Below are 56037 nucleotides of genomic sequence, written 5' to 3'. Positions count from 1 at the left end.
CCCGGCGGGTGCCGGCGAAGGTGTCGGCGGCCGGGTCGGTGGCCTTCCACTCGTTGATCACACCGTGGAAGAGCGTGGTGCCGGACTGCTCGTAGTCGGGCACCGCCGTGGTGAGCGTCGCCTGCTCGGTGTGGATCGTGTAGAACAGGCCGTTCCGCTTGAAGTTCGGGTGGAATGTCACGTACCCGAAGCCCTGGCCGAGGCCGCGGCCGGAGAAGAACTGCGGCGCGAAGGTGGCGGCGATGTCCAGGTAGACGTGCGGCACGCCGTTCTTCACCAGGTAGAGGTTGCCGTTGAGGTCGGGCACCGCGCGGCGCCCGGAGCCGTCCGGCAGTTCCAGGATGGTGTTGATCCGGGCGATCCGGTTGAGCCGCTGGTCGGTGAGCGGCGGGTTGGTGAAGGACTGCGGGAACTGGGCGTACTCGGAGAGGACCAGGCCGATCCGGGACGACACCGGTTCGTTCGGGATCGGGTCGTCGATCGCCTCGGCCGCCATCGCCCGGCCCGGGAAAGCCACCAATGTGGACAGTAGTAACAGAATGGGTAGGATGAAACGTCGCATGAGTTACCCCCGGCTGTTCATGTAGCGGTACTGGCGCGCGACGTCCCGGGCCGGCAACGACCGGTCCAGGAACATGAGCGCGTCCATCCGGCAGTCGCACGGGTTGCGCTCGACGTTGTTCTGCGGGAAGCTCCCGCCGATCTTGATGCCACGCGGGTCGGTGGCGGTGGTGACGTGCGGGCCCGGCCCGGCCACCTGCCACGGGTCGCCGGTAACGGTGTAGAAGCCGTCGATCGGCACGCCGTTGCGGTAGAGCGCCATCGTCCCGGCGTTGAAGTCGAACGTGGCGGCGAGGTGCACCCACGTGTCCTTCGGCAGCAGGGTGGTCCAGTCGGCACTCGCGGCGAAGGTCTGCGACGCGCCGCCGTCGAGACGCCGGCCGAGCGCCACCAGGCGCAGCGTGCCCTGCACGTCGATCAGTTCGAGCAGCGCACGGACACCGTGCCCGTCGGAGTCGCCGGTCAGCACGCCGGCCAGGCCGATCGCGTTGAACCGGTCGTCCGGCGCGGGGGTGACCGTGTTCGGGGCGGGGCCGTCCATCGAGCGCTTGAACCAGCCCATCACCGTGGTGCCGCTCACGGCGTTGAAGGCGCGCAGCGTGCGAACGCCGGTCGGCGAGTAGACGCCGGCCTTCCAGTCGTCGTTGCCGGTGGCGACCGGATCGACCTGGCGGGTCTGCAGGGCCCGGCGGCTGCCGGGGTACGCGTTCTCGGCGACCCGCTGGGCGGCGCCGCCGTTGATCAGCTCGATCTCCGTGGAGGACCGGCCCTGGTCCCGTTCGAGGGCCGGGTCGTCGGGCATCGGGTGATCGAAGTCGTAGAACGCGATGAGGTCGGAGCGAAGGGAGGGATGGACGTCACGTGGGCCGGTATCGCCCGCGTTGACAGGTGTTCCGGTGGCGCCGGCCGCTACGACAAGAGCGGCGACGATGATTCCGAGGGTTCGCCTCATGGACGACCTTTCAGATCTTCGGCTGTACCGGTGGCTCGGCGGGACGGCCGCCGAGATAGAGCTCCCCGAGCTGTGGGTCGGCAAGGAGCTGCTGAGCAGGCCCGGAGATGTGTACGCGCCCGAGGTCGAGCACGCACCCGAGGTCGGCGGTCTCCAGCGCGCGGCGGGCGTTCTGCTCGACGAGCAGCACCGCCGTGCCGGCATCGCGCATCCGCACGACCTGTTCGAACACCGTGCCGGTCGCTTTCGGGTCGAGACCCATCGACGGCTCGTCCAGCAGGACGACCTTCGGGTCCACCATCAGCGACCGGGCGAACTCCACCTGTTTCTGCTGCCCGCCGGAGAGCAGACCGGCGAGCGATCCCCAGCGGTCGGCGACCACCGGGAAGACCTCCTTGACGAAGGACACCCGCTGGGCGATCTTCGCCTTGTCCTTCATGGTGTACGCGCCGAGCAGCACATTCTCCTCGACGGTCATCTCGCGGAACACGCTGTGGCCCTGCAGCACCAGGGACACGCCGGCCTTCAGCATCGCCTGCGGTCCGCGGCCGGTGACGTCCGCGCCGCCGACGAGCACCTTCCCGTCGCGCGGCTTGAGCAGCCCGCCGGCCACCTTGAGCACGGTGGACTTGCCGGCGCCGTTCGGCCCGACCAGGCAGACGATCTTCCCGGCCGGCACCTCGACGCTGAAGCCGCGCAGGACGGGCGCCGCCCGGCCGTAACCGGCGACGATGTCGGTGAGTTCGAGTTCAGACGCCAAGGTAGGCCCCCAGCACTTTCTCGTCGGTGCGGATCACGGACGGCGGCCCCTCGGCGATCGGACGGCCGCGGTCGAAGACCACGATGTGGTCGCTGATGCTCATGACCAGGTCCATGTTGTGCTCGACGATCACGAAGGTCCGGCCTTCCGCGTTCAGCTCGCGGACCAGCAGCCCGATCCGGTCGAGCAGGGCCGGGTTGACCCCGCCGGCGGGCTCGTCGAGCAGCACCGTGTCCGGTTCGGACATCAGCACCCCGGCCAGTTCGAGCAGTTTCTGCTGGCCCCACGACATGTCCCGGGCCTCGTTGCCGGCCAGGTGCTCGATGCCGAGCCGGGTGAGCCAGCCCATCGCCCGCTCGATCTCACTGCGGCGCTTGGCGCCGCGCAGCCCACCGAGCAGACCACCCGGGGGTACGGCGGCCAGCACGTTCTCCAGGGCCGTCATGCGCGGGAACGTCCGGCACAGCTGGAACGTCCGGCCCAGGCCGTGCCGTGCGATCGAGTGCGGTGCCTTGCCGGTGATGTCCCGGCCCGCGTAGGTGACCGTGCCACTGTCCGGTTTGATCATGCCGGTGACGCAGTTGAAGTACGTCGTCTTGCCGGACCCGTTCGGCCCGATCAGCGCGTTCACCTTGCCGGGCTGGAAGTTCACCGTGGCGCCGTCGAGGGCGGTCACCCCGCCGAAGGCCTTGCGCAGGCCGGTGGTTGCCAGGGTTCCGGTCATCGGGTCGTGCCTCCCGCCTCGGTCATCGCGGTCCGGCCGGTGCCGTCGTCGCCCGTACCCTTGCCGCCGGTCTCCGTTCCGGCCTGTTCCTTGAGCCGCTGCTCGCGGAGCTCCGCCGCACTGACCTCGCGGATCGACGACCGTTGCGACCGGTCGAACCGTTTCAGCAGGTCGCCGACCGCCGGCAGGATGCCGTCCGGCATGAAGAGCACCACCAGCGCCAGCAGCAGGCCGGTCGCCACCAGGTGCAGCGGGGTGTCGCCGTACTCGACCTTGAAGTACTCCAGCGCGACGCCCACGATGATCGCGCCGGCGACCGGGCCGAACAGCTGGCGCACGCCGCCCAGCAGCGCCATCAGCACCAGGTAGGAACCGGTGAGGATGGAGAACTGGAAGACCGGGTCGAGGTCGCCGAACCAGAGCGCGTACATGCCGCCGGCCAGCGCGGTGAACGCCGCCGACACCACGAAGACGATCAACTTGTACGTGAACGTCGCGGTACCCAGGGCCTCGGCCTTGTCCTCGTCCTCGCGGATCGACTTGAGGCCCAGCCCGAACCGGGATCTGTCGATCAGCCACCAGGCCACCAGCGCCGCGGCGAGCAGGGCCGCGAACAGGTAGTAGAAGACCCGGTGGTGCTCGGGCCGGCTGAGGTCGAACGGGCGGGGCACGACCAGGCCGCGGGAACCGCCGGTGACCGAGGCCCAGCTCTGGAAGACCAGCAGCAGGATCAGCACCAGGGAGATCGACACGATCACGAACGACGCACCCCGGACCCGCAGGGCGGCGAAGCCGATCGGGACCGCGAGGGCCGCGACGATCGCGGCACTCAGGAAGAGGGCGAGGAAGGGCGGCAGTCCGCCCTTCGCCACCAGCAGGCCGGTGCCGTACGCGCCGAGCCCGGCCAGCGCGCCGTGCCCCAGCGAGATGTACCCGGTGAAGCCGCCGACGAAGTTCCACGAGGTGGAGAGCACCGCGTAGTTCAGCACCAGCACGCCGGCCGAGAGGATGTACGGGTTCGGCGCGACGCCGGGGAAGGCGAGGACCGCCACCGCGAGCAGGACGATCGCGCCGATCTTGAGGATTCTAGAAACGTTGGGCAAGGCGGCCTCCGAAGAATCCCTGTGGCCGGAATGCGAGGGTGGCGAAGAGCGCGACGTAGAACACCGTCTGCGCCCAGGTGGTGCCCAGCGGGATCTGGAGCAGGCTCTGCGCCAGCCCGAGGATCATCGCCGCGATCGCCGCGCCCGGCACGCTGCCCAGCCCGCCGACCACGATGATCGCCATCAGCGGGCCGATCCAGTGCCAGTGCAGCGAGGGGTAGATGGTGGTGTCCAGCGACAGCGCGGTGCCGCCGATCGCCGCGGTGGCCAGGCCGATGCCGAAGCCGAACCCGGCCACCCGGTCGGTGTCGATGCCGAGCAGCCGGGCGGCGTCCCGGTGCTGGATGGTCGCGCGCAGCGCCCAGCCGAACTTGGTCCGCTTCAGCAGCAGGTAGAGCGTGGTGAGCGCGACCGCCGCCAGTCCGAACGCGATAAGTTTGACCACCGCGATCCGGGCGCCGAACAGTTCCAGGCCGGCCGACGAGTACCCCAGGTTGATGCGCCGCTGGGTGCCGGTGAACGCGTAACCGAGCAGGCCCTCGATGAGCAGCGCGATCGCGAACGTCAGCAGGACCGACATCATGGTCAGAGTGGCCGGCCGCAGCCGGGTGAGCAGGGCCCGCTGCAGCCCGACGCCGGCCGCGAAGAAGAGCGGGACGGTGCCGATCATCGACAGCAACGGGTCGAGGCCCACCGACTCGTGCAGGTACCAGGCCAGGTAGGCGGCGAGGATGAGGAACGCCGAATGGGCGATCATCACCACCCGCATGATGCCGAAGTAGAGGGTGAGTCCCGAGGCGAGCAGGGCGTACAGGCCGCCGAGCAGAAGCCCCAGGATCACACTTTGGAACAGCAGCGCACCGGACGGCATCAGCGCATCACCAGGCCGGCTTCGGGTAGCTGAATTCGGCCTCCTTGACGTCCTCCGGCAACACGATCTTGATGTCGCCGCCGACCCACTGCTGGATCATGTGGGCGCCCTTGGGCTTTCCGGTGTCGTCCCAGCTGAGCGGCCCCACCACGGTCTCCACGGTGTTGGTGCGCAGCCAGTCGATCAGCTTCTGCTGGCAGTCGCCCTGCTCGGCGCAGCCGGCCGCGGTGACCGCGGCGGCCACCACCTGACCGGTGGTGTAGCCGTTGGCCTGGTCCTCCTCCGGCGCCTTGCCGAACTGCGCGGTGTACTTCTCGACGAACTCGGTGTTCGACGGGTACTTCGCGTCCTGGCTGTAGCCGGTGGGGGAGAGCACGCCCGCGGTCTTGTTGCCGATCGCCGAGGCGAACTCCGGGTTGGTCGGCGCGGTCGAGAAGGCGGCCAGTTTCGGCTGGTAGCCCAGCTGCTGCAGGGCCACGATCAGGTTCACGCCGTCCTGGTACTGCGAGCCACCGACCAGCACGTCCGCCTTCGAGTCAGTGATCTTGGCGGCGATGCCGGAGAAGTCGGTGGTGTTCGGCGGGTAGACCTCGTCCACCACGGTCCGGACGCCGCCGGCCTCCAGCTTCTCCTTCAAGCCGTACGCCGTACCCTGCGCGAAGGGGTCGTCCATCGCGGCGTAGGCGGCAGTCTTGGGCCGCTGGTCCGCCGGCATCGCCAGGATCTTCTCGGCGAGGTAGTTGTAGTGGTCGTTGGCGACCGCCGGGGCGGCGTAGAACAGGTTCTTGAAGCCCTGCTCGAAGACCTCCTTGGCGGCGCCCGCCGGCTCGACGAAGAGCATGTCGTACTCCTCGGCGACGCGCGCCGAAGGCACCACGAGACGTGTCGAGAACGGGCCGAAGACCAGGTCCACCTGGTCCTTGCCGATCAGCTGCTCGTAATCGGCGACGACCCGGTCCGCATTGGACTGGTCGTCGAGAATCTTCAGTTCCACCTGGCGGCCGAGCAGACCGCCCTTGTCGTTGACGACTTTCGCCCAGGCCTCGTACCCCTGCTGGACGCCCTTGCCGGGCTCGGAGAAGTCTCCGGTCAGCGGGAGGGAAATCCCGATCACGATCGGGTCGTCGCTGCCGCCGCCCTCGTCCCCGCCACCGCCGCCGGAACAGGCGCCGAGTGTGAGAATCATGGACGCAGCCAGGAATTTCATGGGGAATCGTGCGTGTGAAGAAGTGGTCGGCATCCTCGGACGCTCCTCTGCACCGACTTACGAAAGCGCTTACGAAAGCGCTTGCGTACCATATGCTGTGACAGCAATCACGGGCAAGAGCTGGGGAGTTAACGATGCCGAAACCGGGCCCGGGGCTGCGGCTCATCGACGTCGCTCAGCGCGCCGGTGTCTCGCTGGCCACCGCCTCCCGCGCACTCGCCGGACGGGACGGGGTGAGCGCGGAGGTCGCCAGCCGGGTCCGGCAGGTGTCCGAGGAACTGGGGTACGTCGCCAACCCGTACGCACGCACCCTGGCCGGCGGCTCCAGCTCCACCGTGGGACTGATCGTGCACCAGGTCGACGACCCGTACTTCTCCGAGATCGCCGGCGGTGTCATCCAGCTCGCCGACGAGCAAGGCCTGCTCGTGCAGATCTGCCACTCCGGCCGCGACCCCGGCAACGAGCTGCGGCAGATCCGCAACCTGATCGCCCAGCGGGTCGGCATCATCCTGGTGGCCGGCTCCGGCTACGGCGATCCCGACGTGGAGTCCGAGGCCCGCACGGTGCTCGCCGGCTACCAGCGCGGCGGCGGCCGGGTCGCGGTGATCGGCCGGCACGCGCTCGGCGCCGACGCGGTCCTGCCCGACAACGAGGCCGGCGGCCAAGCCCTCGGCGAACACCTGCTCGGCCTCGGCCACCGCCGGATCGCCCTGGTCGCCGGCACCCCCGAACTCAACACCGTGATCGACCGGATGGCCGGCGTGGCAGCGGCCCTGCGCGCCTACGGCCTCTCCCTCGCCGACGTGCCGGTGGTGCACACCGACTTCGTGCGCGAGGGCGGCCGCATCGCCACCGAGCGGATCCTGCGCGAGCACCCGGACACCACGGCGATCATCGCCCTGAACGACGCCATGGCGATGGGCGTCCTCGCCGTCCTGCGCGAGCGCGGCATCCCGGTGCCGGACCGCATGTCGGTGGTCGGCTTCGACGACGTCTCGGTCGCCGGCGACCTGGCACCCAGCCTCACCACGATCCGGCTGCCGATGACCGACATGGGCCGGATGGCGCTGGAACTAGCCCTGAAACCACCGACGAGCCGCCCCCGGCGCCGCCCCACCGGCCAGCAACTCGTCATCCGCGACTCCACCGGCCCCGCCCCGGCCAGCCCCGCCCCGGCCAGCCCCGCCCCGGCCGGCCCGGTCCCGAACAAGCGCCAAGCGTCACACCCGTAGGTAGACCGGTCCGAAGTTAGATTGAATCTAGCTTCGGAGTAATGGATGTTCGTAGGGCGACGTACGGAACTCGACCTGCTGACCCGGCAACTGGATCAGGTGCGGCGGTCCGGTCAGTTCCGGCACCCTGGCCCCGCTTCTTCACCGGCTCGTGGCGGAGAAGCAGGTCCTCGCCGTCGACAAGCCGCTCTCCGCCAGGCCCAGCAAACTGGCGCAGTACCGGATCGCCGACAGCAACCTGCGCCTCTACCTGGCTCTGCTGCGCGATGTGCATCAACTCGTCCTGCGTGATCGGACAGCCGCCGCCCGCGCGGTCCTCGACGCGCGGTGGTCCACCTGGCGCGGCAACGCCGTCGAGCCGATCGTCCGCGATGCGCTGGCCCTCGCCGCCGGCGCCGGCGACCTGCCATGGACCGACACCTGGGAGGTCGGCGGCTGGTGGAACCGGCAGTCCAACCTGGTCGTCAGCCGCTCGGGAGCCGACCTCCCGGCCGATGCGGTGGATCTGATCTGGGGCCCGGGCGACATCCTCCGGAGCTGGTCCGTCTGACGCGGATCCGCCGCGCCGGGCCCCGGACGCCGATGTCCCGTTCTCAGGCGCTCTTGGCGGGGGTGAGGAGCTTCTGCTCGACCACGACGGGTACGGACAGCGTCTTGTAACCCACCGTGTCGAAGAGGACGGTCATCCGTTCCTCCTCGTAGTTCATCACCATGCCGGTGCCCCACTCGCCGTGCCGGACGTGGCTGTGCACCGGGAACGGGCCGTCCTGTTCGGCGGCGTCTACCTCCTGGGCGGTGCCGTCGGCGCAGTTGTCGCAGTGGCCGCACGGGCGCTTCTGGTCCTCGCCGAAGTAGGCCAGCAGCGTCTCGGTGCGGCATTGCCGGGATTGTGCGAAGGCGCGCATCATGTCAGTTCGTGAGCGGACCACTGCCTGCTGCCGCTCGAACTCCTCGGTCGCCTTCTCTGCCGCGACGGCCGGCATCGGCGCGCGGGCCGGGACCGTCAGCTTGTTGCCCGCGCCGGTGCGTACCGCGCCGACCTGTTCCAGCAGGCCCAGGTACTGCCCCAGCTTGCGCGGGCCCAGCCCGGTCGCCTTCTGCAGCGCGGTCTTCGTCTGCGGACCCTTGTGCAGGGCGCCGGCGAGTTCCGTGAGCTCCCCGGCGTCCGGCGAGCCGCCGGCGAAGAAGCGCTGGATGGCCTCGTCCTCGGAACGCCACAGCAGCACCGCCCGGCCGGGTTCGCCGTCCCGGCCGGCCCGGCCGATCTCCTGGAAGTAGCTGTCCGGCGAGTCGGGCAGGGCCACGTGCGCGACCCAGCGGATGTTCGGCTTGTCGATGCCCATGCCGAACGCCGAGGTCGCCACCATGATGTCGACCTTGTCGTCGGTGAAGTCCTGGTGCCGCTGCTCGCGGAGCCCGGCCGCCATCCCGCCGTGGTAGAACTCGGCGCCGTAGCCGGCGTCGGTCAGCCGCTCGGCCAGTTCCTCGGCGGCCCGCCGGGTCGGCACGTAGATGATCCCCGGCCGCTGCTCGGCGTCGAGCATCGTGGTCAGCCGCCGCCACCGGTAGTCCTCGTCCGGGCAGTAGGCCACCTCGAGGAACAGGTTGCGCCGGTCCAGGCCGGACACGTGGATCTCGGGGTCGCGCAGACGCAGCCGCGAGATAATGTCCTCGCGGACCGGCGGTGACGCGGTCGCGGTCAGCGCCAGGACCGGCGGCCGGCCGATCTGCTTGATCATGTCGCCGAGGGCCAGGTAGTCCGGCCGGAAGTCGTGTCCCCAGGCGGAGATGCAGTGTGCCTCGTCGACGGCGACGAGGCCCGGCTTCAGCGCGCGCACCTCGGCGAGCCGCTCCGGGTCGCTGAGCTGTTCCGGGGTGATGAAGAGGAACTCGGCCTGACCGCTGCGGATCAGCTCGATCGCCTCGCGCTGCTGTGCCGGTGTCTCGGCGGAGCTGACCCGGACGGCCCGGGTCTTCGGGTCGTCGCGCTCGTTGAGCGCGGCGATCTGGTCCTGCTGAAGGGCGAGCAGCGGCGAGATCACCACGGTCGGGCCGGGCAGCAGCACCGCCGGGATCTGGTAGATCGCCGACTTGCCGGCGCCGGTCGGGAGCACCACCAGCGCGTCCTTGCGGCGCAGCACCGCGCGCATCGGCTTGAACTGGCCGGGCCGCAGCGACGGCCACCCGAAGTGTTTCCGGGCGACCTTGCGCAGCCGCGGCCCGTACACGGGGATGTTCAGTTTCATGCGAACTTCGGCAGGATCTCGCGCGCGTACAGGTCGAACAGGCCCTGGTAGTGCGGCCCGGTGTTCGCCACGTAGATCTCGTCGAAGCCGGCCTCGGCGTACTTGGAGATCATCTCCAGGTGCTTCTCCGGGTCGTTCCCACAGACGAAGGCCTCAGCGATCATGTCTTGGGTGACCAGCTGCGACGCCTGCTCGAAGTGCTTGGGAGAGGGCAGCACCTGGGACAGCTCGCCGGGCACGCCGGCGTTCGGCCACTTCTCGAAGGCGATCCGCGCGCCCTCCTCCGCCGAGTCGGCGAACGCGGCCTTGAAACCTGCCTGGCAGACCCGGTCGCCGCCGCCCTGCGAACGGAACTGCTGGACCATGTCGCCGTCGGGCATCGTGCTGACGTACCCGTCGCCGATGCGTGCGGCGACCTCGATCGCCTTCGGGCCGAACCCCGACACCAGGATCTCGACCGGCTTCTCGGGCAGCGTGTAGACCCGGGCGTTCTCCACCGTGTAGTGCTTGCCCCGGTACGAGACGACGCCGCCCTTCCAGAGCTTGCGCATGATCTCGACGGCTTCCTCCAGCATCTCCAGCCGGACGTCGGCCTCGGGCCAGGCGTCGCCGAAGATGTGCTCGTTGAGGGCTTCGCCGGTGCCGACCCCCAGCCGGAAACGCCCGCCGGTCAGCACCGCGCTGGTAGCGGCGGCCTGGGCGATCACGGCCGGATGGATGCGGACGGTGGGACACGTCACCGCGGTGGTGATCTCGAGGTTGGTGGCCTGGCTGAGCGCGCCGATCATGGACCAGACGAAGGCGCTCTGCCCCTGGGCGTCCACCCACGGGTGGTAGTGGTCGGAGATCCACAGGCCGGAGAAGCCGGCGCGCTCGGCGCCTTTGGCCTGGTCGATGAGTTCGGCGGGCGAGTACTCCTCGCTCGACAGGAAGTATCCGATGCGCATGGGCGCCCGATACCCCTATTTGCCCCCGAACATGCGGCGGATGGCCCAGAGCAGGAAGAGGACGGCGAGCGCGATGCCGAGGAGCCGCACCGCGTGAATCTCGGACCAGTCGACGCCGGTCGCCGCGAAGAGGGTGGCAGGCACCCCGGCAGTTTACCGGGACGGCGCCACAGCTAATAGAAAGGTTTGTTGACTAAACCTGGGGTCGGGTGTGAGCATGGTTGCCCGTACGGGGAGAACGCTCACATAGACGTTCGTGAATGCATCGGAGGTACGGGGGCGTATGTCCATTCACGGCGAATTGCCGGAACTCGCCGCTGCTGTCCTGCAGCCGGGTTTCGTCGGCACGTCCGCACCGGACTGGGTCCGCCGCTGGCTCGCCGACGGGCTGGGCGGCGTCGCCCTCTTCGCCCGCAACGTCGAGTCACCGGCCCAGGTGGCCGCGCTGACCGCGCAACTGCGGGCCGAGCGGCCGGACGTGATCGTGGCGATCGACGAGGAGGCCGGCGACGTCACCCGGTTCGAGTCGCGGCACGGCAGCTCCCGCCCGGGAAACCTGGCCCTCGGCGCGATCGACGACCCGGCCCTGACCGAGGCGGTCGCCCGGGACCTGGGCCGCGACCTCGCCGGTGCGGGCATCACGCTCGACTACGCACCGGACGCGGACGTCAACAACAACCCGGCGAACCCGGTGATCGGCGTCCGGGCCTTCGGCGCCGAACCCCAGCTCGCGGCCCGGCACACCGCCGCGTTCATCCGCGGCCTGCAGGAGTCCGGCGTGGCCGGGTGCGCCAAGCACTTCCCCGGGCACGGTGACACCAGCGTCGACTCGCACCACGACGTGCCGCTCATCGCCCGCAGCCGGGACGAACTGGCCGAGGTGGAGCTGGTGCCGTTCCGGGCGGCGATCGCGGCCGGCACCAAATCGGTGATGACCGGCCACCTGCTGGTCCCGGCGTACGACCCGGAACTGCCCGCCACCCTGAGCCGGCGAATCCTGATCGGGCTGCTCCGCGAAGAACTGGGCTTCGGCGGCCTGATCGTCACCGACGGCATCGAGATGCAGGGCGTCCGCCGCCGGTACGGCCTGACCGGCGCCACCGTCCGGGCCCTCGCCGCCGGGGTGGACGCGATCTGCGTCGGCGGCGACCACGCCGACGAGCGGACCGCGATCGAACTGCGCGACGCCATCGTGGCCGCCGTGCGCAGCGGTGAACTGCCCGAGGAGCGGCTGCGCGACGCGGTCGCCCGGGTCCGTGCGCTGGCGGCCTGGACCACCCGGCGGCAGACCGAGACCGGGGCCCGGGCCGTCGCCGACGCCGCGGCCGGCGCCGCCGGCGAACCCGCGGTGACCGTCCTGGCCGCGCCCGACACCACCCGTGGCTCGTCCGTCGGCTTCGCCGCCGCTCGCCGTGCCATCAAGGTCACCGCCGGTACGCACGCGCCGGAGCTGCCGCTCGCCGCCGCGCCGCACGTGGTCGAGTTCGCACCGCCACGCAACATCGCGATCGGCAGCGAGACGCCGTGGGGTCTGGGCGAGCCGCTGGCCGGTCTGCTGCCCGGCACCACGTCGCGCAGGCTGACCGCCGAGGACCTGGACGGCTTCGCCGACCGCGCCGGCCAGGTGCTGACCGGTGTCGCCGACCGCCCGCTCGTGCTGGTCGTCCGGGACGTGCACCGGCACCCGTGGATCGCCGAGACCCTGACCCAGGTGCTCGCGGTACGCCCGGACGCGATAGTGGTCGAGATGGGCATCCCGGTCGAGGTGACCGGCGGCGTACACATCGCCACGCACGGCGCTACCCGGGCCCTGGGGCTCGCCGCCGCCGAGCTGATCGCCGGGGTGGGCGTCCCCGAACCGGCAGCCGAACCGGTCGCTGCCTGACACCGAGCTGCCCTCCCGGATCGTCTTCTCGGCTTCCCCGGGAGGACGCAGGCGGGGCCGGGGTGTCCCTATCGCTTGTCGCGCAACAATCCGGGGCATTTATGGCCTATTTGTGACGATAAAGGTTGCGGGGCTTGGCGAGTGGGGCGTCGATGCGTGGGGCCCGGCCGAGGCGAATGGAGTGGGTGCGGCGTGATGTTTGCTGCCTGCGGCTTTTGGCGCTCAGGGCCTGAGTAGTGGCCGCGGTCGGCTGCGGTCGGCCCGCCCGGCGATGTTGATCTGCTAGCGCTACAAAATCGCTGTGATCATGGGCCTGAAACCGCGATTTCGTAGCGCTAGCAGATCAACATCTCGACATTGGTGGCGCGTCCGTTGCCATCGGGGGCAAGGTGGACACGGGCGTGGTGCGCGGGCGGTGTCGGCTCGGCGGCGATCCCGGGGGCCCATTCGGACACCCCGCCTACCGCGCTGCACCCCTGGCCGTGGACAGCCGGGCTCGGCGACAGCCATGCCGTCCCGGCGGTCGGGCCGTGTCCCGCGCCATGCCACGCCGGCGGCCGTGCCGTGCCGTTCCGGCGCCGGCGCCGGCCCTGGAGCGTGTGTGGGTCAGCCCTTGGAGACCAGGTCGGCGTACTCCGGGTGCTCGCCGATGTACTTCGCGAAGAACGGGCAGCTCGGGGCCACCTTGCCGCCCCGCTCGCGGATCAGGTCGAGGGTGCGGCGGGCCAGCTCGCTCGCCAGGCCTTTGCCCTGCATTTCCGGCGCCGTCTCGGTGTGCAGGATGATCAGTACGTCGCCGCGGGTGTGGTAGACGGCCAGCGCGCCCACCTCGCCGTCGACGAGAAGTTCGAACCGGCGCGCCGCGGTGTTCTCGCGGACCTCGAAGTCACTCACCCGTTGCCTCCCCTGGCGTCTTGCACAGCTTAGGGTTGTCGCGACCGCGTACCGTGAGAAGGGTGTTGATCTCCAAGCCCCGCCGCCGCCTTGCCGCCGCTGTCGCCTCCGCCGCTTTCGGCCTCGCCCTGCTCGGCGGGTGCAGCAACGACAACGTCAGTTGCAGCCTCGACGAGTGCACAGTCTCCATCGCTCGGGAGACGAACGCCAGCGTGAACGTGCTGGGCGTGGAGGCGAAATTCTTGAGCGCCGACGAGAACACGGTGACCCTCGAGGTCGCCGGTGAGCAGGTCGCGCTCACCAAGGGCCAGCAGGCGGTCGACGTCGGTGGCCTTCAGGTGGTGCTGGACAGCGTGACCCAGGACGAGGTTCAGGTGCAGATCTCGCGCTGACCCGGCGTTACCACCGCAATGCTGTCCGTGCATCGGGTTTGGCGAAAGTCCCGCCCTGGGCACATTGAGGGCCATGTCCTCCACGACCTCGAACGTCAAGCACCAAGCATCGCGTGCCGCTGAGAGCAAGCCTCTGGAATACCTGGCCAGGGGCGGCTTCATCGGGTACGGAATCATCCACCTGCTGTTCGCTTGGATCGCGCTGCAGGTGGCCTTCAGTGGCTCCGGGCAGCAGAGCGACCAGTCCGGAGCCCTGCAGGAGCTGTCCACCCACTCGTACGGCAAGACTCTGCTCATCGTGATCGCGATCGGTCTGATCGCGATGGCCATCTGGCAGGCCTTCGAGGCGGCGATCGGCGAGAGCGGCCCCCGGGACCGGACCGCCACGGCCGAGCGGGTCCTCTCCGTCGCCCGCGCGCTGCTCTACAGCTACCTCGCCTGGACCGCGATCAAGGTCGTCCAGGGCTCGGACGCCTCGATGGGCGACAGCAACGCGAGCATGACCGCCAAGCTGATGGACTCCTCGGGCGGCCGGCTGCTGGTCGGCCTGATCGGGCTCGTGGTGCTCGGCATCGGTGTCGGGATGGTTTACTACGGCTACAAGCGCAAGTTCGTCAAGCACCTCAACACCGGCCAGATGCCGGCGAAGTCGCGCGAGTCGATCATCAAGTTGGGCATGGCCGGTTACTCGGCCAAGGGCGTGGCGTACGCGATCGCGGGCATCCTGGTCGTCACCGCCGCGGTCAACTATGACCCGGAGAAGGCCCGTGGGCTGGACGCCGCTCTCAAGACGCTTGCCGGTTCCTCCTGGGGTGTGTGGTTGCTGGCGCTGATCGCGGCGGGCATCGCGGCCTTCGGTGTCTACTGCATCGCCCAGGCGAAGTACCGCAAGATCTGATCAGGATGGGCCGGGTAGGACGGCAGGTGTGAGCTTTGTCTGACATCTGCCGTTGCCGGTGTGCTGACAGCCCGCGGGGGCAAACTAGGGCGCTGGCACAGAACCCTACGTGGGAGGGAAAGGTCAGTGTCCAGCGTTGTGACCGCCGTGCTCGCCGTGGCAATCGCGGCCGGCTCGGCGATCGTCTTTGTCGAGATCGTGCATCGGATCGTCAAGCGGCTCGGCCGGCGTTCCGCACTCGCCGCCGACATGGCACGCAAGATCCACCGTCCGTTCCTGATCACTGTGCCCCTGGTCGTCGCGCAGCAGGCGATCCGCGTCTTCGGGGGTGATTTCCCGTTCCGCGGCGGCGTGATGCACACCCTGGTGCTGCTCTGCATCGCCGCCTCCGCCTGGCTCGTCGGAGCGATCCTCCTGGTCTGTGAGGACGTCGCGCTGGCCCGCTGGCGTACCGACGTCCCGGACAACCGCAAGCACCGGCGCATCAAGACGCAGGTCGTGATGCTGCGCCGGGTCACCGTCGCGGCGATCGTGGTGATCACCCTCGGCGTCATGCTGATGACCTTCCCGGGCATCCGGGCGCTCGGCGCGAGCGTCCTCGCCTCGGCCGGCGTGATCAGCGTGATCGCGGCGCTCGCCGCACAGAGCACCCTCGGCAACGTCTTCGCCGGCATCCAGCTCGCCTTCAGCGATGCGATCCGGGTGGACGACGTGGTGGTCGTGGAGCAGGAGTGGGGCCGGATCCAGGAGATCACCCTGACGGTCGTGGTGGTGCAGATCTGGGACGACCGGCGGCTCATCCTGCCGACCTCCTACTTCACCACGAAACCGTTCCAGAACTGGACGCGTACCGGCTCGGCGGTGCTCGGCACCGCCGAGATCGACGTGGACTGGTCGACGCCGATCGAGCCGCTGCGCGCCGAGCTGCAGCGGGTCTGCGAGAGTTCGGACCTCTGGGATCGGCGGGTCTGTGTGCTCCAGGTGACCCAGGCGACCGGCGGCATGGTGCGGCTGCGCGCCCTGGTGAGCGCGAACGACGCCGGTGCGCTCTGGGATCTGCGGTGCCTGGTGCGCGAGCGCCTGGTCGGCTGGATCTGGGAGAACCAGCGTGAGTCGCTGCCGCGGATGCGTGCCGAGCTGCGGGAGCCGGACACGAGTCCGCCCAGCCGCCGCGGCGTGGCGCGTGTCTACCAGGGTGGCCTGGACGCCACCTCGGAGCAGGCGCGGGTGTTCAGCGGCGGTGACGACGGTGAATCCCGGGGCGCCGCCTTCGGTGGTCCGGAACCTGCCGCGGTGTCGCGTAGCTGACCGGCATTCTTCCGCGCCACGGCGAGGATTGAGGCAGACGTGATCAGGGCATATCCCGGTCACATGGAAAGGGGGACACGATGGCCGATGTTGTGACCGGTGCTGCGGCCCGGCCGATTCCCGCGCAGGCCGCACCCGCGCAGGCCGCACCCGCGCAGGCCGTACCCGCGCAGGCCGTACCCGCGACGGCCTCGCCGGTGACGGCCCGGCCGCTCGCCGAGCAGTCCACCGCGGAGCTGGTGCAGCGCGCGAGTGAGCAGGTCAGCAGGCTCGTCCGGGACGAGCTGACGCTGGCCAAGGCGGAGCTGGCCGAGAAGGGCAAGCACGCCGGGATCGGCGCGGGTCTGTTCGGTGGTGCTGGTGTGCTCGCCGGTTACGGCGTGGGCGCCCTCCTCGCGACCCTGGTCATCGTGCTCGACCTGTTCCTGCCCCTGTGGCTGGCCGCCCTGATCGTGACCGTGGTGCTCTTCGCGGTCGCCGGCGTGCTGGCCCTGCTCGGGAAGAAGCAGGTGAGTCGGGCGGTTCCTCCGCAGCCCGAGGCGGCTGTCCAGGGGATCAAGGCCGACGTCGATGAGGTGAAGCATGCGGTCAAGGAGCGTAGCCGGGCATGAGTGAGAAGAACGGTTCCGCGGCCAAGCCGGATCTGGCGGTGCTGCGTGAGGAGATACAACAGACCCGCGCCGATCTCGGTGAGACGGTGCAGGCCCTGGCGGCGAAGGCGGATGTCAAGGCGCGCGCCCGGGAGCAGGTGGAGCAGACCCGGCAGCGGGTGCTGACCCAGGCTGCCGCGGTGACCGGCCGGGTGCGCGAGGCCGCGGTCTCGGCGGGCGGCCGGGCCAAGGAGGTCACGGTGCACGCCAAGGAGTCGGCCGTGGAGCCGGCTGCCGAGCGGGTCCGCGCCAATCCGGCGCCGGTGCTGCTCGTGGCCGCGGGTCTGGCGGCGCTGGTAGGAGTCATTCTGATCGTGCGGGGGAGGCGCTGATGGCAGGCAAGTTCGAGAAGGTGGCGTTGAAGCCGGTGAACATCGCGCTCGGCTTCGCGGCCGGCACGCTCGCCGGGATGCTCTTCAAGCAGGCGTGGAAGGTGGTCTCCGGGGACGACGACGCGCCCGACGCCGGTGACGAGGACCGTGGCTGGGGCGAGGTGCTCGCCGCGGCAGCGCTGCAGGGTGCGATCTTCGCCGTGGTGAAGGCGGCGGTGCACCGTGGCGGCGCCATCGGGACCCGCCGAGTGACCGGTCACTGGCCCGACTAGATCATCTACGGTATCGACGAGGGTCTTGACGGCCCCCCACTTCGTCACGACGAAGTGGGGGGCCTTTTCCATATCGTCCACCCATTATTGGATTCCTTCGAGGGGCAGCTTTTCGGCTCGCTTTTCGGGTACAGTGTGGCCAGTTTTTGTGTACGTGGTTCGCTGCTTCCGCTTGACCGCGGGACACCACCCTCCGGCGGGTTCACATTGTCCTCCGGCGGGGTCACGAGGTCACCCGGAGGAGACGTCCTCTGAAAGGGCCGCCTCTCGCGGCGCCGCTGCTCGAAAACGGTCATCGGCCCCGCGCTGCCACGGTTGGGCGGGCCGGCATTTTCAGAAGGAGAGTTCAGCATGGCGCAAGGAACCGTGAAGTGGTTCAACGCAGACAAGGGCTTCGGCTTCATCACCGTCGACGGCGGGGGTGCTGACGTGTTCGTCCACTTCTCGGCCATCCAGACGAGCGGTTACCGCACTCTGGAGGAGAACCAGCGGGTGGAGTTCGAGATCGCCCAGGGCCAGAAGGGCCCGCAGGCGGAGCAGGTCCGCCCGCTCTGAACCTAGTGAGACTTATGCCGGTCGCCTGGCGGAGGCCGGCCTGACCAAGTGGCCCCGCAGCCTCGTGACGAGGATGCGGGGCCTCTTCTCGTTCCGGCGCGCGCCGGGCGTCAGACCGTTTCCGTGCCCTGCTTGCCGGCCGTCCGGCGGCGCATCCCGACGACCACGAGTGCCAGGCCGAGCACCGCCGTGACCCCGCCGGCGACCGCCCACAACAGCTGCCCGCTCATCAGCTGATCGGTCAGGTAGTCCAAGCCTTGAAGCGTCCACACCGCACCCAGCGCGAGCGCCAGCAGGCCGAGAGACATCGCAAGCCAGCCCTGCAATCGCGGTGTCCCGGTTTCATTGTTCACCATTTGTCGTGCACCTGGGGGCGAATCAACTCATCGTAGACTGCCGCGATCATTTCTCGGGTTTCCGGCGTGAGTGGCGCCAGTTCGGCGGCGGCCGCGTTGGCCCGTGCCTGTTCCGGGTTGCGGGCGCCCGGGATCACCACGGTCACGCCGGGCTGATCGACGATCCAGCGGATGGCGAATTGGGCCATCGTCGCGCCCTCCGGCACGAGCGGGCGCAGCCGGCGCACGGCTTCCAGGCCGACCTGGAAGTCGACACCGGAGAACGTCTCGCCGACGTCGAACGACTCGCCGTGCCGGTTGTAGTTGCGGTGGTCGTCCGCGGCGAACGTGGTGTTCTCGTCGTACCGCCCGGAGAGCATGCCGCTGGCGAGCGGGACGCGGGCGATGATGCCGACGCCGGCCTCGGCGGCCGCCGGCAGCACCCGCTCCAGCGGCTTGAGCCGGAACGCGTTGAGGATGATCTGCACGCTTGCCACGCCCGGGCGGGCGATCGCGGCGAGTGCCTCCTCGACCTTCTCGACGCTCACCCCGTACGCCGCGATGCGCTTCTCCTGCACCAGGGTGTCGAGCGAGTCGAAGACCTCGTCGCTGGAGAAGACCGGGGTCGGCGGGCAGTGCAGCTGCACCAGGTCCAGGGTGTCCACGCCGAGGTTGGCGCGTGACCGGTCGGTCCAGGCGCGGAAGTTGTCGAGGTGGTAGTTGGCCGGCTCCTGCGGCAGCCGGCGGCCCATCTTGGTGGCGACGGTGAGCCCGGGCTTGTCCTTCACGAACGAGCCGACGATCTGCTCGCTGCGGCCGTCGCCGTAGACGTCAGCGGTGTCGATGAACGTGACGCCCGCGTCGACGGCGGCCTGCAGGGTGGCGTGCGCGTCGGCCTCGCTCACCTGGCCCCAGTCGGCGCCGAGCTGCCAGGCACCCAGACCGACCACCGAGGCGGTCCGTCCCATCCTCCGAAAATCTCGTTTCTCCACGTCGAGACCCTACCGCCAAGCTGATAGCTTCAAACAAGACGTACGTACGGTTTAGATAATGCAGGAGGCGCACATGTGGGATCCCGCCGTCTACCGCCGCTTCGACGCCGAACGGTCCCGGCCGTTCTTCGACCTCACCGAGCGGATCGCGGCCGAGCGGCCCCGTGCCGTCACCGACCTCGGCTGCGGGACCGGCGACCTCACCCGCGCGCTCGCCGGACGCTGGCCCGGCGCCCGGGTGACCGGTCTGGACTCCTCGCCCGAGATGATCGCCAAAGCGGCCGCCGGTGACCGGAACACCGCGTTCGTGCTCGGGGACATCGCGCGCTGGCAACCGGACCCGGACACGGACGTCGTGGTCACCAACGCCGCCCTCCAATGGGTGCCCGAGCACCGCGACCTGTTGCCGGGCTGGTTCGCGGCGCTGCCCGCCGGGGCGTGGTTCGCCATGCAGGTGCCGGGCAACTTCGACAGCCCCGGCCATCGGGCGATCCGCGAGCTGGCCGCCGACCACGGCAAGGAGCTGCCGCACGACCCGGTGGACGACCCGGCCGGTTACGCGGAGGTGCTCACCGCGGCCGGTGGCGTGGTGGACGCCTGGGAGACCACGTACCTGCACCTGCTGCCGGCCGGCGGCCCGGACCACCCGGTGCTGCGCTGGCTGGAGGGTACCGCCCTGCGGCCGGTGCGCGCGGCCCTCGATGATGATCAGTGGGCCGGCTTCCGCAGCCGGCTGGCGGAACGGATCGCGGCGGACCATCCCGAGCGGCACGGGCTCGTGGCGTTCCCCTTCCGCCGTATCTTCGTGGTGGCACACAAGCCGGTGACACATCAGGACTGAGGAGAACCGTTGACCGACCTGACCGGATTCATCGCCGGACTGCCCAAGGCCGAACTGCACGTGCACCACGTCGGGTCCGCCTCACCCCGGATCGTCGCCGAACTCGCGGCGCGGCACGCCGGCAGCTCACCGGTGCCGGCCGATCCGGACCGGCTCGCGGAGTACTTCGAGTTCCGCGACTTCGCCCACTTCATCGAGGTCTACCTGAGCGTGGTCGACCTGATCCGCGACGCCGAGGACGTCCGGCTGCTGACCTACGAGATCGGCCGCGAACTCGGCCGCCAGCACGTGCGGTACGCGGAACTGACCGTCACGCCGTACTCCAGCGTGCGCCGCGGCATCCCCGCCGGCGCGTTCTGCGAGGCGATCGAGGACGCCCGCACCGGCGCGGCCCGCGACTTCGGTGTCCGGCTGAACTGGTGCTTCGACATCCCCGGCGAGGCCGGACTCGCCTCGGCCGAGGAGACGCTGCGGATCGCGCTCGACGAACGGCCCGACGGCCTGATCAGTTTCGGCCTCGGCGGACCGGAGATCGGGGTGCCGCGGCCGCAGTTCAAGCCGTACTTCGACGCCGCGCGCGCGGCCGGCCTGCACAGCGTCCCGCACGCCGGTGAGACCACCGGCCCGGAGACCGTCTGGGACGCGATCCGGTACCTGGGTGCCGAGCGGATCGGGCACGGCATCGCGGCGGCCCAGGACGAGCGGCTGATGGCCCACCTGGCGGAGAACGGCATCCCGCTGGAGGTCTGCCCGACCTCGAACCTGCGTACCCGTGCGGTCGCCTCCCTCGACGAGCACCCGATCGCGAAGCTGGTCGCCGCCGGGGTGCCGGTCAGCGTCAACTCCGACGACCCGCCGATGTTCGGCACCACGCTGGAACAGGAGTACGCGGCGGCCGCCCGGCTGCTCGGCCTGGACCTCGCCGGCGTCGCCGAACTGGCCCGCACCGCCGTCCGGCACAGCTTCCTGGACACCGCCGGGAAGTCCGCGCTGATCGCCGAGATCGACACCTACGCCAAGAACTACGGGTAGAGCGGGTCCTGCCAGCACGCCACCATGGTGGCCGTGCCGATCGTCAGGATCGCCAGCCAGCGCCACAGCCGTCGCCGCGTGAACCGGGCCGGATCCTCCTCCGGCTCGGTCCGCGGGCGGCTCACCACATCAGGCATCAGTCTCTCCCTCTCACAAGGTCCCGCCGGGGGGACGCTCAGTCGGGAACCGCCGTCCAGCTCTGGTGCCGCTGGCCGGTGTCCTGCTGCAGCACCAGCACCCGGTGCGCGCCGAAGCGCTGGGCGCCCACGCCGATCACCAGGTCACCGGTGGTGCTGCGTACCGTGAAGCCGTAGTCGGAGGCCTGCAGCGTCCAGCGGGCGCCGTCGGCGGCGTAGCAGTCGCCCTGCACCAGCGGGGCGCCCGGGACCGGCCGGCCGGCGAGGGCCACCGCGCACCGGTTGCTGGCCCGTGACACGAGCGAGTACGTCCCGTTCTCCGCGGGCACCAGCTGCCACTGCTGCTGTGCGCCGCCGTCCTGGCCGCCGAGGGTCACCGGGGTGCCGTCGGTCTCGCGGGCCGCGTACAGGTCGGCGGCGCCGCCGGTCAGCCCGTTGGTCAGCACGAACCAGGAGTTCTGCACGGGCCGGGCCGCCGGGGCGGTGACCGCGGTGCCCTTGGCGCGGTAGCCGAGCTTGCGGTTGCGCACCTCGACGACGTACTTGGCATCCGGCTTCAGGCCGATCAGCCGGGCACGGGTGGCCTTCGTGGTCGCCACCGGCTCGCCGCCCACCCATACCTGGTACTCCGCGTCGTCGGCAGCGGAACTCCAGGTGAGACGGACCGACGAACTGGTCGCCTCGCGGATCTCGAGGACCGCCTGGACACCGTCGTTCGTGGTGCCCGGCGACTCGGCCGGTGCGCCCTTCTCGGTGTCGGCGTCGCCCGGATCGGCCGCCGGCGCGCTGGGCGACGCGCTGCTCAGGTGCGCGACCTCCTCGATCGCCGGCTGCACGGGCGGCGCGGGCTGCTCGACCTCGACCGAGGCGCTCGGGTCGGGCTGCTGCGGCGCGGGGCTGCTCGGCGGGATGCTCTCCGAGACGCTCGGCTCCGGCGACGGGCTGACCGGCGCGGTGCTCGGCGACGGGCTCGGCGACACGCTCGGCGCCGGGCTGCTCGGCGCGGCCGGCCGCGGTGCCGGGGCGGACGGCGTGGCCGGTGCCGGCCGGACCGCGCCCGGCGCGTCCGGGATGTCGTCGCCGCCGTCGCTGCGCAGCAGGAAGTCGCTGAGCGCCACGTTCCAGTGGGTGTCCAGGTAACTGCCCGGCTTCGGGTCGGTGCTGAAGTAGTCGTCGTGCCCGCAGTCCAGCCGGATCTCGTGCTTCTTCTCGCAGAGCTGGCGCACCGCCTTGCCCGAGCGGTCCTCGCCGCAGAGCAGGTCGAAGTCGTCGGTGCAGCTGCCGGCGCCTGTCGAGTTCGGCGAGCCGAGCAGGACCGCGCCGAGGGTGTGCGTCAGCTCGTGCGCGGCCACCGCCGAACTCCAGCAGCCCGCGTCGACCCGTGCGTACGACGGCCCGCCGTTGTTCCGGTTGCCCCGCCCCGGCCGGGTGTCGGCGACGAACGACGAGATGCCGCAGTAGACGTTCGCGTCGGAGAAGATCAGGTATTTGCGGTCGGTGCGGTTGTAGCCCAGATCGCGCAGCGCCTCGATGCTGCTCGTGAAGGACCGCAGCGAGTCGTCCGGCAGTTGCACCTCGGCCACGTCGACGCGGCACTCGGGTGTCGTCACGTAGCGGATGTGGCGGGAGCCGCCGGTCTCCGCGGCGCTCGCGTCGTAGATCGCGTCGACACCGGCGGCCCAGGTCCGGAACGAGTTGAGGAACCTGCCGTACCGGCTGTCGGCCGAGGCCTCGTGCAGGTAGAGCAGCTGGACCCGCTTGCCGCTGCGGCCGTCGCCGGAACAGGCCACGTCGTCCGGGCCGAGGATGAAGTCGGCCTGGCCGGGCGCCGCGTCCGGGATCAGCGCCGGCGCGTCCGCGGTGAGCGCGCTGCCGCCCTCGTCCCGGGCGATCTCGGCGTCCGACGGCACGTCACCGGACTCGCGCCGGACCGCGGTCACCAGCCCCGGCGAACTCTCGGTCACCGGGGCCACGTCCCGGCGCACCGACAGGCCGGCCGGCGGTGTGTCCGGGCCGTGCGTGCAGGTCTGCTCGTAGAGCAGGTAGGCGCCGGCGCAGAGCGAGTCCTCGGCGGCCGCCTTGAGACCGCTGTAGACCAGGCCCTCCTCGGGCGCGTCGGCGGGCAGTGCGGAGAGGGCGAACCGGTCCACGTCGCTCTCCGGGCCGGTGCCGATCACGCTGGGACCGACCACGCCGCCGACGCCGAGCAGGGCCAGGCCGAGCGCTACCGGCAGGAGGCGGGAGGTGGCGGAGCGTGTCCGTCGGCGGTTGGTGTCGCCTGCCGCGCGACGTCGCCCCGGAGGCGACCCGCGGAACGCTGGCCGGCGATGCGCGGACACTGCGTCTCCTCGTCGAACAGAGTGGCGATGGGAGCGGATGGGTGCGGAGGGAAGATTGCCAGCCCGGCGGCCGGAGGGGAACGCTTTTAAAAGAGATATAAGCAAGCGCGGTGCCGTACGGGGGACCTGTCCGTCGTAGCCCTTGCTCATTCCCGTCCTCGCTGCCAGCGCCGCCGGACCGGATCCTTGTCCCGGACCGGGCGGCCACGCCCGACCAGACCGAACCGGCTCGGGGTCTTCGGTGTCGCGTCCGCGTCGGCGAGCAGCATGACCACGCTCGCCCCGCCCATCGCGGCCCGATCGAGGCTCACCGAGCCGCCGGTGGCCTGCGCCACTCTACGGGCGATGTCCAGGCCCAGGCCGGTGGACCCCTGGTTGCTCTGGCCGCGCCGCAACGCCTGCTCGGGGTCGGCGATGCCGGGGCCGGCGTCGTCCACCCGCAGCGCCACCCAGCCGTCCCGCCGGGAGAGCCCGACCTCGAACGCGGTGCCCTGCGGGGTGTAGCGGAACACGTTGCCGAGCACCGCGTCGAGCGCGGCGGCCAGCTCGGCGCGGGCCACCGGGACCGGGATCCGCAGGTGCGCGCCGACCACCCGGTACTGCCGGTCCTGGTCGCCGGCGAGCGCGGACCAGAACATCATCCGCTCGCGGACCACCTCGCTGGCGTCGCAGAGACCGTCCTCGGGCGCGGCGACCTGCGCCGCCACCGCCTGCCGGGTGGTGTTGATCAGCTGGTTGACCTCGTCCTCGAGCGTGGTGATGGCGGTACGGATCCGCCGGATGCCGCGGCGGCGGTCCAGTTCGGCGGGGGAGAAGTCGCCGATCTGGGTGTCGTCCGGGTCGAGGGCCTCGGCGTCCAGCCGCAGCGCGGTCAGCGGGGTGCGGAGCCGGTGCGACAGGTCGGCGACCAGTTCCCGTTCGTCGGTGCGGGAGGTGACCAGGCGGTCGGCCATCCGGTTGAACGCGTAGCCCGCCTCGGCCAGCTCGCGCGGCCCGGAGGGCTGGATGCGCACCCCCAGGTCGCCGTCGCCGACCGCGAGGGCCGCCTCCACCAGCTTGCGGGCCGAGCCGACCGCGCCGCGGGCCAGCCGGTCGGCCACCACGACCGAGCCGCCGACCAGGATCACGGCGAGGCCGAGCAGCAGCCACCAGTCGCGGGCGGTGTCCTTGTTCAGCTCCGAGTCCGGGACGAACGCCTCGATCACCGAGTGCTTGCCGCCGACGGCCACCGGCTGCAGCCGGACCACCCCGCCGTCGACGTCCTCGACGGTCGGTACCGGCACGGTCGCGGCCCGGTCGATCAGGGCGCCGCCGGCGTGCCCGCCGGGGGCCGGCGCGATGCCCGGGGTGTGCACCACGGTCCCGCCGCCGGCCGCGCGCAACGCCGCGGCGACACCTTTCTGGTTCGCGCCGGCGGTGATGGCGCCGGCCACCGTCGCGGTGCGCTGGGCAGCCGCGGCCAGGGCGGCGTCCCGGTGGTCGTTGCGCAGGCCCCAGCCGAGCGGTACGAGGAAGACGAGCGCGGCGACGGCGGTGGTGGCGGCGGTGATGTACGCCAGCCGCAACCTCAGTCCGGCGCCACCAACCGGAATCCGACCCCCCGCACGGTGCGCAGGAAGCGGGGCTTCGCCGCGGACTCGCCCAGTTTCCGGCGAAGCCAGTACAAATGCACGTCGATGGTCTGGTCCTCGCCGACCGATGGCTGTCGCCATACCTCCTCCAGCAGCTCACGGCGGGACACCACCCGGCCCGGACGGGCGGCGAGGTACGCCAGAAGATCGAATTCCTTGCGGGTCAGTGCCAGCGGCTGGTCGCCGAGGGCGGCGCTGCGCTCGCCGACGTCCACCCGCAGCTCGCCCACCTCGTAGACGGCCGGTTGCGCGGTCCGGCTGGCCCGGCCCACCCGCCGCAGCACGGTGGCGATCCGGGCGTCCAGGTGGGCGCCGGTGAACGGCTTGACCATGTAGTCGTCGGCGCCCGCGCGAAGCAGTCGCACGACGGTCTGCTCGTCGTCGCGTGCGGTGGCGATGATGATCGGCACATCGGTGATCCCGCGCAGCATGCGCAGCGCGTCGGAGCCGTCCAGGTCGGGCAGTCCGAGATCCAGCACGACGAGGTCGGGAGTCTCCGCCGCCACCCGCCGCAGCGCCTCCAGCGCCGTGCCGACGGCGTGCACGGCATGCCCCCGGTCGGCGAGCGATCGGAGCATGGCGCCACGCACGACATGATCGTCTTCGACGAGCAACACCGTGGCCATGCGAAGACCGTAGCGTCCCTGGCAAGGAGAACCTAAAGGGTGATCCAACGAGAGGCTTTGATGACTCTCAGTGACAGGATACGATCCGAAGCGCTGATGTCATTCACCCTTTTCCCCGGTACGCGACTCGCGCTGGCGTCCGACAGCCTCGCCGGTCTCAGCGTCGGCGACGCCCTCGGCGCCCAGTACTTCGTGCCCGGCAACTCCCCGCCCGACCTCGTCGCAGGCCGCCTGCCCGGGCCGCCCTGGCAGTGGACCGACGACACCGAGCAGGCGTGCTGCCTGGTGGCGACGCTCGACGAGGGCGACTTCGACCGCGACGCCTTCGCCGACCGGCTCGGCCGGCTGCACGACCCCTACCGGGGGTACGGCCCGGGCGCCGTCGTCATGCTGCGCCAGATCCGCGACGGCCTGCCCTGGCCGATCGCCGCGGCCGCCGCGTTCGACGGAGCCGGTTCGTGCGGCAACGGTGCGGCGATGCGCGCCGCGCCGCTGGGTGCGTGGCATGCGGACTCGCTCGCGCATGCGGCGGCCCAGGGCGTACGGGCGGCCGAGGTCACCCACTCGCACCCGGAGGGGGTCGCCGGCGGCGTGGCCGTGACGGTGGCCGCCTCGGTCGCCGCCGCGGCCCGGCTGGACGGCCACCGGCCGGAACCGGAGCAGTTCCTGCGGGCGGTGGCCGCGCACACCCCGGCCGGCTCGGTCCGGGACGGCCTGGCCGTGGCGGCCGCGGTCCACCGGGCCGACGAGGCGGCGTACCGGCTGGGCACCGGCGCGCGGGCGCTGGCCCAGGACACCGTGCCGTTCGCGCTCTGGGCGGCCGCACACCACCTCGGCGACTACCCGGCCGCCGTGGTCGCGTGCGTCGTCGCGGGTGGCGACGTGGACACCACGGCCGCGATCGCCGGTGGCGTGGTGGCCGCGCACACCGGCCGCGACGGCATCCCGGCGGCGTGGCTGTCGGCCCGGGAGGCGCTGCCGGCCTGGCTCACCGCGGCTGGGGACGAGTGAATCGCCGGGGCGGATGCGCGAAAATCGCTGGCCGCGCCGCCCGGGGCATGGGAAAACGGGACGGATAGCATCGTGGACGGCCCGGATCCGCCCGGGCGTCGCCGTGACGAATGGAGAACAACCGTGTCTGCACCCCGTAACCCCGCTGTGGCCGACCCGCTAGTCGTCCCGGCCGGGACTACGGCGGCCGACGCGGTGGCCGCCGCCGGCCTGCCGGCACACGGGCCCAAAGCGGTGGTGGTCGTGCGCGACGCCGACGGCCGGCTGCGTGACCTCGACTGGGCGCCGGACGCCGACGCCGAGGTGACCCCGGTGGCTATCGACTCCCCGGACGGCCTCGACGTGCTGCGCCACTCGGCCGCGCACGTGCTCGCCCAGGCCGTGCAGGACATCTTCCCGGAGGCGAAACTCGGCATCGGCCCGCCGATCCGGGACGGGTTCTACTACGACTTCGACGTGGCGAAGCCGTTCCAGCCGGAAGATCTCGGCAAGCTCGAGAAGCGGATGCAGGAGATCGTCAAGGCGGGACAAACCTTCCGCCGCCGGGAGTACGCGTCGCTCGACGAGGCGAAGGCGGAGCTGAAGGACGAGCCGTTCAAGCTGGAGCTCGTCGACATCAAGGGTGACGTCGACGAGGAGGCCAAGGCCGTCGGTGCCGGCGAGCTCACCCACTACGACAACCTCGGCAAGGACGGCGAGCGCGTCTGGGGCGACCTCTGCCGCGGCCCGCACCTGCCGTCGACCCGGCTGATCCCGGCGTTCAAGCTGATGCGGTCGGCCGCCGCCTACTGGCGCGGGTCGGAGAAGAACCCGCAGCTCCAGCGGATCTACGGGACCGCGTGGCCGTCGCGGGACGAGCTGAAGGCGTACCTCAACCGTCTTGCCGAGGCCGAGCGCCGCGACCACCGCAAGCTCGGCACCGAGCTGGACCTCTTCTCCTTCCCCGACGAGATCGGTTCCGGTCTCGTGGTCTTCCACCCGAAGGGTGGGGTGATCAAGCGGGAGATGGAGGACTACGTCCGGGCCCGGCACATCGAGGAGGGCTTCCAGTACGTCGGCACCCCGCACATCAGCAAGGAAGGGCTGTTCCACACCTCGGGGCACCTGCCCTACTACGCGGACACCATGTTCCCGCCGAGCGAGCTCGAGGGCGCGAAGTACTACCTCAAGGCGATGAACTGCCCGATGCACAACCTGATCTTCAGGTCGCGCGGGCGGTCCTACCGTGAGCTGCCGATGCGGTTGTTCGAGTTCGGCTCGGTGTACCGCTACGAGAAGTCCGGTGTGGTGCACGGCCTCACCCGGGTGCGCGGCCTGACCCAGGACGACTCGCACTCGTACGTGACCGCCGAGCAGGCGCCGGGCGAGATCAAGCACCTGCTGAACTTCGTGCTGTCGCTGCTGCGCGACTTCGGCCTGGACGACTACTACCTGGAGCTGTCCACCCGCGACCCGAAGAGCGACAAGTTCATCGGCTCGGACGAGCAGTGGGAGAAGGCCACCAAGGTCCTCGAGGACGTGGCCGTCGAGTCCGGCCTCGAACTGGTGCTCGACCCGGGTGGCGCGGCGTTCTACGGCCCGAAGATCAGTGTCCAGGCGCGGGACGCGATCGGCCGGACCTGGCAGATGTCGACCATCCAGTACGACTTCAACCAGCCGGCCCGCTTCGGCCTGGAGTTTCAGGCGGCCGACGGCTCCCGCCAGGAGCCCGTCATGATCCACTCGGCGAAGTTCGGCTCGATCGAGCGGTTCTTCGGCGTCCTGGTCGAGCACTACGCGGGCGCCTTCCCGGCCTGGCTCGCGCCGGTGCAGGTGGTCGGCATCCCGATCCGTGACGACCACGCCGCGTACCTGGAGGAGTTCGTCGCCCGGCTGCGCAAGGAAGGCATCCGCGCCGAGGTGGATCACTCGACCGACCGGATGCAGAAGAAGATCCGGACCGCTCAGCAGCAGAAGATCCCGTTCATGGCGATCGCCGGCGACGACGACGTGAACGGCGGGACCGTCTCGTTCCGGTACCGGGACGGGTCGCAGCGCAACGGCGTCTCGATCGAGGAGGCCGTCGCGCACGTGGCCGAGGTGGTCCGCTCGCGCACCAACAGCGGGCCGTCCGCGGTCTGACGGTGGATCTCGGGGCTGTCCTGCCCGGCGCGGGACAGCCCTAAGATTCGATACGTGGACGATGGCCTCGAGCGGCTCTGGGCGCCGCACCGCTTGGTGTACATGACCGGTGCCGACCGGCCGGACGGCTGCGCGTTCTGCCTGGCGCCGGGACTGCCCGAGGCGCAGACGCTGGTGGTGGCGCGGGGGGAGCTCGTCTACGCGGTGCTCAACCTGTACCCGTATAACTCCGGCCACCTGCTGGTCTGCCCGTACCGGCACGTCGCCGACTACACCGACCTCACCGACGACGAGACGGCCGAGGTGGCGGCGTTCACCCGGACCGCGATGCGGGTGATCCGGGCGGTCAGCAGCCCGCACGGCTTCAACATCGGGATGAACCAGGGCTCGATCGCCGGCGCCGGGATCGCCGCCCACCTGCACCAGCACGTGGTGCCGCGGTGGGGCGGCGACGCCAACTTCATGCCGGTGATCGGCCAGACCAGGGTGATGCCCCAGCTGCTGGCCGACACGCGGGATCTGCTCGCGAAGGCGTGGCCCGCCGGCTGAGCGCCGTTACCTGGCGTGCTCCTTGCGGGTGGCGTCGGCCAGGTGCGCCGGCATCGGCTCGTGGCGGATGTACCGGCGGGTGAACGTGCCCGTCCCCGAGGTGAGGGCGCGCAGCTCCACGGCGTACCGGACCAGTTCGGTCGCCGGCACCTCGGCGCGCACGTGGCTCGCCTCGCCGTCGGACTCGCTGCCCAGCGGGCGTCCGCGCCGGCCGGAGAGGTCGCTCATCACCGCGCCGACATAGCTCTCCGGCACCTTCACGATCACCTCGTCGACCGGCTCCAGCAGGGCCAGCTGGCCGCTCTCCGCCGCGGCGCGCAGGGCGAGGGCGCCGGCCGTCTGGAAGGCCGCGTCCGACGAGTCGACGCTGTGCGCCTTGCCGTCGTAGAGGGTGACCTTCAGGTCCACCACCGGGTAACCGGCGACCAGGCCCTTCTCCAGCTGGGCGCGGACACCCTTCTCCACCGAGGGGATGTAGTTGTGCGGCACCGAGCCGCCGACCACCTTGTCGACGAACTGGAAGCCCTCGCCGCGGGGCAGTGGCTGCACCTCGATGTCGCAGACCGCGTACTGGCCGTGGCCGCCGGACTGCTTGACGTGCCGGCCGTGACCTTTCGCACCGGCCGTGAACGTCTCCCGCAACGCCACCTTGACCGGCTCGGTGTCCAGCTCGACACCGCCCGCGCGGAGCCGGTCGAGGACCACGTCCGCGTGCGACTCGCCCATCGTCCAGAGCACCAGCTGATGGGTCTCCGGGTTGCGCTCCAGCCGCAGGGTCGGGTCACCGGCCACCAGCCGGGCCAGGTTCTTGGCCAGGGCGTCCTCGTCGGAGCGGGTCTTCGCGACCACCGCTATCGGCAGCAGCGGCTCGGGCATCGACCACGGCTCCATCAGCAGCGGGTCGTCCTTGCCGGAGAGCGTGTCGCCGGTCTCCGCACTGCCCGACTTGGTGATCGCGCACAGGTCACCGGCGATGCAGTACGGCACCTCGCGGAGCTGGGCGCCGAGCGGGACGTAGACGTGCGCCACCCGCTCGTCGGCGTCGTGGTCCGGGTGCCCGCGACCGGCCATCCCGTGCCCGGAGACGTGTAGCGTCTGGTCCGGCCGCAGGGTGCCGGAGAAGACCCGGACCAGCGAGACCCGGCCGACGTGCCGGTCGATCGTGGTCCGCACCACCTCGGCGACGAGCGGGCCGTCCGGGTCGCAGGTCAGCGGCTCGCGAGGGGAGCCGTCCACACCGGTCACCACCGGCAGCTCGTGCTCCAGTGGCGAGGGGGCGCCGCCGACCAGGCCGTCGAGCAGCGCGTCCAGGCCGACGCCGGTGCCGGCGCAGACCGGGATCACCGGGTAGAAGTTGCCGCGCGCGACGGCCTTCTCCAGGTCCGGGACGAGCGCCTCGGTGCTGATCAGTTCGCCGGCCACGTACCGGTCCATCAGGGTCTCGTCCTCGCTCTCCGCGATGATCCCCTCGATGAGCGCGTTCCGGTCGTCGGCGATCGGGTTCAGGTGCTCCCGCTCGGCCTCGCCGGCGCGCGGCGGGTAACCCTGCGAGTAGTCCAGCACCCGGAGCGTGACCAGCCCGAGCAGCCCCACGATCGACTGGCCGTCGTCGCCGAGCATCGGCTGGTAGATCGGCATCACGTTGTCACCGAACGCGTCCTGGCAGTCCCCGAGCGCCTGCTCGTAGTCGGCGCGCGGATGGTCCAGCCGGGTGATCGCCACAGCCCGGGGCATGCCGACCGCGGCGCACTCCTCCCAGAGCGCCACGGTGGACTCGTCCACGCCGTCGACCGCCGAGACCACGAAGAGTGCCGCGTCCGCGGCCCGCAGGCCGGCCCGCAGCTCGCCGACGAAATCGGCGTAGCCCGGGGTGTCGATCAGGTTGATCTTCACTCCGTCGTGCATCAGGGGCGCACAGGCCAGCGCCACCGAACGCTGCTGCCGTACCGCCGCCGCGTCGTGGTCGGTCACCGTGGTGCCGTCCGCCACCGAACCGGCCCGCGGGATCGTGCCGGTCGCCGCGAGCAGCGCCTCGACCAGCGTCGTCTTCCCCGAACCGGAGTGGCCCACCAGCACCACGTTGCGAACTCTGCCGGGTTCTGTCACCACCGGCGCGGTGGCGCCGGTGAGTCCCTTCTCCGAAGTCTTCTGCGCCATGCCGAGCGCTCCCGTCGTTTCCAGTCTTGTCACGCCGCTGTTCCCTGAATCCCACACCTCGGGCGATATTGGTCGCAAGGACCACTGTTCGCCGATGGTGACGATCCGGCCAACGCGGGGGCGAGCCGTACCACCGCTGCTCGCGCGCCGATATGGTGGGACGGCCATGGCAAAGATCGTTCAAACAACGGCCCGTGCCGCCGTCGCGTACGGCGTCAACCCGGTCGCCCGCTTCCTGCTCCGGATCGGTGTCACGCCCAACGCGGTCACCGTCGCCGGAACCGTCGGCGTGCTGATCGGTTCCTACTTCGGCTCACAGGGACACCTTTTCTGGGGCACTGTGATCGTAACCGCCTTCGCGCTCACCGACGCGCTCGACGGCACAATGGCCCGCATGCGGGGCGGAACCGGAAAATTCGGCGCCCTGCTCGACTCCTCCATGGACCGCCTCGCCGACGGTGCGGTCTTCGGGGCGGTCGCCTACTACCTCGCCACCGAGCGGAACTACTGGGGCGTCGTCGCCGCCCTGATCGCCCTGGTGGCCGGTCAGGTCGTCTCCTACGTCAAAGCGCGCGCCCAGAGCCTCGGGCTGAACGCCGACGTCGGGATCGCCGAGCGGCTCGAACGGCTCCTCATCGTCGGTGCCGGCGGTCTGCTCGGCGCCGCGGACCAGGACTGGGGGCTGCCGGCCGCGCTCTGGGTGCTCGCCGCGCTGTCGCTGTTCACCGTGTTCCAGCGGCTGGTCTCGGCGGCCCGCTCCGATGCCGCCAACGTCGCCGGGGGTTCCGGCGGATCCGGCCTGTCCGGCGGCCCCGACGTGAAGGCGCCGGCCGAGTGAAGGACCGGCTTACCGAGCTCGGCTACGCGGCCGGCTGGCGGGTCGTCCGGGCGCTGCCCGAAGGACTCGCCCGGACCCTGTTCACCACCGCCGCCGACCGGGCCTACCGGGCGAACGGCCGGGGCACCCAGCGGCTGCGGGCCAACCTGCGGCAGGTGGCCGGCCCCGACATGCCGGACACGCTGGTGCGGGACGGCCTGCGGTCGTACGCCAGGTACTGGATGGAGGCGTTCCGGCTCACGTCGCGGACCCGTCAGCAGCACCTGGACGGTTTCTTCATGGAACCCGACAGCTACCGGACCCTGAAGAAGCTGGTCGAGGAGCGCACCGGTGTGGTCCTGGCGCTGCCGCACGTGGCTAACTGGGACGCGGCGGCCGCCTGGGTGACCGCCCACGAGTGGCAGATGATCACGGTGGCCGAGCGGCTCAAGCCCGAGTCGGTCTACAAGCAGTTCCTGGCGTACCGCGAGGCGATCGGCATGCGGGTGCTGCCGCTCACCGGCGGCGACCGGCCCCCGCTCGACGTGCTCGGTGAACACCTCCAGCAGGGCTGGGTGGTGCCGCTGCTCGCCGACCGGGACCTGACCCGGGCCGGGGTCGAGGTGGAGTTCTTCGGCGGGCGTACCAGGATGCCCGCCGGACCGGCCATCCTGGCCATCCGCACCGGTGCGCCGCTCTTCGCGGTGGACATGTGGTACTCCGCGAACCGGGTCGAGGCCCGGCTGCGCCCGATCACCCCACCCGCGGACGGGCCGCTCGACGAGCGGGTCAAGCGCACCACGCAGCAGGTCGCCGACGCGTTCGCGGAGGGCATCGCCGAGCACCCGCAGGACTGGCACATGCTCCAGAAGCTCTGGCTCTAGGAGGACGCCGTGCGGATCGGGATCGTCTCGCCCTACTCGTTCGACATCCCGGGCGGTGTGCAGAACCACATCATGGACCTCGCCGAGGCGCTGATCGAGCTCGGTCACGAGGTGAGTGTGCTCGCGCCGGCGGACGACGACGCCGAACTGCCGGCCTACGTCGTGCCGGCGGGGCGGGCGGTGCCGTTGCCGTACAACGGCTCCGTCGCCCGCATCGCCTTCGGCCCGGTCTCCACCGCGCGGGTGCGGCGCTGGCTGACCCGCGGCGAGTTCGACGTGCTGCACGTGCACGAGCCGCTGTCGCCGAGCCTGTCGTTCCTGGCGGTGCTCTCCGCGCGGGGGCCGGTGGTCGCCACGTTCCACACCGCGATGACCCGGTCCCGGGCGCTCGCCGGCCTGCAGAGCTTCCTCCAGCCGGTGATCGAGAAGATCACCGCCCGGATCGCGGTGAGCGAGCTGGCCCGCAAGGTCCAGGTGGAGCATCTCGGCGGTGGTGCCGTGGAGATCCCCAACGGGGTGGCGGTGCGCAAGTTCGCCGCCGCGCCGCCGTTGCCGGGCTGGCCGGGGGAGGGCGGGGCGCTCGGTTTCCTGGGCCGGTTCACCGAGCCGCGCAAGGGGTTCCCGCTGCTGCGGTCGGCGTTCGTGACCCTGGCTCCGTCGCGGCCGGGGTTGCGGCTGCTGGTGGCGGGGCCGGGGGATCGCGACGAGCTGTACGCCGACATTCCGGACTTTTTGCACGACCGGGTGACTTTTCTGGGTCTGGTGTCCGAGCCGGACAAGGCGCGGATGCTCCGCAGCGTCGACGTCTACGTGGCCCCGAACACCGGCGGCGAGAGCTTCGGCATGATCCTCACCGAGGCGATGGCGGCCGGCGCGGCGATCGCGGCCAGCGACCTCGACGCGTTCCGGCGGGTCCTCGACGGCGGCCGGGCCGGCGCATTGTTCCCGAACGGTGACGCGGACGCGCTCACCGAACTGCTCGGTGACCTGCTGGACGACCCCCGGCGACGGGCTGACCTGGCCTCCTGCGCCCGTACCGTGGTCGCGACGTTCGACTGGCCGAGCGTGGCCAACCGGGTCCTCGAGGTCTACGCGACCGCGATCGAGGCCACCGACGGGCGCGTCTTCGGCGACGAGTGGTCGTGACCGACGTCCCACGAGGAACTGTCCGACACAATCCGGCACTACGATGCCCGGCATGTGGTGGGTGGTGGGAGTCGTCGTGCTGGCCGCGGTCTTCTCGGCGTACCTCGGCTGGACCGCTCAGCGGGTCGAGCGTCTGCACTCGCGGGTGCAGTCCGCCGGGCGTGCGCTCGACGCGCACCTGGTGCGCCGGGCGGCGGCCGCGGCGGTCGTGGCCGAACGGACGGATCGGGTGGAGCTCTACGCCGCGGCGCGGCTGGCGCTCGACGCCGAACCCGGCGACCGCGAGACCGCCGAGAACGACCTGACCCGCCAGCTGCGGGCCGTCGACCTCGATCCGCAGGACGCGGCCGTACGGGCCCTGATCAACACCAGCCGCCGCGTCGTCCTGGCCCGCCAGGTGCACACCGACCTGGTCCGGGACGCCCTGAGCGCCCGCCGCCGCGTGCTGGTCCGCCTGCTCCGCCTGGCGCGGCGCTACCCCCGCCCGGAGTACTTCGACATCGTCGAGCCGGCCATGCCGGACCCGCCGCCCGTCCTCGCGGTGCCGGCGCCCACCACCCCACCCGAGACGCCCGTCGCGTCCCCCGTGATCTGAACCGCGGCGCGCGGGGTTACCAGCCGCGCTCGGCGAGGCGGTGCGGTGCCGGGATGTCGTCGACGTTGATGCCGACCATGGCCTCGCCCAGGCCGCGGGAGACCTTGGCGATGACGTCGGGATCGTCGTGGAAGGTCACGGCCTTGACGATGGCGGCGGCGCGCTGGGCGGGGTTGCCGGACTTGAAGATGCCGGAGCCGACGAAGACGCCCTCGGCGCCGAGCTGCATCATCATGGCGGCGTCGGCAGGGGTGGCGATGCCGCCGGCGGTGAACAGGACCACCGGGAGCTTGCCGGCCGCCGCGACCTCCTTGACCAGCTCGTACGGGGCCTGAAGTTCCTTGGCGGCGACGTACAGCTCGTCCTCGGGCAGGCTCTGCAGCCGGCGGATCTCGGCGCGGATCCGGCGCATGTGGGTGGTCGCGTTCGAGACGTCGCCGGTGCCGGCCTCGCCCTTGGAGCGGATCATCGCGGCGCCCTCGGTGATGCGGCGCAGCGCCTCGCCCAGGTTGGTGGCGCCGCAGACGAACGGCACGGTGAACTGCCACTTGTCGATGTGGTTGGCGAAGTCGGCCGGGGTGAGCACCTCGGACTCGTCGACGTAGTCGACGCCCAGCGACTGGAGGACCTGGGCCTCGACGAAGTGGCCGATGCGGGCCTTGGCCATGACCGGGATGGAGACCGCGGCGATGATGCCATCGATCATGTCGGGGTCCGACATGCGGGACACGCCGCCCTGCGCGCGGATGTCGGCGGGTACGCGTTCGAGGGCCATGACGGCGACGGCGCCCGCGTCCTCCGCGATCTTGGCCTGCTCGGCGTTGACCACGTCCATGATCACGCCGCCCTTGAGCATCTCCGCCATGCCGCGCTTGACGCGGGCGGTTCCGACGGCGGGCTGGTTCTCCGACATGGGTACAACTCCTAGGTGCAGTGGCTCGGCGTGGCGGACAAGGCTTGCCAACCGGATGCTACGAACTCGTCACGGGCCGTTCGATAGCCAATCGACCTGCCGGTGGCCTGCTTGAGCGCCAGGAACGACGGCCTGCTTAGAGTTGGGGCCGTGAACATCGGAGTGCTGGCCCTGCAGGGGGACGTGCGGGAACACCTGTCCGCACTGGCCGAGTCGGACGTGCTGGCCCGGCCGGTCCGCCGGCCCGGGGAACTCGCCGACGTGGACGCTCTGGTGATCCCGGGAGGCGAGTCGACAGCGATCAGCAAGCTCGCCGTCTCGTTCGGCCTGCTCGACCCGATCCGGAAGCGGATCGCCGACGGGATGCCGGTCTACGGTTCCTGCGCCGGCATGATCATGCTGGCGGCGACGGTGCTGGACGGCCGGCCCGACCAGGAGTCGTTCCAGGGGATCGACATGACCGTGCGGCGCAACGCGTTCGGCCGGCAGGTCGACTCGTTCGAGGCAGGTGTCACGATCGACGAGGTCGAGGGCGGAGACTTTCACGCGATCTTCATCCGGGCGCCGTGGGTCGAGGACGTCGGTGAAAACGTGCGGGTGCTGGGCCGCGTAGCAGACGGTCCCGCCGCCGGTAGGATTGTCGCCGTTCGGCAGGGCAACCTGCTTGCCACGGCTTTCCACCCGGAGCTCACCGGCGACCTTCGCGTCCACCGGTACTTCGTCGAGATGGTCCGCCAGGCCGCACCCGCACGGTAGACACGGAGGTTACGCATGTCCGGCCACTCCAAATGGGCGACGACCAAGCACAAGAAGGCCGTCATCGACGCCAAGCGCGGCAAGATGTTCGCCAAGCTGATCAAGAACATCGAGGTCGCGGCCCGGACCGGCGGCGGCGACCCCGCGGGCAACCCGACGCTCTACGACGCCATTCAGAAGGCGAAGAAGAGCTCGGTCCCGAACGACAACATCAACAACGCGGTCAAGCGCGGCTCGGGCCTGGAAGCGGGCGGCGCCGACTGGCAGACGATCATGTATGAGGGGTACGGCCCGAACGGCGTCGCGCTGCTCATCGAGTGCCTGACCGACAACCGGAACCGCGCGGCCACCGAGGTGCGCACCCGGCTGACCCGCAACAACGGCACGTTCGCCGATGCCGGCAGCGTGTCGTACCTGTTCAACCGCAAGGGCGTGGTGATCGTCCCGAAGGCCGGGCTGAGCGAGGACGACGTGATGCTCGCCGTCCTGGACGCCGGTGCCGAGGAGATCAACGACCTGGGCGAGTCGTTCGAGGTGGTCAGCGAGCCGACCGACCTGGTCGCGGTGCGGACCGCGCTGCAGGACGCCGGGATCGACTACGACTCGGCCGAGTCCGCGCTGGTGCCGACCATGACGGTGCCGGTGGACGAGGAGACGGCCCGCAAGGTGCTCAAGCTGATCGACGTGCTCGAGGACTGCGACGACGTCCAGAACATCTTCGCGAACGCTGACATCTCGGACGAGATCCTGGCGGCGATCGACGAGGAATGATCCTCCTCGCTAGTAACCGCCACTGCTGAGGTGGCCGAAGTACTGGATCATGCCGCCGACGATCAGCACCGCACCACCGGCCACCCGCATGACGTGGCGCCACTGACTGCGGCGCCACGCGTGCACCCAGGCGATCTCGGCGTCGGCCAGGGCCTCCAGCGAGGCCCTGGCCGTACCGGGGATCACGGCTGCCTTCAGCAGCGCGAGACTGCCGGCCCGCGGGGCGTGGCCGGCGGCGTGCACGGCCGTCACCCGTACCTCATAGATCTGGTCCTCGCGCCACTCCTCGGTGCGCTTGTCCAGGAACTTCCGGACGTACGCGGTGACAGCGTCGGTCCCGGTGAGCCGGCCCCACCAGAGCAGCCGCCGCCAGTGCCCGGCCGTCTCGGTGAGCACGTCGAGATAGACGCGCTCGGCCGCGTCGGTGTCGCCACCGACCAGCCGGGTGGCCTCGGCCCGCAGCTCGCGGGCCCGCAGCGTCACGAAGGCGACGTACTCCGGCGGCGGTTCGTCGTCCATCGGCGGAACGAGGTACACGGCACCTCCCAGGTTGCCGGCGGGCTCGGCGTCCAGCTTCCGGCTTCTCGGCTTCGGGCGTCTCGGCTTCGGGCGTCTCGGCTTCGGGCGTCTCGTCCTCCGGCGTCTCGGCCTCCGGCGTCTCGTCCTCCATGGTCGAGGCGTGTCGGCGGTGGGCGCAACCCGGTGGCGTACTAGGGTGTCGAACACACGTACGCGAGGGGGAGGTCCGTGGTGCGGGTGCTCGGCATCGACCCGGGGTTGACGCGGTGCGGCGTCGGTGTGGTCGAGGGGATGCCGGGGCGGCCGGGCAAGCTCATCGCCTACCACGTGGTGCGCAGCGAGCCGGACGAGGACATCTCCCAGCGGTTGCTGCACCTGGACCGTTCGCTCGGTGACCTGCTCGCCGAGCACCAGCCGGACAGCGTGGCCGTCGAGCGGGTGTTCTCCCAGCACAACGCGCGGACCGTGATGGGCACCGCGCAGGCCAGCGGGGTGGCGATCCTGGCCGGGGCGCGGGCCGGGCTGCCGGTGCAGACCTACACGCCGAGTGAGGTCAAGGCCGCCGTGACCGGTTCCGGCACCGCCGACAAGGCACAGGTCACCGCGATGGTGACCCGGTTGCTGAGGCTTGACGCGCCGCCCAAACCGGCGGACGCGGCGGACGCCATCGCCATCGCCATCTGCCACATCTGGCGCGGGGGCACCCGCGCGAAGCTCGAAGCCGCGGCCCTCGTCGCCGCTCGCAGGAGGACCCGATGATCGCCAGCGTGCGCGGTGTGGTGACCGCGATTCTCCCGGACAGCGCCGTGGTCGAGGTGGGTGGCGTCGGCATGCGGATCATGTGCGCGCCGAACACCCTGGCCGGGCTGCGCACCGGCAGCGAGGGGCGCCTCGCGACAAGCCTGATCGTCCGGGAGGACTCGCTCACCCTCTTCGGCTTCGCCGACGACGACGAGCGGCAGCTCTTCGAGCTTCTCCTGACGGCCAACGGCGTGGGGCCCCGCATCGCGCAGGCGGTGCTCGCGGTCCATCAACCCGATGCGGTACGCCGGGCGATCGGCGGCGGTGACATCGGGGCCCTGACCCAGGTGCCGGGCATCGGCAAGCGCGGCGCCGAGAAGATGATCGTGGAGCTCAAGGGCAAGATCGGGCCGGTCGCGACGGCCGACGGCGGGTCCGGCATGCTCGCCGGGGCCTGGCAGGAGCAGGTCCGTCAGGGTGTGCTCGCGCTCGGCTGGAGCGCCGCGCAGGCCGACCAGGCGGTGGCCGCCGTGTCGGAGACCATCGACGGTGAGACGCCGCCGGTGCCGATCCTGCTGCGCCAGGCGATCCGGCTGCTGGGCAAGAGCCGATGAGCGAGCTCGTCTCCCCCGACGCCTCCGACGAGGAACTGGACGCCGAAGCCAGCGTCCGGCCGAAACGGCTGGCCGACTTCATCGCGCAGCACCGGGTCCGTGACCAGCTGGAGCTGCTGCTCAAGGGCGCGATGGGCCGGGGCACGCCGCCCGACCACATCCTGCTCTCCGGCCCGCCCGGCCTGGGGAAGACCACCCTGGCCAACATCGTGGCGGCCGAGCTGGGCACCGGGATCCGGACCACCAGCGGACCGGTCATCGAGCGCTCCGGTGACCTGGCCGCGATCCTGACCGGCCTGGCACCGGGCGACGTGCTCTTCATCGACGAGATCCACCGGATCGCCAAGCCGGCCGAGGAACTGCTCTACAGCGCGATGGAGGACTTCCGCGTCGACGTGGTGGTCGGCAAGGGTCCCGGCGCGACCGCGATCCCGCTCGACGTGGAGCCGTTCACCCTGGTCGGCGCGACCACCCGGGCCGGTCTGCTGTCCGGGCCGATGCGCGACAGGTTCGGTTTCGTCGCGCACCTCGACTTCTACTCACCGGCCGACCTCGACTCGCTGCTGCACCGCTCGGCCAAGATCCTCGGGGTGCCGATCACCGCGGAGGGCGCCGCCGAGATCGCCGGGCGGTCCCGCGGCACGCCGCGTATCGCGAACCGCCTGCTGCGCCGGGTCCGGGACTTCGCGGAGGTGCGGGCGGACGGCATCGTCACCGAGAAGGTCGCGAAGGCGGCGCTCCAGGTGTACGACGTCGATGCGCTCGGCCTCGACCGGCTGGACCGGGCCGTGCTGCGGGCGCTCATCGAGTCGTTCAAGGGCGGCCCGGTGGGTCTTTCCACGCTCGCCGTGGCGGTGGGGGAGCAGTCCGACACGGTGGAGGAGGTGTGCGAGCCGTTCCTGGTCAGGGCGGGACTGCTGGCTCGTACGCCCCGGGGCCGGGTGGCGACCGAGGCGGGCTGGGCGCACCTGGGCAAGACGCCACCGGCGGACGGCCGGTCCGGTGTGTTCCAGGGTGACCTGTTCGCCCGGGACGCCTGACTTTTCCTCGTGATGTGAACGTGACGTGTGCCGCATTCGTTATCTCCAGGTTGACCGATTAGACTCGCCGCCGTTCCAACCAGCATCTGCATCTCACCTCGGCGCCCGCCCATCGTCGCGCCGACGGCCTACGGAAGGCTCTCTTCGTGCATCAGGCAGCTGAACAGGCGGCGAGTGGTGGCAACTACTCGTTCCTGCTGATCCTCGTTCTGCTCTTCGGATTCATGTATTTCGTTATGATCCGTCCGCAGCAGAAGCGCCGCAAAGAAGCACTGGAGATGCAGAACACCCTGGGCGCCGGGGACGAGATCGTCACCATCGGCGGTCTGCACGGTGTCGTCGTGCTCGCCGAGCAGGACGTCGTGACGCTGGAGATCGCACCGGGGGTGCACGTCCGGTTCGCCCGGCCGGCCATCGCCCGAGTGATCAACAAGGCGGGCACCGCCGTCGCGGAGCCGGAGATCGCCGAGCCGGCGATCGAGGAGACCGACGGTCCCGTCACCGAGACCCGCAAGCAGGACTGACCAGCACAGATACACCGAACCGGTCCCCGGGCTCCGCCGGTGGGCCGGTTCGTCAGGCCGTGATTCGAATCTGAACCGGCCCAGGACAGACAACGCCGCGCCGTTGCGCGGCCGGGAACGCAGGGAGACCTAACGCCGTGGCACGACCACCACAGGGACAGATGCATCCTGGACGCCAACTCGGCGTGCTCGGTCTGGTCTTCGTCGTCCTGTATCTGCTGGTTTTCTTCGCCGGTGGTGCTAAGGGCAGTTTTACCGACCGGCTGGAACCTAAACTCGGTCTCGACCTGGTCGGTGGCACGCAGGCCACCTACATCGCCTCGCAGCAGGGCGCACCGCCCACGCAGGAGGCCATGGAGACCGCCCGGCAGATCATCGAGAGCCGGGTCAACGCGCTCGGTGTCTCCGAGGCCGAGGTCGTCATCCAGGGCAACAACACCATCGTCGTCTCGCTCGCCGGTGAGGCCGAGGACCAGCTGAAAGACCTGTCGCAGGCCGCGAACATGCGGTTCCGCCTGCTGACCGGCACCACGCTGGACGTCTCCGCCGCCGCGCTGAACCCGGCGCCCGAGCCCAGCGCGAGCGGCAGCGCCGCCCCGTCGGCCGCGCCGTCCACCGGCGCCTCCGAGGCGCCCGCGATCACCGGCAGCCCGGCGCCCTCCACCGGCGGCCAGGGTGGCGGTCAGGCCGCCCCGGCGCCGTCCGCGTCGGCCGCACCGTCGGCTCCCGCGCCCGCCGCCTCCGCGTCCGCCGCGGCGCCGGCCGGCGTCCCGGCGCCGCAGACCGCGGACCAGAAGGAGCTTCTGGCCGCCGCCGAGAAGAAGGTCGGCCCGCAGGCCTGGGCCGCGGCCGAGAAGCTGAACGCCCCGGTCGACCTCAGCACCGACCCGGAGGCCGGGCTGCCCTTCAAGAACTTCGCTCAGCTGACCGGCCCCGAGGTGGGCGTGCTCAGCCCGGCCATGCAGTTCAACGTGCCGACGATCGGCTGTGAGCAGCTCAACGCGCGGCCGAACGGCTCGATCGACGACATCGGCTCCGAGGTCGTCGCGTGCTACCAGGGCGCCAAGGTCAAGCTGGACAAGGCCGAGGTCGTCGGTGACGACATCAAGGAGGCCAGCCCGCAGCTCGACCAGACCCAGAACCAGTGGGTGGTCTCCCTCGACTTCACCGGCGCCGGCCAGACCAAGTGGACCGAGCTGACCCGCAAGGCGTTCAACGCCACCAGCAGCGAGCCCTGCTTCGTCGCGGTGCAGTCGCTCTACGGCACGGCCGACCACTGCGCCGTCGCCGTGGTGCTGGACAAGACGATCCTCTCCGCCCCGCAGATCCAGGGCGTGCTGACCGGCCAGTCGCAGATCACCGGTGACTTCACCGCGGTCACCGCCAAGGAGCTCGCCGACCAGCTGAACTTCGGTGCCATCCCGGTCACCTTCGAGTCCGGCCCGGCGCAGACCGTCTCCGCGACCCTCGGCCTGCAGCAGCTGGAGGCGGGTCTGCTCGCCGCCGCGATCGGCATGGGCCTGGTGGCGATCTACGCGTTCTTCTACTACCGCCTGCTCGGCACCGTCATCTTCCTGAGCCTCGGCCTCTCCGCGCTGCTGACCTTCGGCGCGCTGGTGTTCCTCGGCCGGACCCTGGGCTATACGCTGACCCTGGCGGGCATCGCCGGCTTCATCGTGTCACTGGGTGTCGCGGCAGACTCGTTCGTCATCTACTTCGAGCGATTGAAGGACGAGATCCATGACGGCCGCTCGCCCCGCAGCGCGGTACCACGCGCCTGGCACCGCGCCCGCCGGACGATCATCTCGGCCAACATGATCACCATTCTGTGTGCCGTGGTGCTCTACGTCGTGTCGATCGGCGCGGTCCAGGGTTTCGCGTTCGCACTGGGCCTGTCGACCGTTCTCGACCTGCTCGTGGTCTTCCTCTTCCGGCACCCGATCATGACGTTGCTCGCGAGCACCAAGGCGTTCCTGTCGCCGCGGGTGAGTGGCCTCGGCCGCGTCCTGCGCAACCGGACCGACGTTAAGGAGGCCTGATCATGGCCAGTGCTGGTCTTGCCGCTCGCCTCTACACGGGTGAAGCGAACATCAATGTCGTCGGCCGGCGGAAGATGTGGTTCGTCGCCGCGCTGGCCCTCGTCGTCATCGCCTTCGGCAGCATCGCGATCCGGGGCTTCCACCTCGGCATCGAGTTCTCCGGCGGCACCGAGTTCATCGTGCCGGCCACGGCCAACAGCCAGACGCTGACCCAGGACGAGGCCGGTGACGTGGTCTCCAAGGCCGTGCAGTCGGTCGTCCCGGACGCCGAGGTCCTCCCGGCCCAGCAGGTCGGCACCGGCGGCGAGTCGTTCTTCCGGGTCCGCGCCTCGGCAATGACCACCGCGGAGAGCGAGGAGGTCAAGACGGCCCTCGTCACCGACCTGGGCGTCGACGCCGACCAGGTCAGCGACAACCAGGTCTCGGCGGCCTGGGGTGGCGCGGTCACCGACAAGGCCCTGCTCGGCCTGGTCGTGTTCCTGGTGCTGGTCACCGCGTACCTCGTCGTCCGGTTCGAATGGCGGATGGCGGTCGCGGCCCTGGCGTCGCTGATGCTCGACCTGATCGTCACCGCGGGCGTCTACTCGCTTGTCGGCTTCGAGGTCACACCCTCCACCGTGATCGGCTTCCTGACGATCCTCGGTTACTCGATCTACGACGTGGTGGTGGTGTTCGACAAGGTCCAGGAGAACACCAGAGGCATCACGGCCGGCAGCTCCCGCACCTACGCGGAGGCCACCAACCTGGCCGTGAACCAGACCCTGATGCGTTCGCTGAACACCGGCCTGGTGGCCCTGCTGCCGGTCGGCGGCCTGCTCTTCATCGGCGCCGGCCTGTTCGGGGCGGGCACGCTGAAGGACCTGGGCCTGGTGCTCTTCGTCGGCATGGGCTTCGGCGTCATCTCCTCGATCGTGTTCGCCGCACCGGTGCTGAGCGCGCTCAAGGACCGCGAGCCGAAGATCAAGGCGCACAACGCCCGGGTGCTGGCCCGCCGGGCGAGCCGCTCCGACGACGTCGCGCCGCGCCCCGAGCGGGCCCGTCCGGCCGCCGGGGAGACCGACGAGGTCCCCGCGTTCGCCGGCACCACGCCGCGACCCGGTGCCCGCCCGGCCGCCAAGCGCAACACCACCAACCGTGGTGGCGGCGCCGGCAACCGGCCTGGTAAGCGCCGCTGAGGCAGCCGTGCAACGGCCCGTCACCGATCCGGTGGCGGGCCGTTAGGCTGTCCGCCGTGACTTCTGAAATCGTGACCGGGGACAGCGGGCCCGAACTGGCCGCACTCGTCGCCGGGGGCACCGTCGACGTGCCGGACTTCCCGAAGCCGGGCATCGTCTTCAAGGACCTGATGCCGCTCTTCTCCGACGGGCCCGCCTTCCGGCAGGTCGTGGACGGCATCCTGGTCCACTACGGCGCCGGCTCGTTCGACGTGGTGGCCGGCGTCGAGGCCCGCGGGTTCCTGGTGGCCGCCGCGATCGGTTACGCGACAGGCGCCGGGGTGGTGCCGATCCGCAAGGCCGGCAAGCTGCCGCGCCCGGCCTTCTCCGCCTCCTACGAGCTGGAGTACGGCGAGGCTACCCTCGAGGTGCACCGGGACGCCTTCGAGGCCGGACAGCGGGTCCTGGTGGTCGACGACGTGCTCGCCACCGGCGGTACCGCGGGGGCCGCGCTCGACCTGGTGGAACAGGCGGGTGGAATCGTGGCAGGCTTCACGGTGTTGATGGAGCTGGCTTTCCTGGACGGGCGCAAACGACTCAATCCGCGGCCGGTGCACGCGCTGCTGACCGTTTGATCCGTCTTCGATGTTCTTCGCCCGGTCGGTCCTGCTTATTCGTAGGTTCGGCCGGGCCAACCGGCAAGGCGGTGCGGGTAAGATGGGCGATCCAAGGTGACCAACCCTGGCATGAACCGGCCTGACCGGCCTGTTCCTGGCGAAGGTGTGAGGAGGCCGGTGTCCAGCGACGTCGCCCCTCCGGCGGAGGGCACGGTGCAGCCGACCCAGAACTCGCGGAACGGCGGAGGCGAAGTCACGCCCGACGCCAAACCTGCCGGTGACAAGTCCGTCGGTGACAGTCCTACCGGTGATCTGGAGATCACCCAGCCACTGGCGCCGGAGGACACCCCCGGCAGCGGATTCGGGCTCGCCAGCGCGCCCACCGGCCGCCGGGTGCGCGCCCGGCTCGCCCGGTTCAACGCCCCCTGGCAGAGCACGCAGGTCAGCGAGGTCCTCGAGCCGCTGATCGCGACACACCGGGCCAGTCACCCCAAGGCCGACGCCCGGGCGCTGCAGAAGGCGTTCGACGTGGCCGCCCGCTGGCACTCCGGGCAGTACCGGAAGTCCGGCGACCCGTACATCACGCACCCCCTCGCCGTCGCCACCATCCTGGCCAACCTCGGGATGGACACCACGACACTGGTGGCGGCGCTGCTGCACGACACGATCGAGGACACCGACTACGGCCTCGAGCAGATGCGCAACGACTTCGGCGCCGAGGTGGCGCTGCTCGTCGACGGCGTGACGAAGCTCGACCGGGTGAAACTGGGCGACGCCGCCAAGGCCGAGACCATCCGCAAGATGGTCGTCGCGATGGCGAAAGACCCGCGGGTCCTGGTCATCAAACTGGCCGACCGGCTGCACAACATGCGGACCCTGACCTTCCTCCCGCGCGCCAAGCAGGAGCAGAAGGCCAAGGAGACCCTGGAGATCCTGGCGCCGCTGGCCCACCGCCTCGGCATGAACACGATCAAGTGGGAGCTCGAGGACCTGGCGTTCGGCACGCTCTTCCCCAAGCGGTTCGAGGAGATCAACCGTCTGATCGGGGAGCACCAGCCGCAGCGTGAGGCCCTGCTGCGCCAGGTGACCAACCGGGTCAGCCTCGACCTCAAGTCGGCGAAGATCAAGGCTGAGACGACCGGCCGCCCCAAGCACCTCTACTCGATCTACCAAAAGATGATCGTGCGGGGCCGCGACTTCAACGACATCTACGACCTGGTCGGCGTCCGCATCCTGGTCGACACGGTCCGCGACTGCTACGCCGCGCTGGGCGTCATCCACGCGAACTGGCAGCCCGTGCCGGGCCGGTTCAAGGACTACATCGCGATGCCGAAATTCAACATGTACCAGTCGTTGCACACGACGGTCATCGGCCCCACCGGCAAGCCGGTCGAGATGCAGATCCGCACCTTCGCGATGCACCGCACCGCCGAGTTCGGCATCGCCGCCCACTGGAAGTACAAGGAGCAGAAGGGCGCGACGATCGTCGGCCCGCCGGCTCACATCGACGAGATGACCTGGCTGCGGCAGCTGCTCGACTGGCAGCGCGAGGCAAGCGACCCGTCCGAGTTCCTGGACGCGCTGCGCTTCGACCTGTCCAGCCAGGAGGTCTACGTCTTCACGCCCAAGGGCGACGTCATCCCGTTGCCCACAGGTTCCACCCCGGTCGACTTCGCGTACGCGGTGCACACCGAGGTCGGCCACAAGTGCATCGGCGCCCGGGTCAACGGCAAACTGGTGCCGCTTGAGTCCACCCTCTCCAACGGCGACGTGATCGAGATCTTCACGTCGAAATCCGCCACCGCCGGCCCCACACAGGACTGGCTCGGCTTCGTCAAGAGCCCGCGCGCCCGCACCAAGATCCGGCAGTACTTCAACAAGGAACGCCGCGAAGAAGCGATCGAGGACGGCAAGGAAGCGATCGTCAAGGCGATGCGCAAACAGGGCCTGCCCCTGCAGCGCATGCTGACAAGCGAAAACCTCACCACGATCGCGCGCGACCTGCACCTGCCCGACGTGGCCTCGCTCTACGCCGCCGTCGGCGAGAACACCACCTCCGCCCAGTCGGTCGTGCAGAAACTCGTCGCCGGCTTCGGCGGCGAAGAGGGCGCCGTCGAGGACATCGCCGAAACGGCCGTCGCCACCCGCCCGCCCCGCAACCGCAGCCAAGCCCAGGACCCGGGCGTCGTGGTGAAGGGCGTCTCCGACGTCTGGGTGAAACTGGCACGCTGCTGCACCCCGGTTCCCGGCGACGCCGTCTTCGGCTTCGTCACCCGGTCCGGCGGCGTCAGCGTGCACCGGGAAGACTGCGCCAACGCCCAGGACCTGCGCGACCAGCAGGAACGCGTCGTCGAGGTCAGCTGGAAACCCACCTCCGCGTCCACCTTCCTGGTCGCCATCCAGGTGGAGGCCCTCGACCGCCACAAACTGCTGGCCGACGTCACCCGGGTCCTCTCCGAGGAACGCGTCAACATCCTCTCCGCCACCGTGACCACCACCCGCGACCGCGTCGCCGTCAGCCGCTTCACCTTCGAGATGGCCGACCCCAAACACCTCGGCCACCTGGTCGCCGCCGTCCGCAAGGTCGACGGCGTCTTCGACGCCTACCGCGTCACGTCGGGCGCCTGACGGGGCTGGGGCAAGGGCTTTCACCCGCCGGGACTGATCCGCTGAGCGGAACGGTCCCGGCCGGTCGGCCTTTCCGGGCCGGCCCGGTCTCTGGCGGCGGGCTCGGTGGCTCGGCTGCGGCGGGCTGGCGACGGCGGGTGAGTGCGATGGCTCGGCGGTGGCGGTTGCGGCGGCTCAACGGTTGCGGTGGCTCGGCGGCGGCTTGGCGGCGGTTGCGGCGGCTCAACGGTTGCGGTGGCTCGGCGGCGGCTTGGCGGCGGTTGCGGCGGCTCAACGGTTGCGGCGGCTTGGCGGCGGTTGCGGCGGGTCGGCGGTTGCGGTGGCCCGTCAGCGGTTGCGGCGGGTCGGCGGTTGCGGCGGCTCGGCAGCGGTTGCGGCGGGTGGGCGGTTGCGGCGGGTCGGCGGCTCGGCGGTTGCGGCGGGGCTGGCGGTGGCGGGCGTAGCGGTTACACCTGCGCTGGTCGGGTCGGCTTAGTGCTGTTACCGCTGTCCGTTGCGGGCTACTCCCGCGGGCGCCCCACCTCGTACTTCGTCCAGCCGATGCCGGCCGTGCATCAACCCGGCGTCCCGGGTTCTGACCTCCGGTAGCGCCGCGCGCGTCCCCATGGCGAGATGTTGATCTGCTAGCGGTGCGAAATCGCTGTGATCATGGGGTTGAAACCGCGATTTCGTAGCGCTAGCAGATCAACATCGCCGCGTGGACGCGACGCAGTCGATCGCGGCCACTTGTCGGGGACCGATCTGGAACCGAGGGAAGCAACACCACGCCGCACTCGTCTGCCTTGCCTGCGGCCGTGTCGGCTCCGCCGCGTTGACATCCGCGCGTCATGCTGGGCTTCGAACCTTGCTCCGGTACGAACCGGCGGAAGAGCTCGCACTCGCTGCTTGGCAGACCATCGGGACATGCACTGTCGCCATCCACTGTTTGGGGTCGCCGCCTGCTGCCGGCCGCTGCTCGCGGCGCCCGCCGGCCGCTGATTTGCTGTCGCTTACTGAGGCAGTTGTCGCAGATGGCGGTGAAGAGGCCGCCGCAGATAGTGCACGAAAGAACTAATGGGCGAGGTCCCTGGCGGGTTCGGGCGCGGCCCCCTACGGGTTCGGGCACGGGCGGAGCAATGGCGGGACCCGCGCCTCGGGGCTTGTGTGGGTGGGCCGGGTGCGGGGGTGAGTGGGCACCGGTAGCGATGGTGGCGCAACGGCCTGGAGCTGGGCAGGTGGTCGCGGGTCATCGGGGGGACGGCGGGGGTGTGGGGTTGGGTGCGGTGGGTTGCTCGTACGCCCACAAAAAGAAAAGGGCGACCCCCGTCGCGGGGGCCGCCCTTCGATGCTGGCTCAGACGACCGTCATGGTTTTGATGGTCAGTTCCTTCTTGGGGTGGCCGCCACCGGCGGACGAGGCGAAGGCGCCGTCGTCGCCGGCCTTGACGACGTCCTTGACGATGTCGAGGCCTTCGGTGATGGAGCCGAGGAGGGTGTAGTTGGGCGGTAGCTGGGTGTCTTCGGAGCAGATGAAGAACTGGCTGCCGGTGCTGCCGGGCTGGCCGGTGTTGGCCATCGCGATGGAGCCCGCGGGGTACGGCTTCGCGGTGTCGGTCGGCAGGTTCTCCTCGGCCATGGTGTAGCTGGGGCCGCCGGTGCCGTCGGTCTCACGGTAGCCCTTGCCGCTGGCGAACGGGTCGCCGCACTGCAGGACCTTGAAGGTGTCCTGGTTGACGAGGCGGTGGCACTTGGTGTTGTCGAGGAACTTCTTCTCGGCCAGGTGCTTGTAGCTGGCGCCGGTGCACGGGGCCTTCGTCAGGTCGATCGACGCGGAGATCTTGCCGAGGTTGGTGTCGAAGGTGAGGGTGCTGGTGCCGACGTTCGGCACGGTGGCCGGGGGCAGGCCGACGTCCTTGACCTTGCCGCCGGTGGCCTCGTCGGCCGGGGTCCAGCTGCAGGCGACGGTGCCGGCGGCGGGGGCGGCGCTGGTGCTGCCGCTGTCGTCGTCCTTCTTCAGCGAGTTGACCACGAAGAAGGCGACGCCGGCGATGACCACCACGGCCAGGGCGGATCCGAGGACCGCCTGGTTGCGGCGGCGCTTGCGCGCGGCCGTGGCCCGCTCGGACATCTCCTTCTCGAGCCGGGCTCGCGCCGCCGCGCGCTGCCGGTCCTTGATCGACGACACGTCGTCCCTCCTGCTGCTGGTCTCGTCCTGAGCGCTCACGGGCCCGCTCTCGTCCTCTGAACTCACGACTGCGCCCTTCTCGTCCCGGGCGCTCATGACTGCGCCGCGCTTGCCGAAGGAGCCGCAGCCGCGGCCGCACCGACGGTCAGAGTCTTGATGGTGATCTTCTCCTTCGGAGTGACCTTGTCGCCGGCGCTGTTCTCCACCGTGGCGATCTTGCCGATCTTGTCCAGGGTGCTCAGGCCACCGGTGACCTGGCCGACGACCGAGTATCGCGGGTCGGCCTGTGTGAAGTCTTTGAAGAAGATGAGGAATTGACTGCTGTTGCTGCCCGGGGGGTTGCCGAACATGGCAACCGTGCCCTTCGGGTACGTCACCTCGGCCGGCGCCGCGCTCGCACTGGGCGCCGGCTCGGGGGCCCCGGCCGGCAGGTTCTCGTCGTAGAAGCTGTAGGTCGGGCCGCCGTTGCCGGTGCCGCTGGGGTCACCGCAGCGCAGCGCACCGTCCGTGGTGATCTCGTGGCACACGGTGTTGTCGAAGAAGCTCTTGCCGGCCAGATAGGAGAAGCTGGCCGCGGCACACGTGGCGTTCTCCACGTCGACGCCCACCACGATCGGGTCACCCTTGTCGGTGCTGATCGTCATGGTCTCGGTGCCGGTCTCCGGCAGGTCCTTGGTGGGCGGTGTGCCGACGTCCTTGAGGTCGGGGTTGCTCTGCGCGTTCTGTGGCGTCCAGAGGCAGATGTCACCGGCCTCGGTCGTGGTGGTCTCGTCGCCGTCGAAGGCGCCGCCGACCCACGCCACACCGGCGATGATCAGTAGCACCGCCAGGCCGGTGCCGGCGCCGGCCATGATGCGGCGGCGGCGGCGTACGCGCTCGGCGCGGCGGACCTGTTGCCGGTCGAATTTCGCCCGCGCGAGTCTGCGCTGCCGGTCCTTGCTGGGAGCCACCGAACGCTGTCCTTCCCTGTGTATGTCAAGGGGTGCGGCACGCCACACGCCCGCAAGAGTGTACGGGTACCCGCTGAGAAAGTGGTGTGCGGCCGCCCGGCTAGGCTCGTTACGATTCGCACCTGTTTCTCATTGGGGGGATGGCGCTTGCTCGTCACCGGCTTTCCGGCGGAGGCCTTCGGCACCAATTGCTATGTGGTGGCCGCGGGTCCGGGTGAGCAGTGCCTGATCGTCGATCCGGGCATCGGGGTTCTCGACCAGCTCGACGAGGTCCTGGCGCAGCACCGGTTGCATCCGGCCGCGGTGCTGCTCACACACGGGCACCTGGACCACACCTTCTCCGTCGCGCCGGTGTGCGGCGCCCGTGGCATCACCGCCTATGTGCACCCCGCCGATCTGGAGATGCTGGCCGACCCGTCGAAAGGTCTCAGTGCCGACCTCAACCAGCTCTTCGGCGGCCGCCTGCAATACAGCGAACCCGACGACGTCGCCGAGCTGACCGACGGTGCGGTGCTGAGCATCGCCGGCCTCGAGGTGACCGTCGACCACGCGCCCGGCCATACCGGCGGGTCGGTGCTGTTCCGCCTGCCAGGGGACGCCTCCAGTGGCGCTGCCACGTCGGACGCCGGGGAACTCTGCTTCTCCGGTGACGTGCTCTTCGCGGGATCCATCGGACGCACCGACCTGCCGGGCGGCAGCACCGCGACGATGATGACCAGCCTGCGGGACAAGATCCTGCCGCTGGCCGACGACACCGTCGTGCTGCCCGGCCACGGACCTGCCACCACCATCGGCCGTGAGCGCGCGTCGAACCCGTACCTGCGGGAGCTGACAGCGGCGCCGCGCCGCGGTTTTTGATCCGCGGTTTTTGACTTACGGAGCAACAGTGCCTATTTCCGGCTTTCCCGAATGGCTGCCGTCGCAGCGCATGATCGAGCAGTACGTGCTCGACAAGATCCGTTCCACCTTCGAGCTGTACGGGTTCGCCCCGCTGGAGACCCGCGCCGTCGAACCGCTGGAGACGCTGCTCTCCAAAGGGGAGACGTCCAAGGAGGTCTACCTGCTGCGCCGCCTCCAGGAGGAGGAGGACGGCGCCAAGCGTGACGACCAGCTGGGCCTGCACTTCGACCTGACGGTCCCGTTCGCGCGGTTCGTCACGGAGAACCACGGCAAGCTCCAGTTCCCGTTCCGCCGCTACCAGATCCAGAAGGTGTGGCGGGGGGAGCGGCCGCAGGAGGGCCGGTACCGCGAGTTCCTCCAGGCCGACATCGACGTGGTCAACCGGGACACGCTGCCGTTCCACTTCGACACCGAGATGCCCCTGGTGATCGGCGACGCGTTCCGGTCACTGCCGATCCCGGCGGCGGTCATCCAGGTCAACAACCGCAAGGTGTGCGAGGGGTTCTACCGCGGTCTCGGCCTGGCCGACACGGCGCAGGTGCTGCGCACCGTCGACAAGCTCGACAAGATCGGGCCGGAGAAGGTCGCGGCCGCGCTGGTCGAGACGGCCGGGGCGACCGACGCGCAGGCCGCCGCCTGCCTGAGGCTGGCCGAGATCTCGGCGGCGGACGGCTCGTTCGCCGACCGGGTGCGCGCGCTCGGCGTCACCGACCCGCTGCTCGACGAAGGACTGGACGAGCTGCTTCAGGTGGTGGAGACGGCCGGCGAGCACGCGCCCGGGCTGGTCCGTGCCGAACTGAAGATCGCCCGCGGTCTCGACTACTACACCGGGACGGTGTACGAGACGCAGTTGCAGGGCTACGAGCGGTTCGGTTCCATCTGCTCCGGCGGCCGCTACGAGAACCTGGCGTCGGTCGGCGGCACCCGCTTCCCGGGCGTCGGCATCTCCATCGGCGTCTCCCGGATGCTGGGCCTGCTCTTCGGCCAGAACGCGCTCACCGTCTCCCGTTCGGTGCCGACCTGCGTCGTCGTCGCCCTGCCCAGCGACGACCAGCGCACCGCCTGTGACCGGATCGCGGCCACCCTGCGCAAGCGCGGCATCCCCACCGAGGTCGCACCCACCGCCGCCAAGTTCGGCAAGCAGATCCAGTTCGCCGACCGCCGGGGCATCCCCTATGTCTGGTTCCCGGGCGCCGACGGCCACTCCGTCAAGGACATCCGCTCCGGCGAGCAGGTCGACGCCGACCCACTGACCTGGTCCCCTGCGGTCGAGGACCTCAACCCCGAGATCAAAGGCATCTGATCGTACGAGTTCCGGCGGCGCTCTCCGGGGCCGCCGCCGGTTCTGCGCCGGAGCGGGGACGCACGGCGGGCGTGGTGTCCTGGCGGCGGCAGTCAGCGGCGTCTTCGCGGCGGGGATCAGTGGTGTCGTCGCGGCCGGCGATCAGGGGGTCGGCAGCGGGAAGATCAGGCAGGACGACGTGGCGTGGGCGATGAGCCGGCCCGCCGCGTCGGTCAGCCGGGCCTCGGCCAGGGCGGTGCGGCGGCCCCGCTGAAGGACGGCGCCGGTGCAGGTCAGCCGGCCGGAGTCGAGGGTCACGGCGCGCAGGAACTTCACGTTGAGGTCCATGCTGGTGTAGCCGACCCCGGCGGGCAGGGTGCTGTGCACGGAGCAGGCCGCCGCGGTGTCGAGCAGGGTGGAGATGACGCCGCCGTGGACGGTGCCGAGCGGGTTGTAGTGGAACTCCTGCGGGTCCAGCTCGATCGTGACGCTGCCCTCCTCGGCGGTCAGGCCGGCGGCGCCGATCAGGTGCATGATCGGCGGGGCGGGGAGGTCGCCCGCGGACATCGCCTGCAACAGTTCCAGGCCGCTGCGCCGGCCGAGCAGGCTCGCGTGCTCGGCGGGGTCGGACCACGAGAAGGTGCGGGTCCGGGGCGCCCCGGGAGCGGGCGCGTCGGGAGCGGAGGCCGGCGAGATCTGGGTCTGTGACATGGATTCAGGCTGGCACCGGCTTGCTGCGTCTGTCAACGAGACCTAGCTTTGGTTCCATGGTCGGACATCTCACACCCCCGCCCGCGCTCGAGTGGTCCGTCGACAACTGCACGATCGCCCGCGCCATGGCGATCCTCGGCGAGAAGTGGACTGTCGTCGTGCTGCGCGATGTCTTCAGCGGCATCCGGCGGTTCGACGACATGCGGGTGCGCACCGGGATCCCCCGCCAGGTGCTGACGAACCGGCTGGCCGCGCTCGTCGAGCACGGCGTGCTGCGCCGCGAGCCCTACCGCGAGCCCGGCGCACGGGTGCGTTACGAGTACCGGCTGACCGAGAAGGGACTCGACCTCTACCCGGTGCTGATCGCCGTGGCGGAGTGGGGCGACCGCTACCTGGCCGATCCGGAGGGGCCGCCGCTCAGCTACGTGCACCGGGACTGTGGTGCGGAGGTGCGGGTCGAGATGCGCTGCGCGGACGGGCACGACATCGACGGCAAGCGGGCCGTGCTGCCCCAGCCGGGACCTGGAGCACACCGGCGCACCTGACCGACAGGGATCAGCGCTGTCGCTGGGTAGGTTGCTGCCCGTGACACGTACCGAACCGTCCACCGGCCCGTGGGCGCCGCTGCGACTGCCGATTTTCCGGATGCTCTGGCTCGCCGTCCTCGCGAGCAACGTCGGCACCTGGATGCAGACCGTCGGCGCACAGTGGCTGGTGGTCCAGGAGCCGGACGCGGCGACCTGGACGAGCCTGGTGCAGGCCGTCACCACCGTCCCGGTGCTGCTGTTCGCGTTGCCGTCGGGGGCGCTCGCCGATGCCCTCGACCGGAGGCGGCTGCTTCTGGGCGTACAGCTGGGGCTTCTCGCCGTGGCGGTGACCCTGACCGCGCTCGCGGCGCTGGACCGGCTCTCGCCGCCGCTGCTGTTGCTCTTCACCTTCCTGCTCGGGGTGGGTCAGGCGCTGACGTTGCCGTCGTGGCAGGCGGTGATCCCAGAGGTGGTGCCGCACGATCAGCTGCCCGGCGCGTCGGCGCTGGGTGCGGTGAACACCAACCTGGCGCGATCGGCCGGTCCGGCGGTGGGTGGGCTGCTGGTGGCGCAGTTCGGGTCGGCCGTGGTGTTCGGGCTGAACGCGCTCTCCTTCGCGATCTTCGCGCTGGTGCTGCTCGGGTGGCGCCGGCCGGCCCGGCCGCCCGCCGGTCAACCGGAGAGGTTCGGATCGGCGCTGCGTGCCGGTGGACGCTATGTGCGCTGGTCACCGGTGGTGCGGCGAATCCTCGGCCGGGTGCTGCTGTTCGTGCTGCCGGGCAGTGTGGTGTGGGCCCTGCTGCCGGTGGTGGCGCGGCAGGAACTGGGCCTGGGCGCGCAGGGGTACGGCGTCCTGCTCACCGCGCTCGGTGTCGGCGCGATCGCCGGTGCGCTGCTCATGCCCCGCGCCCGCCGGTTACTGCGCATTGACCAGATGATCGTCGGTACCGGCCTGGTGTACGCTGCCGCGCTCGCCGTCGTCGCGTTCGTGCCGCACGCCGCCGCGGTGCTGCCCGCCCTGGCCGCCGCCGGGCTGGCCTGGATGATGCTGGTCTCCCGGATGAACGCGGCGATGCAGCTCGACCTGCCGAACTGGGTCCGGGCCCGCGCGCTCGCCATCTATCAGCTCGTCTTCGCCGGTGGGCAGGCACTCGGCGCGCTGGTGTGGGGGCAGGTCGCCTCGGCGGCCGGGCTCCGCGAGACGTTCGCGGCGGCCGCGGTGCTGATGGTCCTGGGGGTGCTCACGGTACGCCTCTGGCCGGTGCACACCCGGGAGAACGAGGACCACAACCCGGCCGTCTACTGGGCCGAGCCGCATCTGATGTTCGAGCCGCACCTGGACGACGGGCCGGTGCTGGTGTCGGCGGCCTACCGGGTGCGGCCGGAGAACGCCGCCGGGTTCACCGAGGCGATGCGAAGCGTACGGGGTTCGCGGATGCGGACCGGCGCGGCCCGGTGGGGACTGTTCCGCGACGGCACGGATCCGGACCTGTTCGTGGAGGTCTATCTGGTGGCGACGTGGGACGAGCACCTGCGCCAGCACGAGGGCCGGTTGACCGGCGCGGACGAGCAGGCGGAGGAGCGGGCGATCGGGCTGGCCGAGGGGCCGCCGACGGTGACGCATCTGCTGGCCGCGGAGTGAGCCGGGCGGTGCCGCCGCTGCCGGTCGCGAAGGGAGTCAGACGGCGACGCGATATCAAGGGGTTTGTGCGGCATGCCGGGGGTATTCCGCTTCAACCGAAGAAAACCGTCAAATCTGATTAGCCAGATGTTTCGGTTTTGTTCCGTTTAGCCTCGATGCTATCGCCCCTCAGCGGCTCCACCCGCCGCGGTGACGGGCACTGCTGAGGAGGGTCGGTGACAGGCAGCGACGATCCGCACCGCGGCCGGCTCCTGATCATGGGCGGGGCCGCCGGACCGGGCCTGCTCGCGCGGTTCGTCGAGCTCGCCGGAGGCGCCGCCGCCCGGATCGTGGTGATCGCGACGGCCAGTGAGTCGCCGGCGGCGGCCGAACGGGAGTATCTGGCGAGCTTCGCCGAGCAGGGCGCCGGGGAGGTCCGGGCGCTGCGTATCAGCTGCCGGGTCGAGGCCTGCTCCGCCGATGCGCAACAGTGCCTGCGCTCGGCGACCGGTGTCTTCTTCACCGGCGGTGACCAGGCCCGGCTCACCGGCGTGATCGGCGGCAC

At 70.6% G+C, this 56037-nt stretch carries 57 protein-coding genes (2 of these 57 only partly in view); 34 read left to right on the top strand and 23 right to left on the bottom strand.

Annotated features, from left to right (window positions below; translation table 11 throughout):
- The 7 genes in view from LPA41_RS21945 to LPA41_RS21915 are tightly spaced (at most 48 nt apart) and all read right to left on the bottom strand, a layout consistent with a single transcriptional unit that may run on beyond the window.
- Nucleotides 1-517, bottom strand: the 5' end (the start) of a protein-coding gene (locus LPA41_RS21945) for a sorbosone dehydrogenase family protein (RefSeq protein ID WP_229072533.1). 1508 nt of this gene lie to the left of the window's left edge; the window shows 517 of its 2025 coding nt (coding positions 1-517); it begins with the start codon at nucleotides 515-517; its stop codon lies off the left edge, out of view.
- Between the two features lie 48 nt (nucleotides 518-565).
- Complete coding sequence (locus LPA41_RS21940; RefSeq protein WP_229072532.1) at nucleotides 566-1513, bottom strand: LamG domain-containing protein; 948 nt, start codon at nucleotides 1511-1513, stop codon at nucleotides 566-568.
- A gap of 10 nt (nucleotides 1514-1523) precedes the next feature.
- Entirely contained in the window at nucleotides 1524-2273 is a 750-nt protein-coding gene (locus tag LPA41_RS21935) for an ABC transporter ATP-binding protein (RefSeq protein WP_229072531.1), read from the bottom strand.
- Nucleotides 2263-2997, bottom strand: coding sequence for an ABC transporter ATP-binding protein (locus LPA41_RS21930; protein WP_229072530.1), 735 nt, complete (start codon nucleotides 2995-2997; stop codon nucleotides 2263-2265). The genes LPA41_RS21935 and LPA41_RS21930 overlap by 11 nt, the downstream gene beginning before the upstream one ends.
- A complete protein-coding gene (locus tag LPA41_RS21925) occupies nucleotides 2994-4100 on the bottom strand; it encodes a branched-chain amino acid ABC transporter permease (RefSeq protein WP_229072529.1) in 1107 nt (368 codons plus the stop codon). Before LPA41_RS21925 ends, LPA41_RS21930 begins: the two co-directional genes overlap by 4 nt.
- A complete protein-coding gene (locus LPA41_RS21920; RefSeq protein WP_229072528.1) occupies nucleotides 4084-4971 on the bottom strand; it encodes a branched-chain amino acid ABC transporter permease in 888 nt (295 codons plus the stop codon). Before LPA41_RS21920 ends, LPA41_RS21925 begins: the two co-directional genes overlap by 17 nt.
- A 7-nt stretch (nucleotides 4972-4978) precedes the next feature.
- A complete protein-coding gene (locus tag LPA41_RS21915; RefSeq protein ID WP_229072527.1) occupies nucleotides 4979-6157 on the bottom strand; it encodes an amino acid ABC transporter substrate-binding protein in 1179 nt (392 codons plus the stop codon).
- Between the two features lie 155 nt (nucleotides 6158-6312).
- Here LPA41_RS21915 and LPA41_RS21910 point away from each other — a divergent pair, with 155 nt between their 5' ends.
- Both LPA41_RS21910 and LPA41_RS21905 read left to right on the top strand, forming a co-directional pair.
- Nucleotides 6313-7410, top strand: coding sequence for a LacI family DNA-binding transcriptional regulator (locus tag LPA41_RS21910; protein WP_229072526.1), 1098 nt, complete (start codon nucleotides 6313-6315; stop codon nucleotides 7408-7410).
- Nucleotides 7411-7561: 151 nt separating this feature from the next.
- Complete coding sequence (locus LPA41_RS21905) at nucleotides 7562-7960, top strand: hypothetical protein (RefSeq protein WP_229072525.1); 399 nt, start codon at nucleotides 7562-7564, stop codon at nucleotides 7958-7960.
- 43 nt (nucleotides 7961-8003) lie between these two features.
- Here LPA41_RS21905 and LPA41_RS21900 read toward each other — a convergent pair whose 3' ends face one another.
- From LPA41_RS21900 to LPA41_RS41990, 3 genes are read right to left on the bottom strand one after another with little or no spacing between them, the layout of a single operon-like run.
- Nucleotides 8004-9656, bottom strand: coding sequence for an ATP-dependent DNA helicase RecQ (locus LPA41_RS21900; RefSeq protein ID WP_229072524.1), 1653 nt, complete (start codon nucleotides 9654-9656; stop codon nucleotides 8004-8006).
- Complete coding sequence (locus tag LPA41_RS21895) at nucleotides 9653-10603, bottom strand: TIGR03557 family F420-dependent LLM class oxidoreductase (RefSeq protein ID WP_229072523.1); 951 nt, start codon at nucleotides 10601-10603, stop codon at nucleotides 9653-9655. Before LPA41_RS21895 ends, LPA41_RS21900 begins: the two co-directional genes overlap by 4 nt.
- Before the next feature lie 15 nt (nucleotides 10604-10618).
- A complete protein-coding gene (locus tag LPA41_RS41990; RefSeq protein WP_255690061.1) occupies nucleotides 10619-10747 on the bottom strand; it encodes a hypothetical protein in 129 nt (42 codons plus the stop codon).
- Between the two features lie 139 nt (nucleotides 10748-10886).
- On the opposite strand from LPA41_RS41990, the gene LPA41_RS21890 reads away from it, so the two are divergent.
- A complete protein-coding gene (locus tag LPA41_RS21890) occupies nucleotides 10887-12488 on the top strand; it encodes a glycoside hydrolase family 3 protein (protein WP_229072522.1) in 1602 nt (533 codons plus the stop codon).
- Between the two features lie 606 nt (nucleotides 12489-13094).
- Here LPA41_RS21890 and LPA41_RS21885 read toward each other — a convergent pair.
- Nucleotides 13095-13382: a GNAT family N-acetyltransferase gene (locus LPA41_RS21885; protein WP_229072521.1), complete on the bottom strand. Its 288-nt coding sequence runs from the start codon at nucleotides 13380-13382 to the stop codon at nucleotides 13095-13097.
- Nucleotides 13383-13444: 62 nt separating this feature from the next.
- On the opposite strand from LPA41_RS21885, the gene LPA41_RS21880 reads away from it, so the two are divergent.
- The 7 genes from LPA41_RS21880 (at nucleotide 13445) to LPA41_RS21850 (ending at nucleotide 17789) form a co-directional block, all read left to right on the top strand.
- On the top strand, nucleotides 13445-13774 hold the full coding sequence (locus LPA41_RS21880) for a hypothetical protein (RefSeq protein ID WP_229072520.1): 330 nt from the start codon (nucleotides 13445-13447) through the stop codon (nucleotides 13772-13774).
- 73 nt (nucleotides 13775-13847) lie between these two features.
- Nucleotides 13848-14672 carry a DUF1206 domain-containing protein gene (locus LPA41_RS21875; protein WP_229072519.1) on the top strand — a complete coding sequence of 275 codons (825 nt, stop codon included), beginning with the start codon at nucleotides 13848-13850 and terminating at the stop codon, nucleotides 14670-14672.
- Nucleotides 14673-14798: 126 nt separating this feature from the next.
- Complete coding sequence (locus tag LPA41_RS21870; protein WP_229072518.1) at nucleotides 14799-15980, top strand: mechanosensitive ion channel family protein; 1182 nt, start codon at nucleotides 14799-14801, stop codon at nucleotides 15978-15980.
- 80 nt (nucleotides 15981-16060) lie between these two features.
- On the top strand, nucleotides 16061-16591 hold the full coding sequence (locus tag LPA41_RS21865) for a phage holin family protein (protein WP_229072517.1): 531 nt from the start codon (nucleotides 16061-16063) through the stop codon (nucleotides 16589-16591).
- Nucleotides 16588-16962 (top strand): DUF3618 domain-containing protein, encoded by a 375-nt coding sequence (locus LPA41_RS21860; protein WP_229072516.1) that lies wholly within the window; start codon nucleotides 16588-16590, stop codon nucleotides 16960-16962. The genes LPA41_RS21865 and LPA41_RS21860 overlap by 4 nt, the downstream gene beginning before the upstream one ends.
- On the top strand, nucleotides 16962-17234 hold the full coding sequence (locus LPA41_RS21855) for a DUF4235 domain-containing protein (protein WP_229072515.1): 273 nt from the start codon (nucleotides 16962-16964) through the stop codon (nucleotides 17232-17234). Before LPA41_RS21860 ends, LPA41_RS21855 begins: the two co-directional genes overlap by 1 nt.
- A 351-nt stretch (nucleotides 17235-17585) precedes the next feature.
- Nucleotides 17586-17789 (top strand): cold-shock protein, encoded by a 204-nt coding sequence (locus tag LPA41_RS21850; protein WP_011905669.1) that lies wholly within the window; start codon nucleotides 17586-17588, stop codon nucleotides 17787-17789.
- Nucleotides 17790-17899: 110 nt separating this feature from the next.
- On the opposite strand, the gene LPA41_RS21845 is transcribed toward LPA41_RS21850, so the two are convergent.
- Both LPA41_RS21845 and LPA41_RS21840 read right to left on the bottom strand, forming a co-directional pair.
- Nucleotides 17900-18145, bottom strand: a complete 246-nt coding sequence (locus LPA41_RS21845) for a hypothetical protein (RefSeq protein WP_229072514.1) — start codon at nucleotides 18143-18145, stop codon at nucleotides 17900-17902.
- A complete protein-coding gene (locus LPA41_RS21840) occupies nucleotides 18139-19116 on the bottom strand; it encodes an aldo/keto reductase (protein WP_229072513.1) in 978 nt (325 codons plus the stop codon). Before LPA41_RS21840 ends, LPA41_RS21845 begins: the two co-directional genes overlap by 7 nt.
- 73 nt (nucleotides 19117-19189) lie before the next feature.
- Here LPA41_RS21840 and LPA41_RS21835 point away from each other — a divergent pair, with 73 nt between their 5' ends.
- Together LPA41_RS21835 and LPA41_RS21830 are read left to right on the top strand one after the other, a co-directional pair.
- Nucleotides 19190-19957 carry a methyltransferase domain-containing protein gene (locus LPA41_RS21835; RefSeq protein WP_229072552.1) on the top strand — a complete coding sequence of 256 codons (768 nt, stop codon included), beginning with the start codon at nucleotides 19190-19192 and terminating at the stop codon, nucleotides 19955-19957.
- 9 nt (nucleotides 19958-19966) lie between these two features.
- Nucleotides 19967-20989, top strand: coding sequence for an adenosine deaminase (locus tag LPA41_RS21830; protein ID WP_229072512.1), 1023 nt, complete (start codon nucleotides 19967-19969; stop codon nucleotides 20987-20989).
- On the opposite strand, the gene LPA41_RS21825 is transcribed toward LPA41_RS21830, so the two are convergent.
- The 4 genes from LPA41_RS21825 to LPA41_RS21810 all read right to left on the bottom strand — a co-directional run bounded on the left by LPA41_RS21825 (nucleotide 20980) and on the right by LPA41_RS21810 (nucleotide 25722).
- Nucleotides 20980-21126 carry a hypothetical protein gene (locus LPA41_RS21825; protein ID WP_229072511.1) on the bottom strand — a complete coding sequence of 49 codons (147 nt, stop codon included), beginning with the start codon at nucleotides 21124-21126 and terminating at the stop codon, nucleotides 20980-20982. The genes LPA41_RS21830 and LPA41_RS21825 overlap by 10 nt on opposite strands.
- 38 nt (nucleotides 21127-21164) lie before the next feature.
- A complete protein-coding gene (locus tag LPA41_RS21820) occupies nucleotides 21165-23465 on the bottom strand; it encodes an RICIN domain-containing protein (RefSeq protein ID WP_229072510.1) in 2301 nt (766 codons plus the stop codon).
- 146 nt (nucleotides 23466-23611) lie between these two features.
- Nucleotides 23612-25030 (bottom strand): HAMP domain-containing sensor histidine kinase, encoded by a 1419-nt coding sequence (locus LPA41_RS21815; RefSeq protein WP_229072509.1) that lies wholly within the window; start codon nucleotides 25028-25030, stop codon nucleotides 23612-23614.
- 2 nt (nucleotides 25031-25032) lie between these two features.
- Nucleotides 25033-25722, bottom strand: a complete 690-nt coding sequence (locus LPA41_RS21810; RefSeq protein WP_229072508.1) for a response regulator transcription factor — start codon at nucleotides 25720-25722, stop codon at nucleotides 25033-25035.
- 96 nt (nucleotides 25723-25818) lie between these two features.
- Here LPA41_RS21810 and LPA41_RS21805 point away from each other — a divergent pair, with 96 nt between their 5' ends.
- The 3 genes from LPA41_RS21805 (at nucleotide 25819) to LPA41_RS21795 (ending at nucleotide 29403) form a co-directional block, all read left to right on the top strand.
- Nucleotides 25819-26733, top strand: coding sequence for an ADP-ribosylglycohydrolase family protein (locus tag LPA41_RS21805; RefSeq protein ID WP_229072507.1), 915 nt, complete (start codon nucleotides 25819-25821; stop codon nucleotides 26731-26733).
- 123 nt (nucleotides 26734-26856) lie between these two features.
- The gene (thrS, locus tag LPA41_RS21800; protein WP_229072506.1) at nucleotides 26857-28854 is read left to right on the top strand and encodes a threonine--tRNA ligase; all 1998 of its coding nucleotides are present in this window, start codon (nucleotides 26857-26859) and stop codon (nucleotides 28852-28854) included.
- A 54-nt stretch (nucleotides 28855-28908) separates the two neighbouring features.
- Entirely contained in the window at nucleotides 28909-29403 is a 495-nt protein-coding gene (locus LPA41_RS21795; RefSeq protein WP_308036594.1) for an HIT domain-containing protein, read from the top strand.
- A 6-nt stretch (nucleotides 29404-29409) separates the two neighbouring features.
- Here LPA41_RS21795 and LPA41_RS21790 read toward each other — a convergent pair whose 3' ends face one another.
- Nucleotides 29410-31560 carry an elongation factor G-like protein EF-G2 gene (locus tag LPA41_RS21790; RefSeq protein WP_229072550.1) on the bottom strand — a complete coding sequence of 717 codons (2151 nt, stop codon included), beginning with the start codon at nucleotides 31558-31560 and terminating at the stop codon, nucleotides 29410-29412.
- Nucleotides 31561-31726: 166 nt separating this feature from the next.
- On the opposite strand from LPA41_RS21790, the gene pgsA reads away from it, so the two are divergent.
- From pgsA to LPA41_RS21770, 4 genes are read left to right on the top strand one after another with little or no spacing between them, the layout of a single operon-like run.
- Entirely contained in the window at nucleotides 31727-32398 is a 672-nt protein-coding gene (pgsA, locus tag LPA41_RS21785) for a phosphatidylinositol phosphate synthase (RefSeq protein ID WP_229072505.1), read from the top strand.
- Nucleotides 32395-33261 (top strand): phosphatidylinositol mannoside acyltransferase, encoded by an 867-nt coding sequence (locus tag LPA41_RS21780; RefSeq protein ID WP_229072504.1) that lies wholly within the window; start codon nucleotides 32395-32397, stop codon nucleotides 33259-33261. The genes pgsA and LPA41_RS21780 overlap by 4 nt, the downstream gene beginning before the upstream one ends.
- 9 nt (nucleotides 33262-33270) lie before the next feature.
- Complete coding sequence (locus tag LPA41_RS21775; RefSeq protein ID WP_229072503.1) at nucleotides 33271-34407, top strand: glycosyltransferase family 4 protein; 1137 nt, start codon at nucleotides 33271-33273, stop codon at nucleotides 34405-34407.
- 43 nt (nucleotides 34408-34450) lie between these two features.
- The gene (locus LPA41_RS21770) at nucleotides 34451-35002 is read left to right on the top strand and encodes a hypothetical protein (RefSeq protein ID WP_229072502.1); all 552 of its coding nucleotides are present in this window, start codon (nucleotides 34451-34453) and stop codon (nucleotides 35000-35002) included.
- A 16-nt stretch (nucleotides 35003-35018) separates the two neighbouring features.
- Here the strand turns inward: LPA41_RS21770 and pdxS are convergent, their stop codons facing one another.
- Nucleotides 35019-35915: a pyridoxal 5'-phosphate synthase lyase subunit PdxS gene (pdxS, locus tag LPA41_RS21765; RefSeq protein WP_229072501.1), complete on the bottom strand. Its 897-nt coding sequence runs from the start codon at nucleotides 35913-35915 to the stop codon at nucleotides 35019-35021.
- A gap of 150 nt (nucleotides 35916-36065) precedes the next feature.
- Here pdxS and pdxT point away from each other — a divergent pair, with 150 nt between their 5' ends.
- Entirely contained in the window at nucleotides 36066-36671 is a 606-nt protein-coding gene (gene pdxT / locus LPA41_RS21760; protein WP_229072500.1) for a pyridoxal 5'-phosphate synthase glutaminase subunit PdxT, read from the top strand.
- Nucleotides 36672-36686: 15 nt separating this feature from the next.
- Entirely contained in the window at nucleotides 36687-37442 is a 756-nt protein-coding gene (locus tag LPA41_RS21755) for a YebC/PmpR family DNA-binding transcriptional regulator (protein WP_229072499.1), read from the top strand.
- A 9-nt stretch (nucleotides 37443-37451) separates the two neighbouring features.
- Here the strand turns inward: LPA41_RS21755 and LPA41_RS21750 are convergent, their stop codons facing one another.
- Nucleotides 37452-37979 carry a hypothetical protein gene (locus LPA41_RS21750; protein WP_229072498.1) on the bottom strand — a complete coding sequence of 176 codons (528 nt, stop codon included), beginning with the start codon at nucleotides 37977-37979 and terminating at the stop codon, nucleotides 37452-37454.
- Nucleotides 37980-38192: 213 nt separating this feature from the next.
- Here LPA41_RS21750 and ruvC point away from each other — a divergent pair, with 213 nt between their 5' ends.
- The 8 genes from ruvC to LPA41_RS21710 all read left to right on the top strand — a co-directional run bounded on the left by ruvC (nucleotide 38193) and on the right by LPA41_RS21710 (nucleotide 47318).
- Nucleotides 38193-38720: a crossover junction endodeoxyribonuclease RuvC gene (gene ruvC / locus LPA41_RS21745; protein ID WP_229072549.1), complete on the top strand. Its 528-nt coding sequence runs from the start codon at nucleotides 38193-38195 to the stop codon at nucleotides 38718-38720.
- A complete protein-coding gene (gene ruvA, locus LPA41_RS21740) occupies nucleotides 38717-39316 on the top strand; it encodes a Holliday junction branch migration protein RuvA (RefSeq protein ID WP_229072497.1) in 600 nt (199 codons plus the stop codon). Before ruvC ends, ruvA begins: the two co-directional genes overlap by 4 nt.
- The gene (gene ruvB / locus LPA41_RS21735) at nucleotides 39313-40356 is read left to right on the top strand and encodes a Holliday junction branch migration DNA helicase RuvB (protein WP_229072496.1); all 1044 of its coding nucleotides are present in this window, start codon (nucleotides 39313-39315) and stop codon (nucleotides 40354-40356) included. The genes ruvA and ruvB overlap by 4 nt, the downstream gene beginning before the upstream one ends.
- A 146-nt stretch (nucleotides 40357-40502) precedes the next feature.
- Nucleotides 40503-40880: a preprotein translocase subunit YajC gene (gene yajC / locus LPA41_RS21730; RefSeq protein WP_229072495.1), complete on the top strand. Its 378-nt coding sequence runs from the start codon at nucleotides 40503-40505 to the stop codon at nucleotides 40878-40880.
- Between the two features lie 161 nt (nucleotides 40881-41041).
- Nucleotides 41042-42919, top strand: coding sequence for a protein translocase subunit SecD (gene secD / locus LPA41_RS21725; RefSeq protein ID WP_229072494.1), 1878 nt, complete (start codon nucleotides 41042-41044; stop codon nucleotides 42917-42919).
- 2 nt (nucleotides 42920-42921) lie between these two features.
- Nucleotides 42922-44094, top strand: a complete 1173-nt coding sequence (secF, locus tag LPA41_RS21720; protein WP_229072493.1) for a protein translocase subunit SecF — start codon at nucleotides 42922-42924, stop codon at nucleotides 44092-44094.
- 56 nt (nucleotides 44095-44150) lie between these two features.
- A complete protein-coding gene (locus LPA41_RS21715; RefSeq protein WP_374238191.1) occupies nucleotides 44151-44708 on the top strand; it encodes an adenine phosphoribosyltransferase in 558 nt (185 codons plus the stop codon).
- A gap of 111 nt (nucleotides 44709-44819) precedes the next feature.
- A complete protein-coding gene (locus LPA41_RS21710) occupies nucleotides 44820-47318 on the top strand; it encodes a bifunctional (p)ppGpp synthetase/guanosine-3',5'-bis(diphosphate) 3'-pyrophosphohydrolase (protein WP_255690059.1) in 2499 nt (832 codons plus the stop codon).
- Between the two features lie 1332 nt (nucleotides 47319-48650).
- On the opposite strand, the gene LPA41_RS21705 is transcribed toward LPA41_RS21710, so the two are convergent.
- Complete coding sequence (locus LPA41_RS21705) at nucleotides 48651-49481, bottom strand: peptidylprolyl isomerase (RefSeq protein WP_229072547.1); 831 nt, start codon at nucleotides 49479-49481, stop codon at nucleotides 48651-48653.
- Between the two features lie 92 nt (nucleotides 49482-49573).
- Nucleotides 49574-50431, bottom strand: coding sequence for a peptidylprolyl isomerase (locus LPA41_RS21700; protein ID WP_229072491.1), 858 nt, complete (start codon nucleotides 50429-50431; stop codon nucleotides 49574-49576).
- A 147-nt stretch (nucleotides 50432-50578) separates the two neighbouring features.
- Here LPA41_RS21700 and LPA41_RS21695 point away from each other — a divergent pair, with 147 nt between their 5' ends.
- Both LPA41_RS21695 and hisS read left to right on the top strand, forming a co-directional pair.
- A complete protein-coding gene (locus tag LPA41_RS21695; protein ID WP_229072490.1) occupies nucleotides 50579-51289 on the top strand; it encodes an MBL fold metallo-hydrolase in 711 nt (236 codons plus the stop codon).
- A 28-nt stretch (nucleotides 51290-51317) separates the two neighbouring features.
- Complete coding sequence (gene hisS / locus LPA41_RS21690; RefSeq protein WP_308036593.1) at nucleotides 51318-52634, top strand: histidine--tRNA ligase; 1317 nt, start codon at nucleotides 51318-51320, stop codon at nucleotides 52632-52634.
- Nucleotides 52635-52775: 141 nt separating this feature from the next.
- Here the strand turns inward: hisS and LPA41_RS21685 are convergent, their stop codons facing one another.
- Entirely contained in the window at nucleotides 52776-53324 is a 549-nt protein-coding gene (locus LPA41_RS21685) for a PaaI family thioesterase (protein ID WP_229072489.1), read from the bottom strand.
- A gap of 56 nt (nucleotides 53325-53380) precedes the next feature.
- On the opposite strand from LPA41_RS21685, the gene LPA41_RS21680 reads away from it, so the two are divergent.
- The 3 genes from LPA41_RS21680 to LPA41_RS21670 all read left to right on the top strand — a co-directional run.
- On the top strand, nucleotides 53381-53869 hold the full coding sequence (locus tag LPA41_RS21680) for a helix-turn-helix domain-containing protein (RefSeq protein WP_229072488.1): 489 nt from the start codon (nucleotides 53381-53383) through the stop codon (nucleotides 53867-53869).
- A 40-nt stretch (nucleotides 53870-53909) separates the two neighbouring features.
- Entirely contained in the window at nucleotides 53910-55493 is a 1584-nt protein-coding gene (locus tag LPA41_RS21675) for an MFS transporter (protein WP_308036592.1), read from the top strand.
- Nucleotides 55494-55708: 215 nt separating this feature from the next.
- On the top strand, nucleotides 55709-56037 hold the beginning of the coding sequence (locus LPA41_RS21670; RefSeq protein ID WP_229072487.1) for a cyanophycinase. Its footprint extends 493 nt past the window's final position; the window shows 329 of its 822 coding nt (coding positions 1-329); it begins with the start codon at nucleotides 55709-55711; the stop codon falls past the right edge of the window.

This window comes from Actinoplanes sp. DH11, from assembly GCF_020873875.1.
Taxonomy (GTDB): Bacteria; Actinomycetota; Actinomycetes; order Mycobacteriales; family Micromonosporaceae; genus Actinoplanes.
The sequence above is the reverse complement of the archived record's forward strand: the minus strand, read 5'-3'. Positions and strand labels throughout refer to the sequence as shown.

Excerpts from the sequence above, each read along its gene's own strand:
- LPA41_RS21850 (WP_011905669.1), top strand. The coding sequence starts at position 17,586 with ATGGCGCAAGGAACCGTGAAGTGGTTCAACGCAGACAAGGGCTTCGGC.
- LPA41_RS21860 (WP_229072516.1), top strand. The coding sequence starts at position 16,588 with ATGAGTGAGAAGAACGGTTCCGCGGCCAAGCCGGATCTGGCGGTGCTG.
- LPA41_RS21940 (WP_229072532.1), bottom strand. The coding sequence starts at position 1,513 with ATGAGGCGAACCCTCGGAATCATCGTCGCCGCTCTTGTCGTAGCGGCC.
- secD (WP_229072494.1), top strand. The coding sequence starts at position 41,042 with ATGCATCCTGGACGCCAACTCGGCGTGCTCGGTCTGGTCTTCGTCGTC.
- LPA41_RS21710 (WP_255690059.1), top strand. The coding sequence starts at position 44,820 with ATGAACCGGCCTGACCGGCCTGTTCCTGGCGAAGGTGTGAGGAGGCCG.
- ruvB (WP_229072496.1), top strand. The coding sequence starts at position 39,313 with ATGAGCGAGCTCGTCTCCCCCGACGCCTCCGACGAGGAACTGGACGCC.
- LPA41_RS21895 (WP_229072523.1), bottom strand. The coding sequence starts at position 10,603 with ATGCGCATCGGATACTTCCTGTCGAGCGAGGAGTACTCGCCCGCCGAA.
- LPA41_RS21685 (WP_229072489.1), bottom strand. The coding sequence starts at position 53,324 with ATGTCACAGACCCAGATCTCGCCGGCCTCCGCTCCCGACGCGCCCGCT.
- pgsA (WP_229072505.1), top strand. The coding sequence starts at position 31,727 with ATGGCAAAGATCGTTCAAACAACGGCCCGTGCCGCCGTCGCGTACGGC.
- LPA41_RS21915 (WP_229072527.1), bottom strand. The coding sequence starts at position 6,157 with ATGATTCTCACACTCGGCGCCTGTTCCGGCGGCGGTGGCGGGGACGAG.
- LPA41_RS21865 (WP_229072517.1), top strand. The coding sequence starts at position 16,061 with ATGGCCGATGTTGTGACCGGTGCTGCGGCCCGGCCGATTCCCGCGCAG.
- LPA41_RS21845 (WP_229072514.1), bottom strand. The coding sequence starts at position 18,145 with ATGGTGAACAATGAAACCGGGACACCGCGATTGCAGGGCTGGCTTGCG.
- LPA41_RS21770 (WP_229072502.1), top strand. The coding sequence starts at position 34,451 with ATGCCCGGCATGTGGTGGGTGGTGGGAGTCGTCGTGCTGGCCGCGGTC.
- LPA41_RS21855 (WP_229072515.1), top strand. The coding sequence starts at position 16,962 with ATGGCAGGCAAGTTCGAGAAGGTGGCGTTGAAGCCGGTGAACATCGCG.
- LPA41_RS21825 (WP_229072511.1), bottom strand. The coding sequence starts at position 21,126 with ATGCCTGATGTGGTGAGCCGCCCGCGGACCGAGCCGGAGGAGGATCCG.
- LPA41_RS21680 (WP_229072488.1), top strand. The coding sequence starts at position 53,381 with ATGGTCGGACATCTCACACCCCCGCCCGCGCTCGAGTGGTCCGTCGAC.
- ruvA (WP_229072497.1), top strand. The coding sequence starts at position 38,717 with ATGATCGCCAGCGTGCGCGGTGTGGTGACCGCGATTCTCCCGGACAGC.
- pdxS (WP_229072501.1), bottom strand. The coding sequence starts at position 35,915 with ATGTCGGAGAACCAGCCCGCCGTCGGAACCGCCCGCGTCAAGCGCGGC.
- LPA41_RS21810 (WP_229072508.1), bottom strand. The coding sequence starts at position 25,722 with ATGGCCACGGTGTTGCTCGTCGAAGACGATCATGTCGTGCGTGGCGCC.
- LPA41_RS21755 (WP_229072499.1), top strand. The coding sequence starts at position 36,687 with ATGTCCGGCCACTCCAAATGGGCGACGACCAAGCACAAGAAGGCCGTC.
- LPA41_RS21900 (WP_229072524.1), bottom strand. The coding sequence starts at position 9,656 with ATGAAACTGAACATCCCCGTGTACGGGCCGCGGCTGCGCAAGGTCGCC.
- LPA41_RS21805 (WP_229072507.1), top strand. The coding sequence starts at position 25,819 with ATGTCATTCACCCTTTTCCCCGGTACGCGACTCGCGCTGGCGTCCGAC.
- secF (WP_229072493.1), top strand. The coding sequence starts at position 42,922 with ATGGCCAGTGCTGGTCTTGCCGCTCGCCTCTACACGGGTGAAGCGAAC.
- LPA41_RS21930 (WP_229072530.1), bottom strand. The coding sequence starts at position 2,997 with ATGACCGGAACCCTGGCAACCACCGGCCTGCGCAAGGCCTTCGGCGGG.
- LPA41_RS21790 (WP_229072550.1), bottom strand. The coding sequence starts at position 31,560 with ATGGCGCAGAAGACTTCGGAGAAGGGACTCACCGGCGCCACCGCGCCG.
- LPA41_RS21890 (WP_229072522.1), top strand. The coding sequence starts at position 10,887 with ATGTCCATTCACGGCGAATTGCCGGAACTCGCCGCTGCTGTCCTGCAG.
- LPA41_RS21920 (WP_229072528.1), bottom strand. The coding sequence starts at position 4,971 with ATGCCGTCCGGTGCGCTGCTGTTCCAAAGTGTGATCCTGGGGCTTCTG.
- LPA41_RS21875 (WP_229072519.1), top strand. The coding sequence starts at position 13,848 with ATGTCCTCCACGACCTCGAACGTCAAGCACCAAGCATCGCGTGCCGCT.
- LPA41_RS21835 (WP_229072552.1), top strand. The coding sequence starts at position 19,190 with ATGTGGGATCCCGCCGTCTACCGCCGCTTCGACGCCGAACGGTCCCGG.
- LPA41_RS21910 (WP_229072526.1), top strand. The coding sequence starts at position 6,313 with ATGCCGAAACCGGGCCCGGGGCTGCGGCTCATCGACGTCGCTCAGCGC.